This is a genomic window from Streptomyces sp. NPDC046465 (genome assembly GCF_040646035.1).
In the GTDB taxonomy this organism is placed as follows: Bacteria; Actinomycetota; Actinomycetes; order Streptomycetales; family Streptomycetaceae; genus Streptomyces.
In genome coordinates, this window is sequence record NZ_JBEYZK010000025.1 from 1 (window position 1) to 57,671 (window position 57,671).

Below are 57,671 nucleotides of genomic sequence, written 5' to 3' on the forward strand. Positions count from 1 at the left end.
AGCAGCGTGTCGTCGCCGAAGGAGGCGCGGGCCTCGCGGCGGGCGGCGGCGATCTCCTCGGCCAGCACGGCTGCGTCGCGGACCAGGCGCATGCCCTTGCCGCCGCCGCCCGCGCTCGGCTTGAGCAGCACCGGCATGCCGATCTCCCGGGCCGCGTCGGCCAGTTCGGCGTCGGTCAGGCCGCTGCCCGACGAGCCGGGGACCACCGGCACCCCGGCCGCCTGCACGGTCGCCTTGGCGCGGATCTTGTCGCCCATCAGGGCGATGGCCGAGGCGGGCGGGCCGATAAAGGCCAGGCCCGCCTCCGCGCACGCCTGCGCGAAGCCCGCGTTCTCCGCCAGGAAGCCGTAGCCCGGGTGGACGGCCTGGGCGCCGGACTTCGCGGCCGCCTCCAGGATGCGCTCCACGGAGAGGTAGCTGTCGGTGGCCGGGGCGGGGCCGATCCGCACCGCGGTGTCGGCCGCGCGCACATGCCGGGCGTCCGCGTCCGCGTCGCTGAAGACGGCGACCGAGCGGACGCCGAGCTCCCGCAGCGTCCGGATGACGCGGACCGCGATCTCGCCGCGGTTGGCGACCAGCACTGTGTCGAACATCGTCATGGGTTCCTCACATCCGAAAGACGCCGAAGCCGGGCTCGCCCAGCGGGGCCCCGCCGCAGGCGGTCAGGGCCAGGCCCAGGACCTGCCGGGTCTCCAGCGGGTCGATCACGCCGTCGTCCCACAGGCGGGCCGTGGCGTAGTAGGCATTGCCCTGCTCGTCGTACTGCGCGCGGATGGGGTCCTTGAAGGCCTCCTCCTCCTGCGCCGCCCATTCCTCGCCGCGGGCCTGTAGCTGGTCGCGCTTGACCGTGGCCAGGACGGAGGCGGCCTGCTCGCCGCCCATCACGGAGATCTTGGCGTTGGGCCACATCCACAGGAAGCGGGGGCTATAGGCCCGCCCGCACATCGAGTAGTTGCCCGCCCCGTACGAACCGCCGACGACGACCGTCAGCTTGGGCACGCGGGTGCAGGCCACCGCGGTGACCATCTTCGCGCCGTGCTTGGCGATGCCACCGGCCTCATAGTCCCGGCCGACCATGAAGCCGGAGATGTTCTGCAGGAAGAGCAGGGGGATGCCGCGCTGGTCGCACAGCTCGATGAAGTGGGCGCCCTTCTGGGCGGACTCGGAGAACAGGATGCCGTTGTTCGCCACGATCCCCACCGGGTGGCCGTGGAGGTGGGCGAACCCGGTGACCAGCGTCGTGCCGTACTCCGCCTTGAACTCCGCGAAGCGCGAGCCGTCCACCACCCGCGCGATGACCTCCCGCACGTCATAAGGGGTGCGCGAGTCCGTCGGAACGGCCCCGTACAGCCCCAGCGGGTCGACCGCGGGCTCCTCCACCGGCCGCACCGGCCAGGGCAGGGCGGCGCGCTCGGGGAGGGTGGCCACGATGGTGCGCAGGATGCGCAGCGCGTGCGCGTCGTCCTCGGCGAGGTGATCGGTCACCCCGGAGATGCGCGCGTGCACGGCGCCGCCGCCCAGTTCCTCGGCCGTGACGACCTCCCCGGTGGCGGCCTTCACCAGCGGCGGGCCGCCCAGGAAGATGGTGCCCTGCTCGCGCACGATGACCGCCTCATCGCTCATCGCCGGGACGTAGGCCCCGCCCGCGGTGCAGGAGCCAAGGACGGCGGCGAGCTGCGGGATCCCGGCCCCCGACATCCGCGCCTGGTTGTAGAAGATCCGCCCGAAGTGCTCACGGTCGGGGAACACCTCGTCCTGCATCGGCAGGAACGCACCCCCGGAGTCGACCAGGTACAGGCACGGCAGGCGGTTTTCCAGGGCCACCTCCTGGGCGCGCAGGTGCTTCTTGACCGTCATCGGGTAGTACGTGCCGCCCTTGACCGTCGCGTCATTCGCGACGATCACGCACTCCCGGCCCGCGACCCGGCCGATCCCGGCGATCACCCCGGCCGCCGGAGCACCCCCGCCATACAGCCCGTCCGCCGCCAGCGGCGCCAGCTCCAAAAACGGCGAACCCGGATCCAGGAGCGTGTCCACCCGCTCCCGCGGCAGCAGCTTGCCACGCGCCACATGACGGGCCCGCGCCCGCTCCCCGCCACCCAGCCGGGCCGCCGCGAGCTTGGCCCGCAACTCCCCGACCAGGGCGGCATGCGCCGCCTCGTTCACCCGCCATGCCTCGGACGCGGGATCAGCCGCGCTCACCAGCACTGGTGCCTGCCGCATCAGTCGAGCCCCCTTGCTCGGTCCAGTCGGTCGCTCGCCGGGTCCGGCGGATCGACGCCCGAACCGGTTAATGACCGTTAACGCGTTTCCTTTAGGTTAACGACCGCTAACCGGCCTGTCTAGAATCAATTCCATGGCCACCAGAACCGATGCGCCCACCCGGCGCGAGCAGATCCTCAGGGAGGCCGCCCGGCTCTTCGCCGAGCGCGGCTTCCACGGAGTGGGAGTCGATGAGATAGGGGCCGCCGTCGGCATCAGCGGACCCGGCCTCTACCGGCACTTCGCGGGCAAGGACGCGATGCTCGCCGAGTTGCTCGTCGGCATCAGCGGGCAGCTCCTGACCGGCGGCAAGCGGTGCGCGGCCGACGTGGGCGGCCCGCCCGAGCGGGTCCTCGACGCGCTGATCCAGGGGCACATCGACTTCGCGCTCGACGACCGTTCCCTGATCACCCTGCACGACCGCGAGCTGGACCGCCTGCGGGACACCGACCGCAAGCTGGTCCGCCAGCTCCAGCGGCAGTACGTGGAGATCTGGGTCGACGTCGTGCGCAAGGTCTACCCGGACCTCGCCGAGAACGCGGCGCGGGTGGCCGTGCACGCGGTCTTCGGGCTGCTGAACTCCACCCCGCACCTGAGCCGCCGCGACGCGCTGCCCAGCCGGGCGGCCATGGCGGAACTCCTGCACCGGCTCGCGCGGGGAGCCTTCGAGGCCGCTGCCGAGTGACACGCATCTCTGGACGCTCTGGTGACTGCCGGGTAACCTGGCCCTGAGCAAGCGCTTAGTCGCCGTAGGCAAGATGTAGGCAGAGGGAGTTCTCCGTGCGCCGTACCGTTTTCAATGAGGACCACGAGGCGTTCCGGGAGACCCTGCGCGCCTTCATCGAGGCCGAGGTCGTCCCCGTCCACGACGAGTGGTTCGCCGCGGGCCAGGTGCCGCGCGAGTTCTACTACAAGCTGGCCGAGCTGGGCCTCTTCGGGATCAACGTCCCCGAGGAGTTCGGTGGCGCGGGCATGGACACGCACAAGTTCGAGGCCATCCAGTACGAGGAGACCTCCCGCGCGGGTGTCACCTTCGGCGGCTCCGGCGTGCACGTGCTGCTCGCCCTGCCGTACATCAAGGCGCTCGCCACCGACGAGCAGAAGAAGCGCTACCTGGAGAAGTTCGTCTCCGCCGAGGAGATGTGGGCCCTCGCGATGACCGAGCCGGGCACCGGCTCCGACCTCGCGGGCATGAAGAGCACCGCCAAGCTCTCCGAGGACGGCAGCCACTACGTACTCAACGGCTCCAAGACCTTCATCACCGGCGGCGTGCACGCCGACCGCGTGATCGTCTGCGCCCGCACCTCCGCGCCCACCGCCGAGGACCGCCGCTACGGCATCTCCCTCTTCGCCGTCGACACCAAGTCCGAGGGCTACTCCATCGGCCGCAAGCTCGACAAGCTCGGCCTGAAGACCTCCGACACCGCGGAGCTGGCCTTCGTCGACGTCAAGGTCCCCGTCGAGGACCTCCTCGGCGAGGAGAACAAGGGCTTCTACTACCTCGGCAGCAACCTCCCCTCCGAGCGCTGGGGCATCGCCTACGGCGCGTACGCGCAGGCCAAGGCCGCCGTCCGGTTCGCCAAGGAGTACGTCCAGGACCGCACCGTCTTCGGCAAGACGGTCGCCTCCTTCCAGAACACCAAGTTCGAGCTGGCCGCTTGCCAGGCCGAGGTGGACGCCGCCGAGGCCGTCGCCGACCGCGCCCTGGAAGCCTTGGACGCGGGCGAGTTGACCGCCGCCGAGGCCGCCTCCGCGAAGCTCTTCAACACCGAGGTCGCGCACCGCGTCATCGACAAGTGCCTGCAGCTGCACGGCGGCTACGGCTTCATGAACGAGTACCCCATCGCCCGCCTGTACGCGGACAACCGCGTCAACCGCATCTACGGCGGCACCAGCGAGGTCATGAAGATGATCATCGCGAAGAACATGGGCCTGTAGAGACCGCCCGGGAGAGACAGGCCTGTAGAGACGCCCTGTAGAACTACGTTCATGAACCAGGCACTTGAAGCCCTCCTCGATCTGCTCGACCTGGAGCAGATCGAGGAGGACATCTTCCGGGGCGTGAGCCGCTCGGCGCTCGTGCCCCGCGTCTTCGGAGGCCAGGTCGCCGCGCAGGCCCTGGTCGCCGCCGGACGCACCGTCCCGGACGACAGGCCCGCCCACTCCCTGCACGCCTACTTCCTGCGGCCCGGGGACCCCGGGGCGCCCATCGTGTATACCGTCGACCGGATCCGCGACGGCCGCTCCTTCACCACGCGCCGCGTCGTCGCCGTCCAGCACGGGCAGCCGATCTTCCACCTCTCCGCGTCCTTCCAGACGTACGAGGAAGGCCTCGAACACCAGACGGGGATGCCGCCCGCGCTCGACCCGGAGACGCTGCCCACCGCCGCCGAGATGCTCCCGCGCCACCTGCCGAAGGACGTCGCCGACCGGCTCGTCGAGACCCGCGCCGCCGTCGACCTGCGCTACGCCGACACGCCGCCCTGGGGCACCGTCGGACAGCCGCGCGAGCCGCGCTCCCAGGTGTGGTTCCGCGCCAACGGCAAGCTGGCGGACGACTCCCTGCTGCACGTCTGCCTCGCCACGTACGTCTCCGACATGACGCTCCTCGACTCCGTGCTGCTCGCGCACGGCCGCGGCGGCTGGGCGGTCGGCGACGTCGTCGGCGCCTCGCTCGACCACGCCATGTGGTTCCACCGGCCCTTCCGCGCGGACGAATGGCTGCTCTACGACCAGGAGTCGCCGACGTCCTCCGGCGGGCGCGGCCTCGGCCAGGCGCGGATCTGGACGCAGGACGGGCGGCTCGCGGTCACCGTCATCCAGGAGGGCCTGATCCGCGTCCCGCGGTGAACCCCGGGGTTCGCGTTCCCCGCTGATCGGACATACCGTCCGAGACATGAGCGAGCAACCGTCAGAGGCGAACGGCGAGAGTACCTTCACGGTCGTCGTCGCCGCCGTCGCCAACCTCGGGATCGCCCTGGCCAAGGCCGTCGCGGGCGTCATCAGCGGGTCCAGCGCCATGCTCTCCGAAGCGGCGCACTCCGTCGCCGACACCGTCACCGAGCTGATGCTGCTCGTCTCCCTGAAGGCCAGTGGCAAGCCCGCCGACGAGGAGCACCCGCTCGGCTACGGAGGCGCCCGCTACATCTGGGCGCTGCTCGCCTCCGTCGCCACCTTCGTCGGCGGCGGCGTCTTCGCCGTCTACGACGGCATCCACACCCTCACGCACGGCGAGGACCCCGGCGACCCGCTCATCTCGTACATCGTGCTCGGCATCGCCTTCCTCCTGGAGGGGTACTCGCTGCGCACCGGTCTCAAGCAGGCGCGCGGCGAAGCCGACCGCTTCGGAGTGCACATCAAGCGCTACCTCCGCCACACCCCCGACACCGCGGTCAAGGCCGTCGTGATGGAGGACTCGGCGGCGCTCGTCGGCCTCGTGCTCGCCGCCGGAGGCCTGCTCGGCGGGCAGCTCACCGGGTCCGGCGCGTGGGACGGCATCGCGTCGCTCTGCATCGGCGTGCTGCTCGTGTACGTCGCGTGGGTCCTCGGACACGCCAACAGCGAGCTGCTCATCGGGCGCCCGCTGCCGCCGGAGATCCGGGCCGCGGTGCGGGCCGAACTGCTCGCCGACCCGCACGTCGTGGACGTACTGGAGCTGACCACGCTGCTCCAGGGCCCCAAGGAGGCCCTGGTCGCCGCGAAGGTCGACTTCCGGGACGTGTCGAGCGCCGGGGACATCGAGCGGGCCTGCGACCGCATGGCGCGCCGCCTCCAGGAGCGCTTCCCCGCGATCCGGCGCGTCTACCTGGACCCGACGCCGGGCCCCGGTCAGGACTCGGGCGTCAGCCCCGCGGCGTAAAGCAGGTAGGCCGTCATCGGGTCGTAGTGGCGCGGGCTCGTGACGTGGTCGTCGAGCGGCACGGTCACCTGCACGGTGCCCTCGGCCTCGCCGATGAACAGCGCCGGGTCGTTGCAGTCCGCGTACCCCAGGGAGTCCAGGCCGCGCTGGCCCGCGCGCCCCGCCCAGCCGTGGTCGGCGACCACGAGGTCGGGCTGCGGACGCCCCTCGCGCTCCAGGCCGTCCAGGATGGCGTTCATCGGCTCGGGGGAGTGGGTGTGCCACAGCGTCGCGCCGCGCTCGAGGACCGCCACGTCCGCGAACTGGAAGACCATGCCCTCATCGGCCGTCAGGCCCTCGGGGATCACCACGATCTCGCAGCCCGCCGCGCGCAGGGCGGCGGCGGTCGCGCGGTGCACGTCGAGCAGGCCGCCGGGGTGGCCGGTCGCGAAAAGGACCCTCTCCTTGTCGGCGGCCGCCTTGCGCAGGCGGGCCGCCATCCGCTCCAGGCCGTCGACCGTCAGCTCCGGGTCGATGGTGTCCTGACCGTGCCGGAACTGCGGGTCGTCGATGACGCCGCACCGCTCCGCCATCACCGCGAGGACGTCCTGCTCGTCGGTCCAGCGGTCGCCGAGCTCCAGACCCAGCCAGTAGTGACGGTCGCCGTTCGCGAGCTTCCTGTAGTGGCTGAGGTTGTTCTCGCGGGGCGTGGCGACGTCGCCCGCGATGCGGGTGCGGACGAGGTGGTCGACTAGCGCGGCACGGGTGGGTATGGACATGGCTCCATTGTGCGGGACGAGTGCTCTGCGCAGGGGGCGGCTGGCTCAGCCTGCGGCTGCGGTGCGGTCAGTTCTGGCTTGTCGCGCCGTTCCCAGCGTCCCTTGGGGGCCCGCTTCTCGGCTTTCGGGTGCGGGTCTGTTGTGGCTGGTCGCGCAGTTCCCCGCGCCCCTTAACCTGCGCCCCCCACGCGGCGCCCCCCACGCGGCGCCCTCAGCGCGGCGTTCTCAGTGGTCCCGGCTCAGGGCGAACCAGAGTTCCATGCGGGTGTCCGGGTCGTTCAGGTCCGTGTTCAGGAGTGACTCGCAGCGGGTGATGCGTTGGCGGACCGTGTTGCGGTGTACACCGAGTGCCACGGCCGTGCGGTCCCAACTGCCGTGCAGGGAGAGCCAGGTGCGCAGGGTGCCCGTCAGGGTTTCGTTCGTGCCGAGCGGGGCGAGCAGCACGCGCGCGTGGGCGTCGGCCTCCTCGGGGTCGACCAGGTCGGCGACGGCGTTGGCGTGCTGGCGCACGAAGGGGGACCGGGTGGCCTCGGCGCGGCGCAGGGCGCGGGCCGCCTGGGTGTCGGCTGCCGCGATCCCGGCGACCGGGGCCGGGGCGGAGGCGCCGAGGGTCCAGCCCTCCAGGGGGATGATCTCGCGGTCGGCCGGGACGAGGAGGTGTACGGAATCGTCGTGCAGGTCGACCAGGGCGCTGCCCAGCGTCGCGCCGAGCGCGGAGGCGGCCAGCGGGGTGTGTTCCCCGCGCGCGTGCACCACGGTCCACAGGTCGCTCCCCAGGAGGGGCCCGATCTCCTCCGCGGGAGCGCCGACCAGCAGCCGCACGAGCGCCGCCGAGCGGGCCGCCTCGGAGGCTCCCTGGTGCTCCCCGGTGAGGAGCGAGAGCAGCACGACCGCGGCTCCCGCGATGGTGTGGTCGCCCGGTCCGCGGCGGTCCGTGGCGACGCCGAGCGCGAAGCCGCGGCCACCGCCGAGTGCGTAGGCGGCGAGATGGGTGGCGCCCGCGGTGTCGGCGGCGGACGCCGGGGCGGCGGGGGCGGTGCGCCGTACGACGCCGGTCAGCTCCCGCAGCGCGTCCCGGGCCGCGTGCGGCGTCTGCCCCGCCGTCTGGAGCTCCGTGCCGTCGGGCCCGTACAGGACGGTGAGGCCGCCGAGGCGCGCCGCGAGCTGGCGCAGGACGGCGGGGATCGGGTCGGGTCTGGCCGCCGCCGTGGCGAGCCCCTGCTGGGCCTCCGTCACCCGGCGCAGCTCCGCGTGCCGGGCCTCGGCCATCAGCCGCCAGACGGCGCGGGCGACGCCGCTGAAGGTGGTGCGGGGCGGGACCTCCACGAGTGGCAGACCGTAGCGCTCGCAGGCCTCGGCGAGGGCGCGCGGCACCGTGTCGTGCACGGGCGCGACCCCGAAGCCGAGCGCCGCGCCGCCCGCCGCGACGATGCGGGCCACGTAGTCGTCGAGGGTGCCGCCCGCGCCCGCCGGGTCGGTGATGTGCACGCCCGCGGTAAGCAGCAGCTCGCCGCCGAGCAGGTACGGGTACGGGTCCGCCATCTCGGAGGTGTGCACCCACTGCACGGCCGTGCCCGCGGCCCGCGCGTCGGGCCCCGCGATCTGCCGCAGGCCCAGGTCCTCGCGGGCGAGCAGCGCGGCGAGCGGTACGGGTGGGGTCGGCGGGGCCGGTGGGGCTGCTGGGGCGGTGGGGGACGGTGTGCCGGGGGGTGTGGGGGGTGCGGGGTCGGCCATGGTGGACGTTCCCTCCATATGAGTCGCGGAGAGTAGAGGAAACGTACACTTCAGCGTCGCATTCCGGCCACCTAAGGTCGTGCCGACCGCAGGCAGCGGGTACGGGCGGATGTCCCCGCGGCCGGTCGCCACCACTCCATCTGCACGACACGCCACCGAGGTGCGCGAAGGAGGCCCCCCTTATGGCCGTCGACTACACAGTGATCGTCGTCTATCTCGCCGGGATGCTGGCCATGGGCTGGTGGGGCATGCGCCGCGCCAAGTCCAAGAGTGAGTTCCTGGTCGCGGGCCGCCGCCTCGGACCCTGGATGTACTCGGGGACCATGGCCGCGATCGTCCTCGGCGGCGCCTCCACCATCGGCGGCGTCGGCCTCGGCTACCAGTACGGGCTCTCCGGGGCCTGGATGGTCGTCACCATCGGCCTCGGGATCCTCGCGCTGAGCGTGTTCTTCTCGGCCCGTATCGCGCGGCTGCGGGTCTACACCGTCTCCGAGATGCTCGACCTGCGCTACGGAGGGCGCGCGGGCGTCGTCTCCGGAGTGGTCATGTGGGCCTACACGCTGATGCTCGCGGTCACCTCGACCATCGCGTACGCCACGATCTTCGACGTCATCTTCGACTTGAACCGCACCCTGGCGATCATCCTCGGCGGCTCGATCGTCGTCGCGTACTCCACGCTCGGCGGCATGTGGTCCATCACGCTCACCGACATGGTGCAGTTCGTGGTGAAGACGATCGGCGTGCTGCTCCTGCTCCTTCCCATCGCGGTCGTCAAGGCCGGTGGCTTCGGCGAGATGAAGGCCGAGCTGCCCACGGAGTACTTCGACCCGCTCGGCATCGGCGGCGAGACGATCTTCACGTACGTGCTGATCTATACGTTCGGCATGCTCATCGGGCAGGACATCTGGCAGCGCGTTTTCACGGCGCGCAGCGACAAGGTCGCCCGCTACGGAGGCACCGTCGCCGGTACGTACTGCCTCGTCTACGCCGTCGCGGGCGCCGTCATCGGCACCGCGGCCAAGGTCATGTACCCGAAGCTGCCGAGCGCCGACGCGGCCTTCGCGACCATCGTCAAGGACGAACTGCCCATGGGCGTACGGGGTCTCGTGCTCGCCGCCGCGCTCGCCGCCGTGATGTCCACGTCCTCCGGAGCGCTCATCGCCTGCGCGACCGTCGCCAACAACGACATCTGGTCGCGGCTGCGGGGGGTCGTGAAGACCGACGGAGCGGACGGAGCGGACGGAGCGGACGGAGCGGACGGCGAGGCTCACGACGAGGCTCACGACGAGGTGAAGGGGAACCGCCTCTTCATCCTGATCATGGGCGTCGCCGTCGTCTGCATCGCCATCGCGCTCAACGACGTCGTCCAGGCCCTTACCGTCGCCTACAACCTGCTCGTCGCCGGTCTCCTCGTGCCGATCCTCGGCGGGCTGCTGTGGAAGCGCGGCACCGCCGAGGGCGCGCTCGCGGCCGTCGCGGCCGGCGGGCTCTCGGTCATCGGGCTCATGTGGGGGTACGGAATCCTCGCCAACGAGCCCATTTACTTCGGCCTGTTGATCTGCCTCGTCGTGTACGTCGCGGTCTCCCTGGCCACCAAGCCCACCGACGCGGCCGTCCTCGCCGCCTGGCGCGAGCGCCTGGCAGGACGGGGCGCGGAGCCCGAGGCCGAACCGGCCCCCGTACCTCAGTAGAGTCAGAAAGCGCTCACAAGGCGCATCGAAGCGTAAAAAGGAAGGCACTCCATGAGCAGCAACGAGACGCCCCGCGGCCCCGTCGACTCCTCCCGCATCCCGCGCTACGCGGGCCCGGCGACGTACGCCCGGCTGCCCCGCCTCGACGAGGTCGGCGGCACGGCGGATGTCGCGGTGGTCGGCGTGCCGTTCGACTCCGGCGTCTCGTACCGCCCCGGCGCCCGCTTCGGCGGCAACGCGATCCGCGAGGCCTCGCGGCTGCTCCGCCCGTACAACCCGGCCCAGGACGCCTCGCCCTTCGCGCTCGCACAGGTCGCCGACGCGGGAGACATCGCCGCCAACCCGTTCAACATCAACGAGGCGGTGGAGACCATCGAGGCCGCCGCCGACGACCTCCTCGGCTCCGGCGCCCGCATGATGACCCTCGGCGGCGACCACACCATCGCGCTGCCGCTGCTCCGCTCGGTCGCCAAGAAGCACGGCCCCGTCGCGCTCCTTCACTTCGACGCGCACCTGGACACCTGGGACACCTACTTCGGCGCCGAGTACACGCACGGCACGCCGTTCCGCCGCGCCGTCGAGGAGGGCATCCTCGACACCGAGGCGCTCTCCCACGTCGGCACGCGCGGCCCGCTGTACGGCAAGAAGGACCTCACCGACGACGAGAAGATGGGCTTCGGCATCGTCACCTCGGCGGACATCTACCGCCGCGGCGCCGACGAGGTCGCCGACCAGCTCCGCCAGCGCATCGGCGACCGCCCCCTCTACATCTCCATCGACATCGACTGCCTCGACCCGGCCCACGCGCCCGGCACGGGTACGCCGGAAGCCGGTGGCATGACGTCGCGGGAGCTCCTGGAGATCCTGCGCGGCCTCGCCTCCTGCAACCTCGTCTCGGCCGACGTCGTCGAGGTCGCCCCCGCCTACGACCACGCGGAGATCACGGCCGTCGCCGCCTCCCACACGGCGTACGAACTGACGACGATCATGTCCCGGCAGATCGCCGAGGCGCGGGGAACGGTGAGCGAGCGGTGAGCCACGACCACGACGTAGTCCTGCGCCCCACCCCGAGCCAGACCGAGGCCGCCCTCAGCCCACCCCCCGGGCGCAACGGCGGCGACCTCGTCGTCGAGACCCTCGCGGGGCTCGGCGCGACCACCGTCTTCGGGCTGCCCGGCCAGCACGCGCTCGGCATGTTCGACGCGCTGCGCCGCTCCTCGCTCTCGTACGTGGGCTTCCGCGTCGAGAACAACACGGGCTTCGCGGCGGACGCCTACGGCCGCGTCACCGGCGAGGTCGCCCCGCTGCTGCTCTCCACCGGTCCCGGCGCGCTGACCTCGCTCGCAGCCCTCCAGGAGGCGGCGGCGGGATCGTCCCCGGTCCTCGCCATCGGCAGCCAGGTCCCGGTGGCCGGGCTCGGCGGCGGACGCCACGGCTATCTGCACGAACTCCGCGACCAGCAGGCCTCGTTCAGGGACGTCGTGAAGTCCGTGCACACGGTCCGTACGGCCTCGCAGATCCCGTCCGCCGTCGCCGCGGCCTGGGAGTCGGCGCTCACCGCGCCGCACGGCCCGGTGTGGGTGGAGATCCCGCAGGACGTACTGCTAGCGGAGACGACGCTGCCGGTCGTCACGGCCATGGACGCGACGCCCGAGGACGTCGTGCCGCGCTCCGAGCTGACCGCGGTCGCCGCCGACCTGCTCTCCCGGGCCGAGCGCCCGGCGATCATCGCGGGCGGCGGCGTCGTGCGCTCGGACGCGAGCGGCAAGCTGCGCGCGCTCGCCGAGCTGCTCAACGCCCCCGTCGTCACCACCTTCGGCGGCAAGGGCGCCTTCCCCTGGGAGCACCCGCTCTCGCTCCAGTCGTGGCTTGAGGACCGGCACACCACGGACTTCCTGGAGGACGCGGACGTCCTCCTCGTGGTCGGCTCGGGCCTCGGCGAACTGTCCTCGAATTACCACACGTTCAAGCCCCGCGGCCGGGTGATCCAGATCGAGGCGGACGCCGGGAAGCTGGAGTCCAACCACCCCGGACTCGGCATCCACGCGGACGCGCGGATCGCCCTGTCCGCGCTCCTGGAGACCATCGACGCGCCCCGCGAGGACGCCTCCGCCCCCGGGAGGGTGGCGGCCGTCCTCGACAAGGTCCGCGAGCGCATCGCCGCCCAGGACCTCACCCTGGAGCAGCAGGTGCTCGCCGCTGTCCGCGCGGCCCTGCCCGACGCGTCGCCGTCCTTCTGGGACATGACGATCCTGGCCTACTGGGCCTGGTCCGCCTTCGACGCCCGCCGCCCGAACACGATGCACTCCGCACAGGGCGCGGGCGGCCTCGGCTACGGCTTCCCCGCGGCGCTCGGCGCGGCAGCCGCCGACCCCTCCCACCCGGTGCTCGCCGTCTCCGGCGACGGCGGCGCGATGTACTCCATCGCGGAGCTCGCGACGGCGCGGCAGTACGGGCTGAACGTGACCTGGCTGATCGTCGACGACGGCGGCTACGGCATCCTGCGCGAGTACATGTCCGACGCCTTCGGCGAGGCGACGGCGACAGAACTGGCGCGGCCCGACTTCGTCAAGCTCGCGGAGTCCTTCGGGGTGCCGGGCGTCCGTTCCTCACCGGAGACGCTCCGGGACGACCTCGCTAAGGCCCTGTCCGAACCCGGACCGAGCGTGGTCGTGCTCCCGGTGCTGCTTCGGATGTTCGCGCCGACGCATCTGGGCTGACCCGGCACAGGAGCTGGACCGACCCGGCACAAGAGTTCGTCCGGATTTCCGATTTTCGTGCAACCTTTCGCCACCGTTGGAGAGTCATGTGAGGCGAGTGCGCCGGGGGCGCACTCGTTTCGCACCAGGGGATGGGAAGCTCCATGACTCACCGGACATCCGGTATATCCACGCGTGCCCGCGTTCTCTCGGCGGGTCTCGCCGCCGGAGTGCTCGTGCCGCTCGCCGCGGCCGCCACGCCTGCCGCAGCCGCCACGCCCGCCGCCGCCGCGGCACCGACTGTCACCTGCACCTCCGCGCAGTCGGGCCTGGCCGCCAAGCTCAAGAAGGACATCACCGCGGCCCTGAAGAACCGCAAGGGCACGGTCGCCGTCGGCCTGTACGACCGCACCACCAAGACGACCTGCACCCTGCGCTCGGATACGTCCTTCGACTCGGCGAGCGTCGTCAAGGCGACCGTCCTCGCGACGCTCCTCTGGGACGCGAAGAAGAGCGACCGGTACCTGACGGACCGCGAGTCCGACCTCGCGACCGCGATGATCACCAAGTCGGACAACGCGGCGACCAGCACGCTCTGGCGGCAGCTCGGCACGGGCAAGATCAAGGCGTTCCTCAAGGCCGCCAAGATGACGAAGACGGTGCCCGGAGCCGACGGCTACTGGGGGCTGACCAGCATCAACGCGGCCGACCAGCAGAAGCTCCTCGCCCTGATCACCGCCAAGAACGCCGTCCTGAGCGACAACGCGCGCGCGTACATCCTCAAGCTCATGGGCAAGGTGATCCCCTCGCAGCGCTGGGGCACCCCCGCGGGCGCGCCCTCCGGCGTCTCCATCCACGTCAAGAACGGCTGGCTGGAGCGGGCGACGCACGGCTGGCGCGTGCACAGCATCGGCGCGTTCAAGGGCGGCGGCCACGACTACACGATGTCCGTGCTCACGCACGGTAACAGCACGATGAACTACGGCGTCGCGACGATCCAGGGCGTGGCCAAGGCCATCCACAAGGACCTGGCGCCCAGGGCCTCCGCGACTCAGCGCTACACCCCGACCGACGCGCCGAAGGAGGCGTTCGTGGTGGTGCCCAGCTCCTGAGTTTTGTTGCGGCGGGATGAAATACGCGTCCCGCCGCGTTGGGCCTCTCGGCAGGTCAGGTCGACGGGAGGCAGCACGTGGCGGAGCAACGGGGTGGGGCCGAGCGGGAGGAATCCGGCTGGGCCAGGCGACTCACCGGGTACGCATGGCGGTATCCGAAGGACGTCGTGCTCGCACTCGGGTCCTCTCTCGGCGGCATGGCCGTCATGGCCCTCGTACCGCTGATCACCAAGGTGATCATCGACGACGTCATCGGGCAGGACGGGCAGGGCGGCGGCCGCTCCATGGCGCCCTGGGCGGGCGCGCTGATCGGCGCCGCCGTCGTCGTCTACGTCCTCACCTACATACGCCGCTACTACGGCGGCAGGCTCGCCCTCGACGTCCAGCACGACCTGCGGACCGAGATGTACGGGACGATCACCAGGCTCGACGGGCGGCGCCAGGACGAGCTGTCCACCGGGCAGGTCGTGGGCCGGGCGACGAGCGACCTCCAGCTCATCCAGGGCCTGCTCTTCATGCTGCCGATGACCATCGGCAACATCCTGCTGTTCGTGATCTCCCTCGGGATCATGGCGTGGCTCTCCCTGCCGCTCACCCTCGTCGCCCTCGCCGTCGCCCCCGCCCTCTGGGTCATCGCCCGCCGCTCCCGCTCCCGCCTGCACCCCGCCACCTGGTACGCGCAGGCCCAGGCCGCCGCCGTCGCCGGAGTGGTCGACGGCGCCGTCAGCGGCGTACGCGTGGTGAAGGGCTTCGGGCAGGAGGAGCAGGAGACCGGGAAGCTCAGGGAGGTCGGGCGCAAGCTCTTCGCGGGGCGGCTCCGCACCGTCCGCCTCAACTCCCGCTACACCCCCGCCCTCCAGGCCGTCCCCATGCTCGGCCAGGTCGCCATGCTGGCCCTCGGCGGCTGGCTCGCGGTGAAGGGCGACATCACGCTCGGCACGTTCGTCGCGTTCTCCACCTACCTCGCGCAGCTCGTCGGCCCGGTACGGATGCTCGCCATGGTCCTCACCGTGGGGCAGCAGGCCCGCGCCGGTGTCGAGCGCGTACTCGAACTCATCGACACCGAGCCGAGCCTGCGGGACGGGACCAAGGAGCTGCCCGCCGACGCTCCCGCCACCGTCGAGTTCGACGGCGTCGGCTTCTCCTACGAGGACGACAGGCCCGTCCTCGACGGCCTCTCCTTCGAGATACGCCCCGGCGAGACCCTCGCCGTCGTCGGCTCGTCCGGCAGCGGCAAGTCCACCGTCTCGCTGCTCCTGCCGCGCTTCTACGACGTCACGCACGGCGCCGTCCTCATCGGCGGCCACGACGTGCGCGAGCTGACCCTCGACTCCCTGCGGTCCGCCATCGGGCTCGTGCCCGAGGACTCCTTCCTCTTCTCCGAGACCGTGGGCGCCAACATCGCCTACGGACACCCGGACGCGAGCCGCGAGGAGATCGAGACCGCCGCGCGCGCCGCCCAGGCCCACGGGTTCATATCCGAGCTGCCCGAGGGGTACGACACCAAGGTCGGCGAGCAGGGCCTCACCCTCTCCGGCGGCCAGCGCCAGCGCATCGCGCTCGCCCGCGCCATCCTCACCGACCCCCGCCTCCTCGTCCTCGACGACGCGACCTCGGCCGTCGACGCGCGCGTGGAACACGAGATCCACGAGGCCCTGCGAGGTGTGATGGCGGGGCGCACCACCCTCCTCATCGCCCACCGCCGCTCCACCCTCGGCCTCGCCGACCGCATCGCCGTCCTCGACGGCGGACGCCTCGCCGACCTCGGCACGCACGACGATCTCGAACGGCGCTCCGCCCTCTACCGGCGGCTGCTCACCGACCCCGACGAGCTCGGCGGCGTCTCGCCGGGCCACTCCGTCCCCGCCGACCTGCCCGAGGACACCTCCGTACGCGAGGAGCTGGACGCCGAATTCGACGCGGAGCGCGGCATCACGCCCGCCCTGTGGACCGGCGACAGGGAGCCGAAGGACGCCGCGCTCTCCGGAATGCCCTCCACGCCCGAACTCCTCGCCCAGGTCGACGCGCTGCCCCCGGCCGACGACACCCCCGGCATCGACGAGGCGCGGGCCGTCACTCCGGAGGAGTCGTACGGGCTGCGCAGGCTGCTCGGCGGGTTCGGGGTGCCGCTGCTGTTCAGCCTGCTGCTCGTCGCCGTCGACGCGGGCATGGGGCTGCTGCTCCCCGTCCTGATCCGGCATGGCATCGACGAGGGGGTGAGCCAGGTCGCGCTCGGCGCCGTCTGGGCCGCCGCCGGGCTCGCCCTCGCCGCCGTCGCGGTGCAGTGGGCGGCGCAGACCGGTGAGACGCGGATGACCGGACGCACCGGCGAGCGGGTCCTCTACTCGCTGCGGCTGAAGATCTTCTCGCAGCTCCAGCGGCTCGGGCTCGACTACTACGAGCGGGAGCTGACCGGGCGCATCATGACCCGGATGACGACCGACGTGGACGCCCTCTCGACCTTCCTGCAGACCGGGCTCGTCACCGCGTTCGTCTCCGTCGTCACCTTCTTCGGCATCATGGTCGCCCTGCTGGTCATCGACGTGGAACTGGCGCTCGTCGTCTTCGCGACGCTGCCGCTCCTCGTCGTCGGCACGTACTTCTTCCGCAAATCCAGCGTGAAGGCGTACGAGCTGGCGCGCGAGCGGGTCTCCGTGGTCAACGCCGACCTCCAGGAGTCCGTCGCCGGGCTGCGCATCGTGCAGGCCTTCCGGCGCGAGCGCTCCGGCGCCGCGCGGTTCGCGGAGAACAGCGACAGCTACCGCCAGGCCCGCATCCGCGGCCAGTGGCTGATCTCCGTGTACTTCCCGTTCGTGCAGCTGCTGTCCTCCGTCGCCGTCGTCGCCGTCCTGGTCGTGGGCGCCGGACGGGTCGAGGCGGGCACGCTGACCACCGGCGCGCTCGTCGCCTACCTCCTCTACATCGACCTGTTCTTCGCCCCCGTGCAGCAGCTCTCCCAGGTCTTCGACGGCTACCAGCAAGCCACCGTCTCGCTCGGCCGCATCCAGGAGCTGCTCCAGGAGCCGACGTCGACGAAGGCCGCACAGGAGCCGACGGAGGTGCTCTCGCTGCGCGGCGAGATCGGCTTCGAGGACGTCGACTTCGCGTACGCGGCCACCGGCGAGGGCGAGCCCGAAGAGGCGCTCAGCGACGTGCGCCTGCGGATACCCGCGGGACAGACCGTCGCGTTCGTCGGCGAGACCGGCGCGGGCAAGTCGACGCTCGTGAAGCTCGTCGCCCGCTTCTACGACCCCACGGGCGGCCGGGTGACGGTCGACGGCACCGATCTGCGCACCCTCGACCTCACCTCGTACCGGCACCGCCTCGGCGTCGTCCCGCAGGAGGCGTACCTCTTCGCGGGCACGGTCCGCGACGCCATCGCCTACGGCCGCCCCGCCGCCACCGACGCCCAGGTCGAGGCCGCGGCGCGCGCGGTCGGCGCGCACGACATGATCGCCACGCTGGACGGCGGCTACCTCCACGAGGTGGCCGAGCGGGGCCGCAACCTCTCCGCCGGACAGCGCCAGCTGATCGCGCTGGCCCGCGCCGAACTCGTCGACCCCGACATCCTGCTCCTCGACGAGGCCACCGCCGCCCTCGACCTCGCCACGGAGGCGCAGGTCAACCAGGCCACCGACCGCATCGCGGGCAAGCGCACCACGCTCGTGGTCGCCCACCGCCTGACCACGGCGGCCCGCGCCGACCGCGTCGTCGTGATGGACCACGGCCGGGTCGCGGAGGACGGCACGCACGAGGAGCTCCTCGCCCTTGACGGACGGTACGCGCGGCTGTGGCGGACGTTCGTGGGGGAGCCGGTGGAAGCGGTCTGAGAGGTCGCTCACGGTTGGGCCGGGCGGGAGCCGGGGAGGCGCAGGCCCAGAAAAGCCGAAGTTCCCGCAACCGTTCGGGCCACGGTCGGCGTCCGTACATCAGAACGTGAGGCAGGCGTGGCGGGAGGGACAACTGTGAGCAGTGGTCGCGGCAGAGGCCGGATACGAAGGCGGCTGACGCTCGGCACCGCCGTGCTCGCCGCCGCCGTACTGCTCGCCCTCGCGGGCCCCGGCACCGCCTCGGCGGACGCCGCCGACGGGCGCTGCGCGGGCCGCAAGGTCCGCACGCTGCCCTTCAGCACCGGCCGGGTCGACGTCTTCAAGAGCCGTGGCTACGTCTGTGCCGTGGCCCTCGCCAAGAAGTCCGGCGCCCGCCAGGTCATGTCGGTCAGCGTCAAGGCGCGCGGCGGGCGGCCGGCCCGCGACAAGGGCCGCTACAGCCACCACGCGGGCCCGGTGACCGTCCACGCGGGGCACCGCTGCGTGTGGGTGAAGGGGAACATCAGCGGGCGCGGAGTCAGTTCGGGCTGGATTCTCTGCTGACGTCCGCTTTTGTGCCGCGTCTCCCTTGCGTGGCCGCGCAAACCCCCCTGGTGCGGACCCAGTTGCTCCGTTAGGTTCCGGGGCATTGCTGTGTCGACAGGGGAGGGTGCATGCGCAAGGCGCTCAGATGGCTGCTGTCGCTCGTGGTGCTGATAGGCACGGTGGGCGTGGCCGGAGCGACGACCGGGGCGGCCACAGCCGCCGAACCGGGCGGGACCACCGGTGCCAGGAGCACCGACATCAAGGACAGGCTGCTCGCCGTACCCGGCATGAGCCTGATCGAGGAGAAGCCGTACCCGGGCTACCGTTACTTCGTCCTCGACTACACCCAGCCGGTGGACCACCGGCACCCGTCCAAGGGCACCTTCAAGCAGCGGCTGACGGTGCTGCACAAGGACACAAGCCGCCCCACGATCTTCCACACCAGCGGATACAGCGTCTCCACGCGCCCCAGCCGCAGTGAGCCCGCGCAGATCGTCGACGGCAACCAGGTCTCCATGGAGTACCGCTTCTTCACGCCCTCGCGGCCCGACCCCGCCGACTGGTCCAAGCTCGACATCTGGCAGGCGGCCTCGGACCAGCACCGCATCTACCGGGCGCTCAAGCCGGTCTACGGCAAGAAGTGGCTGGCCACCGGCGCCTCCAAGGGCGGCATGACGGCGACGTACTACGAGCGCTTCTACCCGCGCGACATGGCGGGCGTCGTCTCCTACGTGGCCCCCAACGACGTCGTCAACAAGGAGGACTCGGCCTACGACGAGTTCCTCGCGGGTGTCGGCCCCAAGGAGTGCCGCGAGAAGATCCAGGCGGTGCAGCGCGAGGCGCTGGTGCGCAGGGAGCCGCTGTCGGCGAAGCTCGCGGCGGCCGCCGAGGCCGAGGGGTACACCTTCAAGACCGTCGGCAGCCTGGACAAGGCCTTCGAGGCCGTCGTCATGGACCTGGTGTGGGGCTTCTGGCAGTACCAGCCCGCCGCGACCGCCTGCGGAAAGATCCCGGACGCGGCCACCGCGAGCGACCAGGCCATCTACGACTACGTCGGCTCGGTGGGCGACTGGTCCTCCTACAGCGACCAGGGCCTCACCCCCTACACGCCGTACTACTACCAGGCGGGCACCGAGCTCGGCTCGCCCGACATCGCGCAGCCCTGGCTCGGCGACCTGAGCCGCTACGGCTACCAGCCGCCGCGGAACTTCGTGCCGCGCGACATCCCCATGAAGTTCAAGCCGAGGTCCATGCCGGACGTGGACCGGTGGGTGCGGCACAACGCGCACCAGATGATGTACGTGTACGGCGAGTTCGACCCGTGGGGCGCCGAGCAGTTCCGCCCCGCCCGCGGCGCCAAGCACGACTCGTACGTCTTCACGGCGCCCGGCGCCAACCACGGGGCGAACGTCTCGCAGCTCGTCGCGGACGAGAAGGCGAAGGCGACGCAGCGGATCCAGGCGTGGGCCGGAGTGTCCTCGCCCGCGGCCAAGCCGCTGGCTCCGTACGACAAGAAGCTCGACCGGCGCGACGTGCGCAAGGAGTCGACGCTGCGGCCGTGATGTGTCGTGACGTGACGCGGTGAAGCACCCGAGGGGCCGAGGCATCGCTTCGGCCCCTCGGCTCTGTCCCGCTGCTTTCCTGTCTCGTTACATCCGCACAGCGCACCCGACGGGGTACCCGCCACGCAGCGTCACGTAAAGGGCCGTCGCGGCCCCGCACCCGGACCGGTCCGACACCGCCGACGTCACGCGGTACTCCGGACGCCGCTCGCCCGAACCGTCGCAGGCCGTCTCGCGCACTTCCCCGCGCCCCGCGTCGTACAGGCAGTCCCCGACGACCGTCAGCGGGCCGCCGCCCGCACCGGCGTCGCCGGGGTGCGGCGGCTCCAGGTTCCGCATGCAGGCGTAGCCCTGCGGGACCTCGCCGTCCCCGTCCTCGTCGACGGCGGGCCTGCTCTCGCTGATGTGCAGCACGAAGTCCGTGTGCGCCGGGCACGGCGGGCCCTGTCTGACCTTGCCGTCGTGGCGCGCGACGACCCGCGCCACCGCGCGCTCACTGCTGCACGGCACCTCCGTGAACGCCCCGCGCCCCCGCGAACTGCACGCGTCCACGGCGAGGAACACCGCGCCGGAACCGGTGGGGGACGGGGTGGCGGACGGGCCGGGGCCGCCGGACCCGGACTTCTGACAGCCGGTCAGCGGTGGCGCGGCGGCGAGCAGCAGCGCGCAGACCACTCCCGCGACCGCACGCGGTCGCCCGGCCCTCCAGCTCCAGACGGTCATGGCACCCCCCGACGCCTGCGTCCAGCGTGACCCGCGGGAGCGGGCGGGGGCCAGTGCGGCGTACGGGTCAGTACGTCAGGCCGTGTCCGATCGGGTACAGCACCTGCGCCGGGTCGTCCGCCCGCCGCACCGGCACAGGGAGTCGGCCCTGCGGCACGGCTCGGCCCGCGATCACCCGTGCCGCGGCGCGCAGTTCGACGTCCGTCCAGGAGTAGGAGGCGAGGGCGGCGTCGACCGGGGGCAGGTGGGCGACGTCGTAGGGGTTGCGGATGGCGAGGGTGACGACCGGGACGCCGGTGGCCTTGAGGGCGGTCACGAGGGCGGTCTGGCCGTCGGAGTCGGCGTCGCTCCGCGGGTCCGTGGCCTGGTGGGCGCGGGCTTGCGGGTCGGGGGCGGCCCTGTCGAGCGCGGTGTTCGCCGCCTGGGTGTTGTCCTTCGTGGCCGCGTGGGTGGTGATGTTGTACGTCGCCACGAGGACGGCGTGCTGTCCCCGCGCCGCCGCCACGGCCCTCTCGATCACCGTCCCGTCGGGCGCCGTGCCGGTGGGCAGGGCCACGGCACGGAAGCCCAGGCCGTTGAGCGCGCCCGCGAGGACGGTGGTCGGCGGGCCCGTGGTGCCGGACGGCGAGCGGGGGTCGGCGCCGACCACGAGGATGTCGCGGTGGGTGGCGGGCGACAGCGGCAGGAGCCCGTCGGTGTTGACCAGGAGGGTGGTGGTGGCGTCGGCGATGCGGTCGGCGGCGACCAGGTGGGCGGGGGTGCCGACGGTGGCGTCGACCGCTTCGGGGGCGGGTGCGGGGCGCGCGCTCGTGTCCTTGCCCAGGTGGGCGTCGAGGAGGCCCACGTCCGCCTTCATGCGGAGCACGCGGAGCACCGACGCGTCGATGCGGTCCTCCGTCAGCTCGCCCGTCGCGACCGCCTGGAGCACCGCCTTCCACGCGACCTCCGGGTTGGGCGGGTTCAGGAGCTGGTCGGCGCCCGCCCTGAGCGCGAGGACGGCCACGCGGTCGTCGCCGTACTTCGTCCGTACGCCGCGCATCGCGAGCGAGTCCGTGGCGATCACCCCGTCGAAGCCGAGCTCCTCGCGCAGGACGCCGGTCAGGATCGGGTGGGAGAGCGTCGCGGGGTCGCCGGACGGGTCGAGGGCGGGGATCACGATGTGCGCGGTCATGACGGAGTCGACGCCCGCGGCGATGGCGGCGCGGAACGGCGGCGCGTCGTGGCGGTCCCACTCCTCGCGGGTGTGGTGGATGTGCGGCAGCTCGGTGTGGCTGTCGTCCCTCGTGTCGCCGTGCCCCGGGAAGTGCTTGGCCGCCGTCGCGATGCCCGCGCTCCGGTAGCCCTCGATCTGCGCGGTCACGAAACCGGCGACCGCTTCGGGGTCGGCGCCGAAGGACCGTACGCCGATGACCGGGTTGGCGGGGTCGACGTTGACGTCGGCGTCCGGGGCGTGGTCCTGGCGGATGCCCAGGGCGTGGAGTTCGGCTCCGGCGATGCGGGCGGCCTCGCGGGCGTGCTCGTGCGAGCCGGACGCGCCGAGCGCCATGGCGCCGGGGAGCAGGGTGGCGGGGGCGCCGATGCGGGCGACGGCGCCGTGCTCCTGGTCCACGGAGATCAGGACGGGGAGGGTGTGGGGCGCCGCCGCTTCCTGGATGCCGTGGGAGAGCTCGGCGATCTGGTGCGGGGAGCGGGTGTTGTGGGCCCAGCCGAAGTAGATGATGCCGCCGAGGCGGTAGCGGGCGATCAGCTCGGCCGCGTCGCGGACGCCGCTCTCCCGGAGGTTGGCGTCGACGTCGGCCCGGTCGGGGTCGGCGGCGGTGTGCCCGTACACGTGCATCACGAAGAGCTGGCCGACCTTGTCCTCCAGGGACATGGCGCCGATGAGCTCGCGGAGCCTGCGGTCGCGGTCGCGGGCGTCGGGGTGGGACACGTGGGCTCCTGCGGGCCGGAAGGAAACTTTCAGGAGCTACGGATATCCCGAAGATTTCTGCCGGTCAAGACCCGGTCGAGACCCGGCCGAGACCCGGTCAAGACGGGGCCGTCACCGGCGCTGTGGAGGGGGGCGCACCGGTGACGGCGCGCTGCCGGACCGCAGGCGGCGGAGAGGGTGGTCAGCGTTCGCAGCCAGCAGCGATGCCGACACCGCCGTGCGTGGACTCACCGGCAGCGTGCCGGTTGGACGAGCGAGAGGGCGGCGGGGTTCCCGACTCACCCTTGTTTCCCGGAAGTTGGTGCGGGGGCGTCGTGGGTCCGGTCGTGGGGCACGGCAGCGGGGGTGTGCGGGGCCCAGTGCGCCTGCAGCGCGCGCACTGTCTCCGCGATCGCGGGGCGGCGCGAGGCCCCGGTGCGCCACAGGGCGTAGAGGCGCCGGACCGGCACGGGGTCCAGGGAGACGGTGACCGCGTCGTCCGGCACGGGGCCGCGGCCGAGGCGGGGGATGAGCGCGATGCCGAGCCCCGCCGCGACCAGCGCGACCAGGGTGGGGTTCTCCTCGGCCTGATGGGCGATGTCGGGCTCGCAGCCCGCCTCGCGCAGGGTGCGCACGAGCCACTCGTGGCAGACGAGCCCCGGCGGCTGAGTGATCCAGCGTTCGGATCGCAGCTCCTCGCGGCGCACGGAAGCGCGCCCCGCGAGCCGGTGCCCGCGCGGTACGACCAGATCGCAGAGGTCGTCGCCGATGACCGCCTGTTCGACACCCGGCGGTGTCGGCAGCGGCGCGATGTCCCAGTCGTGGACGACGGCCACGTCGACCGCGCCCTTGGCCACCAGGTCGATGGAGAGGTGCGGGTCGATCTCCGTCATACGGGCGTCGAGCGCCGGATGGCGGCGGGCCAGATCCGCGAGGACCCCGGGCAGCAGCCCGCGCGCCGCCGAGGCGAACGCGGCGATCGTGAGACGCCCCGCGGGCCTCCCGCGCCGCTCTTCGAGCTCGGTCTCGGCGCGCTCCACGATGGCCATCAACTGCCGTGCCGTCTCGGCGAGATGGAGTGCTTCCTCGGTGAGCGCGACGCCCCTGCCGCGGCGCTCGAGGAGCGTCGTGCGGGTCTCGCGTTCGAGTTTGGCGATCTGCTGGGAGACCGCGGACGGCGTGTAGCCGAGCGCGGTGGCGGCCGCGCCCACGGTGCCGTGCACGGAGACGGCGTGCAGGGCGCGGAGCCGGGCGAGATCGAGCACGGCGGATCCCCCGTTTCGTAAGCGTTGCTTCATCCAATCATGCAGAGATCCGCGCTGGTCCTACACGGTCGTGCCGGGTGATCCTCGACGCATGCGACCTGCACATGTCTGTCTGGCAGTCCTCGTTGCCGCTGTCTGGGGCGTCAACTTCGTGGTGATCGAGGTGGGCCTCGACCACTTCCCGCCGCTGCTCTTCTCGGCCCTGCGCTTCCTCGTCGCGGCGCTGCCCGCCGTCTTCTTCGTGGGGCGGCCGAAGGTGGCGTGGAGGTGGGTGGTGGGGGTGGGGCTCGTGCTCGGTGTGGCCAAGTTCGGGCTGCTGTTCATCGGGATGGACGCCGGGATGCCCGCCGGTCTGTCCTCGCTCGTCCTGCAGATCCAGGCGGTGTTCACCGCCTTGTTCGCCGCGCTTACCCTGGGTGAACGGCCAGGTGGGGTACGGGTGTTGGGCATGGGCGTCGCCCTCGCGGGGATCGCGGTCGCGGCCGTCGACGAGGGGGAGGGCGGCCCAATCACCGCTTTCGTGCTGCTGATCGGCGCCGCGGCCTGCTGGGGCGTCTCCAACGTCCTCACCCGCAAGGCGTCCCCGCCGGACCCGCTGAACTTCATGGTGTGGGTGAGCACGGTCCCGGTACTGCCCCTGCTCGGCCTCTCCCTGCTCTTCGAGGGGCCCTCCCGGGACCTGGCAGCGCTGCGCTCCCTCGACCTGCCGGGCGCGGGCATCATCGTCTACGTCGCCTGGGTCACGACCGTCTTCGGCTTCGGCGCCTGGGGGTACCTGCTGCGCCGCCACCCCGCGTCCACCGTCGCCCCGTTCTCGCTGCTCGTGCCGGTCTTCGGGATGTCGTCCGCCGCCCTCGTCCTGGACGAGTCGGTGAGCGCGTTGCGGTGGTGCGCCGCGGCCCTGCTGGTGGGCGGCGTCGCGCTGACCTCGTTCGTGAGGGCGGGCGGCGTCAGCCGGAACGGGTCACAAGCCGTGACAGCAACTCCCGTCCCTGACCCAGCGCATCCGCCAGCGGTGCCGCATCCTCGTACCAGCGCTTCTCGTACTCCCAGCACAGCCACCCCTCCCACTGCTCCGCGCTGAGCAGTTCCACGCACTCGGCGAGCGGCAGGGCCCCGGACCCGAGCGGCAGCGGTGTGGTGTCGTCCGCCGACGCGATGTCCTTCACCTGGACGTAGCCGAGGTAGGGCGAGAGCGCCGCGTACGTGTCGGCGACGGATTCGCCGCCGAGCCAGGTGTGCATCAGGTCCCACAGCGCGCCGACCTGGCGGTGGCCGACGGTGCCGAGGACGCGGGTGGCGTCGGCGCCCGTGCGGTGCGAGTCGTGGGTCTCCAGGAGGATGCGGACGCCGGCGTCGGCGGCGTGCCGGGCGGCGGTGCCGAGGCGCCTTGCGGCCGTCGCGTCGGCCTCGGCCGCGCTCTGTTCGGTGCCGCCGCCGGGGAAGACGCGCACGAAGGGGGCGCCCAGGTCGCGGGCGAGGGCGACGAGGGAACGCACCTCTTCGAGTACGGGTTCGTCGTCGCCCGGCGCCGCCACGCGCGCGTACCCCGCGATACCGAGGATCTCGACGCCCGCCGCCTTGAACTCGGCCGCCACATCGGCCCGTTCGACGAGCCCGAGCCCGGGGTGCACCGGCTCCTCGGGGTGCGCGCGCAACTCGACTCCGTGGTAGCCGTGGGCGGTGGCGAGCCGCAGCACGTCGGGGACGGGGAGGCCGGGCACGCCGAGGGTGGAGAAGGCGAATTTCATGGTCCGACAGTAGGCGGCGTGCGGGGCCGGTCAACCCCGCCGCCGCGCCGGGCCGCCTCAGAGGAACGCCAGCCGCGCCCCCAGCGCGGCGAACGCCGCGGCGAAGCCGCGCCGCATCCATCGCACGACCGCGGGCCGCGAGATGACGTGACTGCGCATCGCCGCCGCGAACCTCCCGTACGCCACGAAGACCACGAACGTGATCAGCATGAAGTACGCGCTGAGCTCCGTCATGCGCAGGAAGGCGTACGGCTCTTCGGTGCTCACGAACTGCGGCAGGAACGCGAAGAAGAACAGCGTCAGCTTGGGGTTGAGGATGTTGATCAGCACGCCCGTCAGGATCGTGCGGCCCGCCGAACGCGGCTCGCTCTCCCGCTCAGCGGTGAGCTCGCTCCGGTCCCGCCAGGTGCTCCACGCCATGTACAGCAGGTAGGCCACGCCCAGGTACTTGAGCGTCTGGAAGGCGACGGCGCTGGCGTTCAGGAGCGCCGCGAGGCCGGTGATCGCGGCCACCATGTGCGGGACCACGCCCAGCGTGCAGCCGACGGCCGCGATGACCGCGGCACGGGTGCCCCGCGAGAGTCCGGCCGCGATCGTGAACAGGGCGCCGGTGCCGGGCGTCACGCAGACGACGAGGGAGGTGAGGAAGAATTCCATGCCCCGACCCTGGCGCCACAATGGCTCCATGAACAGGTCCATTGGATCTCCTCTCGACCGGTCCGTAACTCCTGCCCGGTCCGTAACTCCTGCCCGGCCCATAGCTCCCGACCGGCCCATAGCTCCCGACCGGTCCGTAGCGGCTGGTGCCGCCTCAACCTCGGACTTCCTCCAGCTCGACCCCGGCGAGGCCCCCAAGGGCGGGCTCTCCGACTGGCTGACCGCACAGCTCAGGAGCGCGATCGCGGACGGCCGCCTCCCCGCGGGCAGCAGACTGCCCGCCACCCGCACCCTCGCCGGTGACCTGCGCGTCTCCCGAGGCGTCGTCACGGAGGCGTACCGGCGGCTCACGGAGGACGGGCACGTGGCGGGGCGCGGCCGGGGCGGCACGGTCGTCGTGGCGGTGCCGCGGGCGCGGGCCGGGCTGCCCGGGGGCTCGACTTCGGTGCGGGGCACAAGCCCAGGGGCGGTACAGGGCACAAGCCCTGGGGCGGTACAGGGCACAAGCCCAGGGGCGGGCGGAGAGACGGCTCCACCCCACGCCGACCTCTTCATCACCCCTCCCGACCTGGGCGTCTTCGACGCCATCCGTGCCGTGCCCGCCCGGATCGACCTGTCGCCCGGCCTCCCCGACCTCTCCGCCTTCCCGCGCGCGGCCTGGCTGCGGGCCGAGCGCGCCGTGCTCGACGGGCTCACGCCGCCGGACTTCGGATACGGGGATCCGCGCGGCACCCCCGCCCTGCGGGGCGCCGTCACACGCTGGCTCTCCCGCAACCGGGGGATCCTCGCCGATCCGGACGACGTGATGATCGTGAACGGCACGGCCCAGGCGCTGCGGCTGCTCGTCGACGTCCTGCACGCCGACGGGATCTCACAGGTGGCCGTCGAGGAGCCGGGTTCGCTCGGCGTACGGCAGCACCTGCGCCCGCTCGGCACCCCGCCCGTGCCGGTCGACGCCCACGGCATCCGTGTCGACGCGCTGCGCGCCTGCGGGGCCCCGGCCGTTCTGCTCACGCCCGCCCACCAGTTCCCCACGGGGGTCGTCCTTGGCGGCGAGCGCCGCCGCGAGCTGATGGACTGGGCCCGCGACGGCGGCCTGATCGTCGAGGACGACTACGACGCCGAACACCGCTACGACCGCCCCGCCGTACCCGCGCTGCGCTCCCTGCTCCCGGACCACGTCTGCTACGCGGGCAGCGTCTCGAAGCTCCTCGCCCCTGCCCTGCGCCTCGGCTGGCTCCTCGCCCCGCCCGCCCACCGCGACGCCCTCGTGGACGCCAAACGCCTCACGGACCTCGGCAGCGCGGCCCTGCCCCAACTCGTCCTCGCCCACCTCATGGACTCCGGCGCCCTCGAACGCCACCTGCGCCTCGTCCGCAAGCGTCACCGCAGGCGCAGGGACGCGATGATCGCGGCGCTCGCGACGCACCTGCCGAAGGCGGTGGTGCACGGCGCGGCCGCGGGCCTGCACCTGATGATCACCCTCGACGCGTACGACGCGTACGTCCCCGGGGGCGACGACACCGCCCTGGCCGCCACCGCCCTGCACCACGGAATCAAGACCCACCCCCTGACCTGGCACACCCAACTCCCGCACCCCCCGGGCCTGGTCCTCGGCTACGCGGCAACCGGCACGGCCGAGATCGCGGAGGGGGTGGGGGTGCTGGGGCGGTTGGTGGGTTAGGGGAAGGGTGGGGTGACGCCCCGTCAGGCCACTCCGGGGCCGCCACTCCGGGGCCGCCACCCCGGGGCCCCGCCCCTACCGAGGCCCCGCCGTGGACCCCCGCACCATCAACTCCCCGTGCACCGTCGCCACCCCGCCCGGCGGCGGCTTCTCCTTGCCCATGGCGATGCGGCCTGCCCGTGCGCCCGCCTCGTGGAGGGGGAGGCGGACCGTCGTCAGGGCGGGGACCGCGTCGATACTGAAGGGGAGGTCGTCGAAGCCTGCCACCGAGACGTCGTCCGGGATGCGCAGGCCTTTGTCGCGCAGGGCCGCGCACGCGCCGAGTGCCACCGTGTCGTTGGCGGCGACGACGGCCGTCAGGTCGGGGGCGCGGCGCAGGAGTTCGTCCGTGGCGTCGTAGCCGGAGCGGCGGTCATAGGGCCCGTGGACCGTCAGGGCCGGGTCGTCCGCGATGCCCCGCGCGGCGAGGGCGGCGCGATGGCCCTCCAGGCGGTGCCGGGTGGTCGTGCGCTCCTCGGGGCCCGCGATGTAGCCGATGCGCCGATGACCGAGGCCCAGCAGATGGCCCGTCAACTGCTGCCCGCCGCCACGGTTGTCGAAGGTGAGCGCCACCGCGTCCGTCTCCGGCGACGGCGGCCGGCCGCAGAGCACCACCCGTGAGCCCGCCTCCGCGAGCCTGCGCAGCTTGCCCGCGATGGCGGCCGCGTGGTCGGGGTCCTCGACGGCGCCTCCGGTGAGGACGACCGCGGCGGCGCGCTGGCGCTGCAGGAGCGTGAGGTAGGTGAGTTCGCGCTCGGGGGAGCCGCCGGTGTTGCAGACGACGGCCATCCGCTCGCCGCCCGCCCGTCCGCCCGGCCCGCCGATCGCGGACTGCACGGCCCCGGCCATGATCCCGAAGAAGGGGTCGGCGATGTCGTTGACGAGGATGCCGACCAGGTCGGACGTGGCCGCGGCGAGCGCGCTCGCGGGTCCGTTGAGGACGTAGTCGAGGTCGTCCACGGCGCGCAGGACGCGTTCGCGCGTGGCGGCGGCGACGGGGTAGTTGCCGTTGAGCACGCGCGACACGGTGGCGGGGGAGACCTGCGCGCGGGCCGCCACGTCCGCCAGGGTCACAGTCATCTCGTCGTCCTCCGGTCACCCGTCTCGTCGACTTCCGCCACGCCCTCGACCGAAGCCCTTGTCCAACCCTGTCCGGCAGGCTAGCTTGCCCTTGGATAGAAAGCGCTTGCTACGCCCCTACGGAGGGACTTTCGTGACACGCAAGACGGTGCGCATCGCCATGAACGGCGTCACCGGACGCATGGGCCACCGCCAGCACCTGGTCCGCTCGATCCTCGCCCTCCGCGAACAGGGCGGCCTCGATCTGGGCGACGGCACCGTGCTGTGGCCCGAGCCCGTCCTGGTCGGCCGCCGCGAGCACGCCCTGCGCGCACTCGCCGCCCAGCACGGTCTGGAGCACTACTCGACCGACCTGGACGCGGTCCTCGCCGACCCGGCCGTCGACATCTACTTCGACGCCCAGGTCACCTCCGCCCGCGAGGAGGCCCTCAAGCGGGCCATCGCCGCGGGCAAGCACATCTACACGGAGAAGCCGAGCGCCACCGGACTCGACGCCGCCCTCGGGCTCGCCCGCCTCGCCGAGGACGCGGGCATCAAGCACGGCGTCGTCCAGGACAAGCTCTTTCTGCCGGGTCTGCTCAAGCTGAAGCGGCTGATCGACAGCGGCTTCTTCGGCCGGATCCTGTCCGTGCGCGGCGAGTTCGGCTACTGGGTCTTCGAGGGCGACGGACAGCCCGCCCAGCGCCCGTCCTGGAACTACCGGGCCGAGGACGGCGGCGGCATCGTCGTCGACATGTTCCCGCACTGGGAGTACGTCCTGCACGAACTGTTCGGCCGCGTACGCAGCGTCCAGGCCCTCACCGCCACCCACATCCCGCAGCGCTGGGACGAGCGCGACAAGCCCTACGACGCCACCGCCGACGACGCCGCGTACGGCATCTTCGAGCTGGACGGCGGCACCGTCGCGCAGATCAACTCCTCCTGGGCGGTCCGCGTCAACCGCGACGAACTCGTGGAGTTCCAGGTCGACGGCGTCGAGGGCTCGGCGGTCGCGGGCCTGCGCAACTGCCGCGTACAGCACCGGAGTACGACACCGAAGCCGGTGTGGAACCCCGACCTGCCCGTCACCCACTCCTTCCGCGACCAGTGGCAGGAGGTCCCCGACAACCAGGGCCCCGAAGGGTTCGACAACGGCTTCAAGGCGCAGTGGGAGCTCTTCCTCAAGCACGTGTACGCCGACGCGCCCTACCACTGGGACCTCCTCGCGGGCGCCCGCGGCGTACAACTCGCCGAGCTCGGCCTGAAGTCCTGCGCGCAGGGCCGCCGCATCGACGTACCGGAGATCGCGCTGTGAGCGCCACCGTCCTGCTCCCCGCCGCGGACGGCGGCACGCGCGCGTACACCCCCCGCGGCGAGCCGCTGCCCGCCACCGCGAGCGGCCCGCCGCTCACCTCCCGCACCGTCTTCTCCGCCGCCCACGTGGTCGCCGACCCCCGCGCGGACGTCACGCCGGACGGCCCCGCCGCCATCGACTGGGACGCCACGCTCGCCTTCCGCCGCCACCTCTGGTCGCACGGCCTCGGCGTCGCCGAGGCCATGGACACCGCCCAGCGCGGCATGGGCCTCGACTGGGCGGGAGCCGCCGAGCTGATCCGCAGGTCGGCCGCCGAGGCCAGGGCCGTGGGCGGCCGGATCGCGTGCGGCGTCGGCACCGACCAACTGGCCATGCCCGCCGGTCTGGCGCAGGTCAGGGCCGCGTACGAGGAGCAGCTCGCCCTCGTCGAGTCGACCGGCGCCCGCGCGATCCTCATGGCGTCACGCGCCCTCGCCGCCACGGCCGACTCGCCGGACGACTATCTCCAGACGTACGGCCATCTCCTGCGCCAGGCCCGCGAGCCGGTGATCCTGCACTGGCTCGGCCCGATGTTCGACCCCGCCCTGGAGGGCTACTGGGGCTCCGCCGACCTGGACGCCGCCACGGACACCTTCCTGGAGGTCATCGCCGCCCACCCCGACAAGGTCGACGGCATCAAGGTCTCGCTCCTGGACGCGGGCCGCGAGATCGCCCTGCGCCGCCGCCTGCCCCAGGGCGTGCGCTGCTACACCGGCGACGACTTCCATTACCCCGAGCTGATCGCGGGGGACGACCAGGGCTTCAGCCACGCCCTGCTCGGCATCTTCGACCCGCTCGGCCCGCTCGCCGCGACGGCCGTCCGGGCCCTGGACACCGGCGACGTACACAAGTTCCGCGAACTCCTCGACCCCACCGTCGAGTTGTCCCGCCACCTCTTCGAGACCCCCACCCGCTACTACAAGACGGGCGTCGTCCTGCTGGCCTGGCTCGCGGGCCACCAGTCGCACTTCACCATGGTCGGCGGCCTGCAGTCCGCCCGCTCGCTGCCCCACCTGGCCCGCGCCTACGAACTGGCCGACGGCCTCGGCCTGTTCCCCGACCCGGCCCTCGCGGCCGCCCGTATGCGCTCCCTGCTCACCGTTCACGGAGTCCCCCAATGAGCGTCACCCCCATCGCCCCGCCGAGCCCCCAGCCACCCCTGACGCTCTCCCGGCTGAGCGTCAACCAGGAGACCGTCAAACAGTGGTCGCTCCCCGAACTCGCCGAGGGCTGCGCCAAGGAAGGGATCCGCGCGGTCGGCCTGTGGCGCGCACCGGTCCAGGAGTACGGGGTCGAGCGCACCGCCCGACTGATGCGGGACGCCGGTCTTACGGTGACGAGCCTGTGCCGGGGCGGCTTCTTCACGGACGGCGAAGAGGCGGCACGCGCGCGTGCCCTCGACGACAACCGTGCGGCGGTCGACGAGGCGGCGGCCCTCGGCACGGACACCCTCGTCCTGGTCTCGGGCGGTCTGCCGCCCGGCAGCAGGGACCTGGCCGGTGCGCGCGAGCGCGTCGCGGACGCGCTCGCCATCCTCGGCCCTTACGCGCGGGAGCGGGGCGTGCGCCTCGCCATCGAGCCGCTGCACCCGATGTTCGCCGCGGACCGCTGCGTGGTCTCCACCCTCGGCCAGGCCCTCGACCTCGCGGAACGCTTCCCCGCGAGCCAGGTAGGGGTGGTCGTGGACACGTACCACATCTGGTGGGACGACCGGGCGCCCGAGCAGATCGCGCGGGCGGGTGCGGGCGGTCGCCTGTTCGCCTTCCAACTGGCGGACTGGATCACGCCGTTGCCCGCTGGCGTGCTGCTCGGGCGGGGCCAGTTGGGTGACGGAAGCGTCGACTTCAGGGCGCTGCGTGCGCTCGTCGACGCCGCCGGGTACCGCGGCCGTATCGAGGTGGAGATCTTCAACGAGGCCCTGTGGGCGCGAGAGGGCGGCGAGGTGCTGAGGGAGACGGCGCGGCGCTTCCGCACGCACGCCTGAAGCTCCCGGCGGCAGCTACCTCTTGTCGCTCCCGGCGGCAGCTACCTCGTGTCGCTCTCGGCGGCAGCTACCTCGTGTCGCTCTCGGCGGCGGCTACTTCTTGCCGCCCAGGATCTGGCCGAGGAGATCGCCGAGCCCGCCGGAGGACGCGGCGCCCTTCGGGGCCGCCCCGCCACCGGAGGCCTTCGTGCCCGCCGCCCGCTTGGAGAGCACCGCGAGCACCACGGGGATGAGCATCTCGATCACGCGCGTGACCGTCGGCGCGGGGATGCCGGTCTTCTTGGACACCGCGTTGGCCACCGGCCTGCTCATCTTGGCGAGCACGCCGGACATCATCCCGCCGGCCGCCAGGCCGCCCAACCCGCCGAAGGCCGCCACTCCTTGCAGGGGCGCGTCGCCGGGCGCGGGCGCGGGGGCCTCGCCCACCTCGGCGACGGCCTGGCGCACCTCCTCGGCCTCCGCGGGATCGTCGGCGGCCGCCTTGTCCTGGAGGTTCCCGGAGAGCGCGGACACCGTGGTGCCCACGACGTCCTGGGCGCCGGACGCGTCCGTGCCGAGCAGACCGGCGATCTCGTGGAGCCTGTCGTCACCGAGCTCGTGCAGCACGTCCTGCTCGAAGGACCGAGGTTCATCGCTCATGCGACAAACGCTACGTCTGCCCCGCTTTGCGGGCATCTGGAGGGCCGTAGAAAAAATAATGGGCCACACCGTGCAACCCTTCGGGCACCACGCGTGTCGTACTCGGCGTCAGGGCTTCAGGGGGGAACCAGGATCCGGGGGGATCCGGGGGATCTGGGGGGATCGCGAGGTCTTGGCAGGGGAGGGGAAACCCGAAGGGGCCTGGTCCATGGGACCAGGCCCCTTCGAAGGTCTGGACGTCCTGGAGCCGGACACCCGCACGCGCTGTCAGTGCCGGGCGGTAGCGTCGGATCATGGCGAGTCCAGCAGCGGCGACGGCGATGCTCGAGGGGGTCCTCGAGCGCATCACGTACGCCAACGAGGAGACCGGGTACACGGTCGCGCGCGTCGACACCGGACGCGGCGCGAATGACCTGCTCACCGTGGTCGGCGCGCTGCTCGGCGCCCAGGTCGGCGAGAGCCTGCGGATGCAGGGCCGCTGGGGCTCCCACGCGCAGTACGGCAAGCAGTTCACCGTCGAGAACTACACGACGGTGCTGCCCGCCACCATCCAGGGCATCCGCCGCTATCTCGGCTCCGGCCTCATCAAGGGCATCGGCCCCGTGATGGCCGACCGGATCACCACCCACTTCGGGGTCGACACCCTCGACATCATCGAGACCGAGCCCGAGCGGCTCGTGGAAGTGCCCGGACTCGGCCCCAAGCGGACCAAGATGATCGCCGCCGCCTGGGAGGAGCAGAAGGCCATCAAGGAGGTCATGGTCTTCCTCCAGGGAGTCGGGGTCTCCACCTCCATCGCCGTGCGCATCTACAAGAAGTACGGCGACGCCTCCATCTCCGTCGTGAAGAACGAGCCCTACCGCCTCGCCGCCGACGTCTGGGGCATCGGCTTCCTCACCGCCGACCGCATCGCCCAGTCCGTCGGCATCCCGCACGACAGCCCGGAGCGCGTCAAGGCAGGCCTGCAGTACGCCCTTTCGCAATCCACCGACCAGGGCAACTGCTACCTCCCCGAGGAGCGCCTCATCGCCGACGCGGTGAAGCTGCTCCAGGTCGACACGGGCCTCGTCATCGACTGCCTCGCCGCCCTCGCGGGCGAGGAGGAGGGTGTCGTACGGGAGAGCGTGCCGGGCCCGGACGGCGGCGAGGACGTCACCGCCGTCTACCTGGTCCCCTTCCACCGCGCCGAACTCTCCCTCGCGGGACAGCTGTTGCGCCTGCTGAAGACCGGCGACGACCGCATGCCCGCCTTCCGGGACGTCGCCTGGGACAAGGCCCTCTCCTGGCTCGCCGCCCGCACCGGGGCCGAGCTCGCGCCCGAGCAGGAGGAGGCGGTCAAGCTCGCGCTGACCCAGAAGGTCGCCGTCCTGACCGGCGGACCAGGATGCGGCAAGTCCTTCACGGTCCGTTCCGTCGTCGAGCTGGCCCGCGCCAAGAAGGCCAAGGTCGTCCTCGCCGCCCCCACCGGGCGCGCCGCCAAGCGGCTCGCCGAGCTCACCGGCGCCGAAGCCTCCACCGTGCACCGCCTGCTCGAACTGCGGCCCGGGGGAGACGCGGCGTACGACAAGGAGCGGCCGCTCGACGCCGATCTGGTCGTCGTCGACGAGGCCTCGATGCTCGACCTGCTGCTCGCCAACAAGCTGGTGAAGGCGGTGCCGCCGGGCGCCCATCTGCTCTTCGTCGGCGATGTGGACCAGTTGCCCAGCGTCGGGGCGGGCGAGGTGCTGCGGGACCTGCTCAGCGACGGGAGCCCGGTCCCCGCCGTCCGGCTCACCCGCATCTTCCGGCAGGCCCAGGAGTCGGGCGTCGTCACCAACGCCCACCGCATCAACTCCGGCCTCCCGCCCCTCACCCAGGGCCTGAAGGACTTCTTCCTCTTCGTCGAGGAGGAGACCGAGGACGCGGGCCGCGTGACGGTGGACGTCGCCGCGCACCGCATCCCGCAGAAGTTCGGCCTGGACCCGCGCCGTGACGTGCAGGTCCTCGCGCCCATGCACCGCGGCCCCGCGGGCGCGGGGAACCTCAACGGCCTCCTCCAGCAGGCCATCACGCCCGCCAGGCCCGGCCTGCCCGAGAAGCGGTTCGGCGGCCGGGTCTTCCGCGTCGGCGACAAGGTCACCCAGATCCGCAACAACTACGAGAAGGGCCAGAACGGCGTCTTCAACGGCACGGTGGGCGTCGTCACCGCCCTCGACCCCGACGAGCAGCGGCTCACCGTCCGCACGGACGAGGACGAGGAAGTCCCGTACGACTTCGACGAACTGGACGAGCTGGCGCACGCCTATGCCGTGACGATCCACCGCTCGCAGGGAAGTGAGTATCCGGCGGTGGTGATCCCGGTCACCACCGGGGCATGGATGATGCTGCAGCGGAATCTGCTCTACACGGCCGTGACGCGCGCCAAGAGGCTGGTGGTCCTGGTCGGTTCGCGCAAGGCTCTGGGGCAGGCAGTGCGCACGGTCTCCGCGGGCCGGCGCTGTACGGCCCTGGATTTCCGGCTCTCGGGGCGCCGCGGAGCAGGCCCCGGCTGATTTGATCGATCAAACGAGTCGGAAACGTCACACAGCACTTCCGGAACCGGGGCGAAGGGGGCAGGATGAGCAGGTTGGCGGCACTGAGTGCCGCCAATAGGCCCAATGGTCGACCCCGAGTGCACTCTCCAGGGCCAAATGGGGGATGGTAGAGACAGTCAGGGCACCTCGAAGAAGAGGCACAACGTCGGTGAGGGATGACGTGAGCGAGAACGCTAACAACGGTGTAGTACTGCGGTACGGCGACGACGAGTACACCTACCCGGTGGTCGAGTCGACCGTGGGCGACAAGGGCTTCGACATCGGGAAGCTCCGTGGCCAGACCGGTCTGGTGACCCTGGACAGCGGCTATGGCAACACCGCCGCCTATAAATCCGCCATCACCTATCTCGACGGTGAACAGGGCATCCTCCGGTACCGCGGCTACCCGATCGAGCAGCTGGCCGAGCGCTCCACCTTCACCGAGGTGGCGTACCTCCTGATCAACGGCGAACTGCCGAAGGTCGATGAGCTGGCCACCTTCAAGAACGAGATCACGCAGCACACCCTGCTGCACGAGGACGTCAAGCGGTTCTACGACGGCTTCCCGCGTGACGCCCACCCGATGGCGATGCTGTCGTCCGTGGTGAGCGCGCTGTCGACGTTCTACCAGGACAGCCACAACCCGTTCGACGAGAAGCAGCGCGACCTTTCGACGATCCGCCTTCTCGCCAAGCTTCCGACGATCGCGGCCTACGCGTACAAGAAGTCGCAGGGCCACCCGGTCGTCTACCCGCGCAACGACCTCGGCTACGTCGAGAACTTCTTGCGCATGACCTTCTCGGTGCCCGCCGCCGAGTACGAGCTCGACCCGGTCGTGGTCAACGCGCTCGACAAGCTCCTGATCCTGCACGCGGACCACGAGCAGAACTGTTCGACGTCCACCGTGCGGCTGGTCGGCTCCTCGCAGGCGAACATGTTCGCCTCGATCTCGGCCGGCATCTCGGCCCTGTGGGGCCCGCTGCACGGCGGTGCCAACCAGTCGGTCCTGGAGATGCTGGAAGGCATCCAGGCCTCCGGCGGCGACGTCGACACCTTCATCCGCAAGGTGAAGAACAAGGAAGACGGCGTGAAGCTCATGGGCTTCGGGCACCGCGTCTACAAGAACTTCGACCCCCGGGCGAAGATCATCAAGGCGGCGGCGCACGACGTCCTCTCGGCGCTCGGCAAGTCCGACGAGCTGCTCGACATCGCGCTGAAGCTGGAAGAGCACGCGCTGGCCGACGACTACTTCGTCGAGCGCAAGCTCTACCCGAACGTGGACTTCTACACGGGCCTCATCTACCGCGCGATGGGCTTCCCGACCGAGATGTTCACCGTACTGTTCGCGCTCGGCCGGCTGCCCGGCTGGATCGCCCAGTGGCACGAGATGATCAAGGAGCCGGGATCGCGCATCGGCCGCCCCCGGCAGATCTACACGGGTGAGGTCCTCCGGGACTTCGTCCCGGTCGAGGGTCGCTGACCCCCCGACACAAACCCGGACACAAACCCGGACACAAACCCGGACGCAAACCCGGGCACAAAGCGGAAAGCGCCCCGCCATCGATCCCCCCACGGGTCGACGGTCGGGGCGCTTCCCTTTTTCCCGGTGCGGATTCCCCCCACGGGATCCGGCCGGGCGTCTGTGGCTGCCCTGCGGTCTGCCGGGACGCGTACGTACGGGAGGGCCGCTCAAAGCTCCCCGGTGCACGTGCCCCGGCAACGCAATTTCCGAGGAGCATCCCCCAAGATGTCCTCCGATGTCGGAAGGCGTCCCCCAAGACATCTTCCTGCATCGCACCATTAGACTCGCGACTTCCCCCAATGGTTACGTTCGGATCACTGTGATCTGCGTCTCTTGCATATGTCCAGTACATGCGCAAGAGGCCCGATATGGGGATTCTGTGACCGGGGTGAGGATGCTGAAACGACCTTGTGAAGGGGTTATGTGAACGTCCGCAGCCGGAGACTGTTCGTCACCACGAAGACCGAGGAGAACGCCATCGCGGCGCCCGCGATCATCGGATTGAGCAGACCGGCGGCGGCGAGCGGCAGCGCGGCGACGTTGTAGCCGAAGGCCCAGAAGAGATTGCCCTTGATGGTGGCGAGGGTCTTCCGGGAGAGCCTGATGGCGTCGGCCGCCACCCGCAAGTCCCCGCGCACCAATGTCAGGTCGCTCGCCTCGATGGCCGCGTCCGTGCCGGTGCCCATCGCCAGGCCCAGATCGGCGGTGGCGAGCGCGGCGGCGTCGTTCACGCCGTCCCCCACCATCGCCACGACCCTGCCCTCGCCCTGTAGCCGCCGTACGACATCCACCTTGTCCTGCGGCAGGACCTCGGCGAACACGGCGTCCGGGGCGATCCCCACCGCGTCGGCGACCGTCCGGGCGACGGCCTTGTTGTCGCCGGTGAGCAGCACCGGCGTCAGACCGAGCGCGCGCAGCTCGCGCACCGCTTCGGGGCTTGTCTCCTTCAGGGCGTCCGCGACGGCGAGGACGCCGCGTGCGGCGCCGTCCCAGGCGACCAGGACGGCCGTGCGCCCCGCGGCCTCCGCGTCGTCCCGCAGCCGGGCCACCGCGTCCAGGCCCGTCACGCCCGCGTCCGCGAGGAGCCGCTCGCGTCCGGCGAGCACCTCGTGGCCTTCCACCGTGCCGCGCACCCCGGACCCGGCGACGTTCTCGAACCGCTCCGGCGTCGGCAGCTCCCCGACGGCGATCCCGAGACGGTCGGCGGCGCCCGCCGCGACGGCCCGCGCGACCGGATGCTCGGAGGCGTGCTCCAGGGCGCCCGCGAGACGGAGCAGCTCGGCCTCTCCCTCGACCCCGTTCTCTCCCTCGGCCCCGTTCTCTCCGTCGGCCCCGCTGCCCCCGGTGACGTGGACGTCCGTCAGCTCCATGCGGCCGGTCGTCACCGTGCCCGTCTTGTCCAGGACGACGGTGTCGACGCGGCGCGTGGACTCCAGGACCTCGGGGCCCTTGATGAGGATGCCGAGCTGGGCGCCCCGGCCGGTGCCGACCATCAGGGCCGTCGGCGTCGCGAGGCCGAGCGCGCAGGGGCAGGCGATGATCAGGACGGCGACGGCGGCGGTGAACGCGGCGGTCGCGTCGCCCGTGGCGCCGAGCCAGCCGGCGAGCGTGCCGATCGCGATGAGCAGGACCACCGGCACGAAGATCCCGGCGATCCGGTCGGCGAGGCGCTGCACCTGGGCCTTGCCCGTCTGCGCGTCCTCGACGAGCCGCGCCATCCGCGCCAGCGAGGTGTCGGACCCGACGCGCGTCGCCCGCACCACGAGGCGCCCCGCGACGTTGACGGTGCCTCCGGTCACGGCCGCGCCCGCGGCGACGTCGACCGGCACGGACTCGCCGGTCAGCATCGAGGCGTCGACCGCGGAGGCGCCTTCGGTGACGGTGCCGTCGGTCGCGACGGTCTCCCCGGGGCGTACGACGAACCGGTCCCCGACGACGAGCCGCCCGACCGGTACCCGCACCTCGGCACCGTCCCGCAGCACCGCCACGTCCTTCGCGCCGAGCTCAAGGAGGGCGCGCAGCGCCGAACCGGCCTTCCGCTTGGAGCGGGCCTCCAGCCAGCGCCCGAGCAGGATGAACGTGATGACGCCCGCGGCCACTTCGAGGTAGATCGTCGAGGCGCCGTCGCCGGGCGAGGCGGTGAGGTCGAAGCCGTGCCGCATGCCCGGCATCCCGGCGTCCCCGACGAACAGCGCCCACAGCGACCAGCCGAAGGCGGCGAGCGTGCCGACGGAGACGAGGGTGTCCATGGTGGCGGCCCCGTGCCGGAGGTTGGTGAACGCCGCCCGGTGGAAGGGGAGCCCGCCCCAGACGACGACGGGCGCGGCGAGGGTCAGCGAGAGCCACTGCCAGGAGTCGAACTGCAGGGCGGGGACCATCGCGAGCAGGACGACGGGCAGCGAGAGCAGCGCGGAGACGATCAGGCGCTGCCGCAGGGTGTCGGGCTCGGTGATGTCGGCGGTGGTGGGCGCCGCATCGCCGTCGCCGTCGCCATCGCCGTCGGGGGCGGGGTCGGGGGCGGGCGGGGCGATCTCCTCCGCCGTATAACCCAGCTTCTCGACCAGGGCCACGAGCTGGCCGACCTCGACCCCGCCGGCGTACGCGACCTTCGCCTTCTCCGTCGCGAGGTTGACCGTGGCGGTCACGCCCTCCATGCGGTTCAGCTTCTTCTCGATGCGGGACGAGCAGGAGGCGCAGGTCATGCCGCCGACGGCGAGTTCGACCTCGTGGATCTCGACCTCGCGGATCTCGGCCTCGTTCGCGGCGCTTGAGACTTCCGTCATGGCTCTTTCCGGGGTGGTGGGACGGCTCCGGGCCCTGTGGTGCCGGTTGTTGTCGGCACCACAGGGCCCGGGGTACCCGGCAGGCTGCCGGTCAGGCCTTGACGCCGACGAGCTCGTAACCCGCCTCGTCGACGGCGGCGCGCACCGCGGCCTCGCCCAGCGGGGCCGCGGAGACCACGGTCACCTGGCCCGTGGACGCGACGGCCTTGACCGAGCCGACGCCCGCGATCTCCGAGATCTCCGCCGAGACGGCGCCCTCGCAGTGCCCGCAGGTCATCCCCGTCACCTCGTACACGGTGGTGACGGCGCCCTGCGGCGCCTCGGCGGCGTCGGAGTGGCAGGAACCGCTGGGGGAGCAGCAGGACCCGGTCGACTCGGACGCGGCCTGCGGGAGCTCGGTCTGGGCGCTCATGTCGTTCTCCTCGGGAGGGGTGTGTACGTGTGCGGCGTAGCGTGCAGGAGGGGGCCCCGGAGCCCCGGTGGCCTCCTGACACACTCGACACTATACCCCTAGGGGGTACTTCTCAATGAGCGGGGACCCGCCGTGGGCCTGCGGCGGACCCGCGGCGGACCCGTGGTCTCAGTCTCTGCGGCCCCGGTTGCCGGGCCGGGCCGCGACCCAGGCGCGGACGGTGTCCGCGTACCAATAGGGCTTGCCGCCCTCCACGTGGTCGGGGTCCGGCAGCAGACCGTGCTTGCGGTAGGAGCGCACGGTGTCGGGCTGCACACGAATGTGCGCGGCGATCTCCTTGTACGACCAAAGCCTGCGGTCGGTCATCAGTGGCACCTCCCTGCGCGCGTCCAGGGCGGCCCGAAAGGGCCGACGGGGGAGCTGGGCGCGGCGCGTGGCGATCACTCAGCCTGTGCCCGGTGAACGACGCTGAGTGACCGCAGGGGAGCGCCTGTAGACCGCCTGTGACGCAAGACCCGCGTACGTGAGACATGTGTGACAGGACGGGAGTGTTTGTGACAGAAGAGACGCATGCGGAGGGCGCGTTACCCCGGCGTGCGTGCGGTGCCCGACGCGGGCCCTAGGCGCCGCACGACCGCAGGAAGGAGCGGGTGCGGCGGGCGATCGGCAGGGGTCTGTCCGGCTCGCACGGGTACATGTCCTGCTCCACGATCGCGAAGAGCTCGACGCCCAGCTTCTGGGCGGCGGCCAGGACGGGCTCCAGGGCCGGCACCCCGGCGGGCGGCTCGCACATCACGCCGCGCGCCACCGCGGGCCCGAACGGCACCTCCTCGGCCCGTACCCCGGCCAGGACCGCCGGGTCCACCTGCTTGAGGTGCAGATAGCCGATGCGCTCGCCGTACGTCTCGATGAGCTTGACGCTGTCGCCGCCGCAGTACGCGTAGTGGCCGGTGTCCAGGCAGAGCGAGACGAGGCCGGGGTCGGTGGCGTCGAGGAAACGGGTGACGTTCTCCTCGCTGTCGATGTGGGTGTCCGCGTGCGGGTGGACCACGACGCGCAGGCCGTACCGCTCGCGGACCTCGTGGGCCAGGCGCTCGGTCTGGGTGGTCAGTTCGCGCCATTGTGCGGGCGTGAGGACGCGGTCCTCCAGGACCTCGCCGGTCTTGTCGTCGCGCCAGAAGGAGGGGATGACGACGAGGTGCTCGGCCCCCATGGCCTGCGCGAGCGCGGCGTTGTCCGCGACGTGCGCCCAGGTCTTCTCCCAGACGGCGGGGCCGTGGTGCAGGCCCGTGAAGACCGTGCCCGCGGACACCTTGAGGCCGCGGCGGGCGGTCTCCTCGGTCAGTGTGGCCGGGTCGGTGGGCAGATAGCCGTACGGGCCGAGCTCGATCCACTCGTATCCGGAGTCCGCGACCTCGTCGAGGAAGCGGCGCCAGGGGACCTGTCGCGGGTCCTCGGGGAACCACACGCCCCACGAGTCGGGCGCCGAACCGATCCGGATGCGAGACAGCGTCGTCATATCAGCCAGACTCCAGGCCGTCTCGGAAGAGTGTCAAGCAGTCGTCCGAATGTAAGGACAAAATGTTGACAGGGTTCCTGGGGCGGGATTAGACCTGGGGGCACACGAACGCGATGAGCACGAACGCGGTGAGCACGAACGCGATGAAGGGGCGTGCAGGGTGTCCGATCCGTACGACGTCATCACGATGGGCCGGATCGGGGTGGACCTGTATCCCCTGCAGGCGGGGGTGCCGCTGGCCGAGGTGACCGCGTTCGGGAAGTTCCTCGGCGGCTCGGCCAGCAACGTCGCGGTCGCCGCGGCCCGCCTCGGGCGCCGCGTCGCCGTCGTCACCCGCACCGGCGAGGACCCCTTCGGGGAGTATCTGCACGGAGCGCTGCGGGAGTTCGGGGTCGACGACCGCTGGGTGAGCGCGGTCGCGGGGCTGCCGACGCCGGTGACCTTCTGCGAGATCTTCCCGCCGGACGACTTCCCGCTGTACTTCTACCGGCTGCCGAAGGCGCCCGACCTGGAGATCTACGAGGGCGAGCTCGACCTCGACGCCATCGCGGCGGCACGGATCTTCTGGATGACCGGGACGGGGCTGTGCGCGGAGCCGAGCCGGACCGCGACGCTGGCGGCGCTGGCCGCGCGGTCGGAGGGCGTCACCGTGTTCGACCTCGACTGGCGGCCCATGTTCTGGGCCGACCCCGCGCAGGCGCGGCCCCACTACGAGGCGGCCCTCGCGCACGCCACCGTCGCCGTCGGCAACCTCGACGAGGTGGAGATCGCCACGGGGGTGCGCGAACCTCGCGCGGCGGCACGGGCGTTGCTCGACGCCGGGGTCGAACTGGCCGTCGTCAAGCAGGGCCCCGGGGGAGTGCTCGCGATGAACAGGGCGGGGGAGGCGGCGCAGGTGCCGCCCCTACCGGTCGAGGTCCTCAACGGGCTCGGTGCGGGGGACGCGTTCGGCGGGGCGCTGTGTCATGGGCTCCTTGCGGGGTGGGAGCTCGAACGGATCATGCGGTACGCGAATGCGGCGGGGGCGATCGTGGCTTCTCGGTTGGAGTGTTCTTCCGCCATGCCGTTTGCTGGCGAGGTCGCCTTGGCGGTGGCTTCGGGGGCGGTCACGTGAATCCGGGCGTCGACCGGGGTGGCCGTTCGCGGGGCTCTGCCCCGGACCCCGCTCCTCAATCGCCGGAGGGGCTGAAATATGCGCCGGAGCCCGCTCCTCAATCGCCGGAGGGGCTGAAGTATGCGCCGGAGCCCGCTCCTCAATCGCCGGAGGGGCTGAAGTATGCGCCGGAGCCCGCTCCTCAATCGCCAGGGCTGAAATATGGGCTGCAGCCTGTAGACGTCGGGGCGCTCGTGCGTACGCGGGCTCGGTGTCCCGGAGCCATCGCCGAAGCCGCCGGGCGGCGTGCGCGGCGGGAGTTGCTCGGGGGGAGTGGGCGGCTCATGATCATCGCTGCCGATCATCCCGCTCGCGGCTCGCTCGGGGTCGGGCGGGACCCGCTTGCCATGGCCAACCGGCGGGACCTTCTCGAACGGCTCTGTCTCGCCTTGTCAAGGCCCGGTGTCGACGGGGTGCTCGCCAGTGCCGATGTTCTTGAGGACCTGCTGCTCCTCGGTGCTCTCGACGGCAAGGTCGTCATGGGGTCGATGAACCGCGGGGGGCTTGCCGGGGCCGTCTTCGAGATGGACGACCGGTTCACCGGGTACCGGCCCGAAGACATCGAGCGGCTCGGGTTCGACGCGGGCAAGCTGTTGTTGCGCGTCGACTACGACGACCCCGGCTCGCTGACCACCCTGCACTCCGCCGCCCGCGTCGTCGACGCCATGGCCGAGCGCCGCCTTCCGGTCTTCGTCGAGCCGTTCCTCGCCGGGCGCGAAGGCCCGGGTCCGCCCCGCAACGACCTGAGCGCGGACGCCGTCATCCGGTCCATCGCCATCGCGTCCGGTCTCGGCGGCACCTCCGCGTACACCTGGCTGAAGGTCCCCGTCACCGAGAACCCCGACGACATGGCCCGCGTCATGGAGACCTCGACGCTGCCCGCCGTGCTGCTCGGCGGCGACGTCGGGGGCGATCAGGACGCCGCGTACGAGAAGTGGCGCGGCGCCTTGCAGTTGCCCACCGTGCAGGGTCTCGTCGTGGGCAGGACGCTGCTGTATCCGCCCGACGGCGACGTGGCGGGGGCGGTCGACACCGCCGTGGGGCTGCTTTAGCGGGGCAGGCTGGGCACGTGGGGTGGAAGAGGCTGGGAGGCCCATATGACGTACGTACCGAAAGGGAGTGCGGCCGACGGTCCGTATGCCCTCTCCATCGACCCGAAGCGGGCCGGTTGGACCTACTCGCAGCTGCGCGTCGTCGAGATCGAACCGGGCGGGCGGCACTCCTTCACCACCGGCGGGAGTGAATGGATCGTGCTCCCGCTGACCGGCGGCTGTACGGTGCAGACAGCAGACGGGATCATCGAACTGCTGGGCCGCGAGAGCGTGTTCAGCGGAGTCTCCGACTTCGCTTACGTGCCGCGTGATGCCCGGATCCAGATCGCCTCCGGCGCGGGAGGCCGCTTCGCCCTGGCAGGAGCGAAGTGCGAGCGTCGACTCCCCGCCCGCTACGGCTCCGCGCCGGAGGTACCAGTGGAGCGCCGCGGCAGCGGCGGCACCGCCCGCGAAGTGCGCAACTTCGCCTCCGCGGACGCCTTCGAGTGCGACCGCCTGATCGCCGTCGAGGTCATCACGCCCGGCGGCAACTGGTCCTCGTACCCGCCCCACAAGCACGACGAGCACCGCCCCGGCGTCGAGGCGGAGCTGGAGGAGATCTACTACTTCGAGATCGAGGCACGAGGCGGCCGTGCGGGAATGGGGTACCAGCGGGTGTTCCCGTCCCGGGCGGGCGGCACCGACGTCCTCGCCGAGGTCCGCACCGGGGACGCCGTCCTGGTGCCCGACGGCTGGCACGGCCCGTCCGTCGCCCAGCCGGGACACGCGATGTACTACCTGAATGTGATGGCGGGTCCGGGCGAGGAGCGGGAGTGGCGGATCTGCTTCCACCCGGACCACACGGAGGGATATCGATGACGGGGACCCCGAAGGGCAGCGTCAGGCTCACCACCGCGCAGGCGCTGGTGCGCTTCCTGGCCCGGCAGTTCACCGAACGGGACGGCGTCAGACAGCGGCTGATCGGCGCGACCTGGGGCATCTTCGGGCACGGCAACGTGGCGGGCATCGGGCAGGCGCTCGTGGAGCACGCCGACGAGATGCCCTTCCACCAGGGCCGCAACGAGCAGGCCATGGTGCACGCCGCCGTCGGGTACGCCCGCCAGAGCGGACGGCTCTCCGCGCACGCCGTCACCACGTCGATCGGGCCCGGCGCCACCAACCTCGTCACCGGCGCCGCGCTCGCCACCGTCAACCGGCTGCCCGTCCTGCTGCTGCCCGGCGACACCTTCGCGGCCCGGCCCGCCGACCCGGTCCTCCAGCAGCTCGAAGTCCCGTACGCGGGCGACGTATCGGTCAACGACTGTCTGCGCCCGGTGTCGAAGTACTTCGACCGCGTGAGCCGCCCCGAGGCGCTGATCCCCGCCGCGCTCGCCGCGATGCGGGTGCTCACCGACCCCGCGGAGACCGGCGCGGTCACCCTCGCCCTGCCGCAGGACGTGCAGGCGGAGGCGTACGACTGGCCTGCGGAGTTCTTCGCCGAGCGGGTGTGGGGCGTCCGAAGGCCTGCGCCCGACCCGTGCGAACTGGCCGCCGCCGCGGCCGCGGTGCGCGAGGCCAGGCGCCCCCTGATCGTCGTCGGTGGCGGCGTCCACCACAGCGCCGCCGAGGACGCCCTGCGGGAATTCGCCGAGGCGACCCGCATCCCGGTCGCCGCCACCCAGGCGGGCAAGGGCTCCCTGAGCCACGACCACCCGGCGGACGTCGGCGGCATCGGCCACACCGGGACGGCCACCGCCGACGAGCTGGCCCGCACCGCCGACCTGGTGATCGGCGTCGGCACCCGCTACAGCGACTTCACCACCGCGTCCGGCACCCTCTTCGAGGCGTCCGGAGTGCGCTTCCTCAACCTCAACATCACGCCCTTCGACGGCCACAAGATGGCGGGTGTCCCCCTGATCGCCGACGCGCGCGCCGGACTCGAAGCGCTCACCGAGGCGCTGCGCGGCCACCGCGTCGAGCCCGCGTACGCCGTCGAGTACAGCGACGACAAGGAGCGCTGGGAGCAGCGCGTCGACGCCGCGTTCCAGGCGGACGAGCCGGACATACGGCCCACGCAGGTCCAAGTCATCGGGCTTCTCGATGAGTTGGTGGACGAGCAGGACATCGTCATCAACGCCGCCGGGTCGCTCCCCGGTGATCTGCACAAGCTGTGGAGGGCCCGTTCGCCGCGCCAGTACCACGTCGAGTACGGCTACTCCTGCATGGGATACGAGATCCCCGCGTCCATCGGCGTCGCGCTCGCCGCGCCCGGCAGGCCCGTGTGGGCGCTGGTCGGCGACGGCACGTATCTGATGAATCCGACGGAGCTCGTCACCGCCGTCCAGGAGAACATCCCCATCAAGGTCGTCATCCTGCAGAACCACGGCTACGCCTCCATCGGCGGCCTCTCGGAGTCCGTGGGCGGCGAGCGGTTCGGCACCGCGTACCGCTTCCGGGCGCCGGACGGGACGTACACCGAGGGTCCGCTGCCCGTCGATCTCGCGGCGAACGCGGCCTCGCTCGGGATGCGCGTCCTGCGCGCCAAGACCGTCCGTGACCTGCGCGGGGCGCTGCGCGAAGCGCGGGGGGCAGACCGTCCCACATGTGTCTATGTGGAGACGGAAACGGCAGACACAGTGTCGGGCCCGCCCCCGGCACAGGCGTGGTGGGATGTGCCCGTGGCCGAGACCGCGACCCGGGAATCCGCGGTCAAGGCCAGAGAAGAGTACGACCGGCACGTCGCTGCCCGACGCCGCCACCTGTGAGAGTAGGGATGCTTGTCATGACGAAGACCGTCAATCACTGGATCGGTGGAAAGCCCGTCGAGAGGGCTGCGGGCGCGTCCGGTACGTACGGCTCGGTCACCGACCCGGCGACCGGCGCCGTCACGACGCGGGTCGCGTTCGCGTCGGTGGACGAGGTGGACGCCGCCGTCGCCGCCGCCCGCGAGGCCTTCGCGACCTGGGGCACGTCCTCGCTCGCCAAGCGCACCGCGATCCTCTTCAAGTTCCGCGCGCTGCTCGACGCCAACCGCGACGCGATCGCCGAGCGGATCGTCGCCGAGCACGGCAAGGTCCACTCGGACGCGCTCGGCGAGGTCGCCCGCGGCCTGGAGATCGTCGACCTGGCCTGCGGCATCACCGTGCAGCTGAAGGGCGAGCTGTCGACGGAGGTGGCCTCGCGCGTGGACGTGGCGTCCATCCGCCAGCCGCTCGGCGTCGTCGCGGGCATCACGCCCTTCAACTTCCCCGCCATGGTGCCGATGTGGATGTTCCCGCTGGCCATCGCGTGCGGCAACACCTTCGTGCTCAAGCCGAGCGAGAAGGACCCGTCCGCCGCGATGAAGATCGCGGAGCTCCTGAGCGAGGCCGGTCTGCCCGACGGCGTCTTCAACGTCCTGCACGGTGACAAGGTGGCCGTGGACCGCCTCCTTGAGCACCCGGACGTCGCTGCCGTCTCCTTCGTCGGCTCCACGCCCATCGCCCGGCACATCCACGCCACCGCCTCCGCCAACGGCAAGCGCGTACAGGCGCTCGGCGGCGCCAAGAACCACATGCTGGTGCTGCCCGACGCCGACCTGGACGCGGCCGCCGACGCCGCCGTCTCCGCCGCCTACGGCTCCGCGGGCGAGCGCTGCATGGCGATCTCGGCCGTCGTCGCGGTCGGCGCGATCGGCGACGAGCTCGTCGCGAAGATCAAGGAGCGCGCCGAGCAGATCAAGATCGGCCCCGGCAACGACCCGGCGTCCGAGATGGGCCCGCTCATCACCGCCGCCCACCGCGACAAGGTCGCCTCGTACGTCACGGGTGCCGCGGCCGAGGGCTGCGAGGTCGTGCTGGACGGCACGGGTTACACGGTGGAGGGCCACGAGGACGGCCACTGGATCGGCCTCTCGCTGCTCGACCGCGTCCCGACGACCGCCAAGGCCTACCAGGACGAGATCTTCGGCCCGGTCCTGTGCGTGCTGCGCGTCGACACGTACGAGGAGGGCGTGGCGCTCATGAACGCCTCGCCGTTCGGCAACGGCACCGCCATCTTCACCAGGGACGGCGGCGCGGCCCGCCGCTTCCAGCTGGAGATCGAGGCGGGCATGGTCGGCGTGAACGTGCCGATCCCGGTGCCGGTGGGCTACCACTCCTTCGGTGGCTGGAAGGACTCGCTCTTCGGCGACCACCACATCTACGGAAACGACGGCACGCACTTCTACACGCGCGGCAAGGTCGTCACCACGCGCTGGCCGGACCCCTCGGACGCCCCGGCCGGCGTCGACCTCGGTTTCCCGCGCAACCACTGAGCCGATCTCCCCTTCATCGGCTCCAGAGCCCCCGGCCCGTCGGCCGGGGGCTCAGCCGTTGGTTCACCGTTCTACGATGTGTGTGCACTACATGGAAGGCCGTGAGCATGCCGCACATCGACATCGACTACGCCGACACCCTGTCCGGCGTCCTGGACCTGCCCGCCCTCGTGGCGGAGCTGCATCCCCTGGTCGTGGAGCGGGTGGACTCGGTCGGGGTGGGAAAGACCTTCTGCCGCCCGGCGGCCGCCTTCGTGGACGGCAGGCCGGGAGCGCCCTTCCTGCACGTCACCGTGGGGCTCCTCGCGGGGCGCACGCGCGGCGTGAAGGCCGCACTCTCCCACGACGTGCTCGCGCTGCTCGACAAGCACCTGTCCGGGGTCGAGGGCGCGACGTACTCGGTGGAGGTCCGGGACCTCGACCCCTCGTACCGGCTGTACCCGACCCACTCGGGGGCGGCGAGGGAGTCGACGCACTGACGGGAGCCACTCCGTCACCGAGTGTGGAGCGGGGCCGTCCGGATTCCGGACGGCCCCGATTCTTTTTTGACGCCGTCCTTGCGGTTCCCGTGCACAGGGCGCAATTCGGGCAACGAATGCCACCGCGTTCATACGCCTGCAATATCAAGGTCATTCTTCGTGCAGGCATGTTCATTGCGACCCATGGGGGCAAACTCTTGGGAAAGTGAGGCTACTTGGGGATCTTCGCGGCTGCGGATTCCGTAGGTGGACGACCGTTGACGTGCCGGTTGCCGCCGGGGTTCGATGACGCGCCGGGAGCCACCGAAACACCAGCTCATCAGCCCTTCGGAGGCGATAGCGCTCCCGCCGTACTCCTGCCGCACGAGTCGATCGGAATCGCGCTCCATGACGGATACGCTTCGCCCGCTCCAGTCCGCCGCCACCGAGGCCCCCTCGGCGCCGGTGGCCGTCCCGGGGGACCCCCAGAAGCTCAAGCGCTCCATCGGCGTCGTCGGCGGCACCCTCCTCACGCTGTCGTGCGTGACGCCCGCCTCCACGCTCTTCGTCGTCGTCCCCGACCTCTTCTCCTCGCTCGGCACCGCCACCGCGCTCACCATCGCGATCGGCTCCCTGATCTGCGTCGGCGTCGCGTTCTGCTACTCGGAGCTCGGCACGCTCATCCCCAGCGCGGGCGGCGAGTACGCGATGGTCTCGACGATGGCGGGACGCCTCGCGGGCTGGCTGGTCTTCGTCCTCTCCCTGCTCGTCGTGATGATCGTGCCGCCGGTGATCGCCATGGGTACGGCGGACTACCTGACCCCGGTCATCCACCTCGACCCCTCCTACGCGGGCGCGGGCGTCATGATCCTCGCCACCCTCGCGGGCCTGCTCGACCTGCGCGCCAACGCGTGGATCACCGGCATCTTCCTGGTCCTGGAAGTCATCGCGGCAGGAGTGGTGGCCGTCCTCGGCTTCACCCACGCCGAGCGGGGCGCGGGCAGCCTGGCCGACCTCTCCGTGGCGGGCTCGGGCCCCGGTGGCGTCGACACGGTCACCGCCATGCTGATCGTCTCCGGCCTCGCCATCGCCCTCTTCGTCACGCAGGGCTTCTCCACGGCCGTCTACCTCTCCGAGGAGCTGGAGAACCCGCGCCGCAACGTCGCACGCACCGTCCTCGCCACCCTCGCCATCTCCACCGTGATCATCCTGGTGCCGGTCGTCGCGATCACCATGGGCGCCGAGAGCCTGTCCGCCCTGACCGAGGGCGACATCAGCGCCATGGTGACGGCCTGGTCCAACTCGGCGGTCGGCACGTTCGTCAGCCTCTGCGTCGCCCTCGCGATCATCAACGCGGGCATCGTCATGGTCATCCAGAACTCCCGCGTCCTGTTCGCCTCGGCACGGGACAAGGCGTGGCCCTCACCCGTGAACAAGGGCCTGTCGAAGCTCGGCGCGTCCGGCGCCCCCTGGGTGGCCACGCTCCTGGTGGGCGTCCCCGGCGCGCTCCTGTGCTTCGTCAACCTGGACACGCTGTACGGCGTGACCGGCGTCTCCGTGACCGGCATGTACCTGCTCGTCGCGGTCGCCGCGCTGCTCGGCCGCCGCGGCTCGCACCGGCACGGCTCGGCCTGGCGGATGCCGCTGTGGCCCGCGGTGCCCGTGGTGCTGATCGCGGTGCTCGCGTACGTACTGAGCCAACAGGAGGCGGAGTACCTCGTCTGGACGGGCGGCATCGTGGTGGCGGCCACCTTGTACTGGGCGCTGTACCTGCGGCCGCGGCGGGAGACGCGGTGGCTGGTGACGGTGCCCTCCGAGGGCGCGGACGGGGTCTGAGTCGCCCCCCCGTACCCGTGGCTCGGTTCAACACCGGCTTCGCCGAGTTCGTCCTCAAGCGCCGGACGGGCTTTGACTACGCCTCGTTCAAGTAGGTGAGGACCGCCCTTACCCGGCGGTTGCTGTCGTCGTCGTCACTGAGGCCGAGCTTGCCGAACATGGACGTCGTGTACTTGCCGATCGCGCTGTCGCTGAGGAAGAGGCGGCGGCCGATGGCCTGGTTGGAGAGCCCCTCGGCCATGAGGCCGAGGACGGAGCGCTCGCGTTCGGTCAGCCGGTCAAGGCCACGGCCCGGGGAGCCCGCGGAGAGCAGCTTCGCGATGACGGCCGGGTCCATCGCGGTCCCGCCCGCCGCGACGCGCTCCAGGGAGCCGATGAACTGCTCGGCGTCGAACACGCTCTCCTTGAGGAGATAGCCGACCGCCCCGGAACCGTCGGCAAGGAGCTCGCGCGCGTACAACTGCTCGACGTGCTGGGAGAGTACGAGGACCGGCAGGCCGGGCATCTCGCGGCGGGCGGCGAGCGCCGCGCGCAGCCCCTCGTCCGTCTGCGTCGGCGGCATGCGGACGTCGATGACGGACACGTCGGGGCGCCACGTCCGCAGCGCGTCGAGCGTCTCGGGCCCGGTGGCCGCGGTCGCGACGACCTGGTGCCCGCACGCCTCGATCAGGCGGACCATCCCGTCACGCAGGAGGTAGAGGTCTTCGGCTACAACGATTCGCATGGCACCGTCATCCTCACACGGGTCGGGCCGCCCACCGGACTGGCGATCTCCACCGTGCCGTCGAAGACGGCGAGACGGCCGCGCAGGCCCGCGAGCCCGCCGCCGGGCCGCGCGTCGGCGCCGCCCCGGCCGTCGTCCTCGACCTCCACGACGATGCCGACACCGTCATGGGTGAGCGAGACGCCCGCCCGGGACGCCCCGGCGTGCCGGACCGCGTTGGTGAGCAGCTCGGCGACGCCGAAGTAGACGGCCGACTCGACCGGCGGCTCCAGGCGCAGTCCGTCGTCGGCGCCGACCGTCACGTCGAGCGGGACGTCCAGGGCGAGCGCGCGGACGGCGTCCACGAGGCCGCGCTCGGTGAGTACGGGCGGGCTGATGCCCTGGACCAGTTCGCGGAGTTCGGCCAGCGAGGCGGCGGCGCCCACCCGGGCGTCCCGCATCAGCGCACGGGCCTGCTCGGGGTCGGACGCCATCAGCATCTCCGCGGTGGCGAGGGAGAGACCGAGCCCGACCAGGCGGGCCTGCGCCCCGTCGTGCAGGTCCCGTTCGATGCGGCGGATCTCGGCGGCCTGCGCGACGGTCGTGTCCGCACGCTGGACGGTCAGTTCGGCCACCCGGTCCGCCAGCGCCATCGCGGGCGACGGGCGCAGGAAGCGGACGGCCACCGGCTCGACGGGCCGCCAGGCGTACGGCGCCGCGGCGACGGCCACCGCGAGGCCGAGCGCCCCTACGGGCAGCGCGACCCGCCCCGTCATGCCGAGAGCGACGACGGCCGCCGCCACACCGGCCGCCGGGAGGCAGGCGACCAGGCCCGCAGTGCACGGCAGGACGGCCATGAAGCGCAGGTCGCGCCAGTTGGCCGGGTCGCGCCAGCGGACCCGCGTCTTCTGGTCGAGGAGGGCGTCGCGGCTGGTGCGTTCGTAGCCGAAGCCGTTCCACCAGTACCCGGTGGACATCCGCGTCACGGGCCCGGCCTGCCGGTAACCGGCGGGGATGGCCGTGCCCGTCCACCGCGCGACGAGAGCGCGGATCGCCCGGCAGACGGGGCGGGCCAGGCCGAGCGTGCCCACGCACACCAGGACGAGCGGCGCGAGCCACGACCACGGGTTGGCCGCGCCCCACGCGATCCCCAGCGCCACAGCGGCGGCCCACACGGCCGGGACCAGCATGCTGACGACCGCCACGGCGCACGACCGCACGAACCCCACACCGACGCACGCCGCCCGTGCCTTCAGCTGATCCATGACCCTCTTCCTCCGCCTTCCTCCGCCATCTCCACCGGACGTCCGGGGTGCCCCCACTCTGCACCGGCCGACCCGCGCCACCGCCCCGATCGGCCGGGGAGTGGGGCTTGCCCCACCCCTCCGTGGGCCCAGACGCATACCGGTCCGTAGGGGCGCTCCATAGCGTCAAGGGCATGGAGACCCGAGAAGCCCCCGACGCCCGACGAGAAGCCCCCGACGCCCGACGAGGAGCCCCCGAAGCCACCCGGCAAGCCTTCGGCGCGGCCGCGAACAGCATCAGAATCTGTGCGGCGCTCAGTACCGTCGCCCTCCTGGCCGTCGTCGCGGTGGCGGGCAGCGGCCACATGGTGAACACGTTCATGTGGGTCAGGGCGGTCCTGCTGCCCGTGGTCGCGGTGCTGATGCACCGGCTGACCCTCGCCGCCTCCCGCGGCTCCCGCCGCGCCTTCGAGCGCGTGCGCACCCTCGCCGTCGTCATGCCGGTCGCCATCATCGCCGTCGACCTGATCCCGGGCGTCTGCCCGCCCTGGTACGCGGCGGCGCAGGTCATCTGCATGCTGCCCGTCATCCGGGTCGCGCTCCTCCTGCGGAACCCGGCGCTGCGCGCACATCGCGGCTGACCGAGTCGACCGAGGGGAATCCGTACAGCGAGCGCGGTACGCGGGGCGCGGAGTCTACTCCCGGGGGAGGCGGCCGGGTTCAGACCGGCGGCTGCCCCGGTTGTCGTACCGCGCCCGTACCTTTGACAGCATGGATCTACGACTGCCCAGGCCCAGGTTCCCCGTGCCGCGCGGTCCGCGCAGGCTGCTCGCCGCCGCGGCCGCCGTCGCGGTGCTCGCCGGCGTGGGCACCTGGTCGGCGGCGGCCGCCTCGGACGACGCCCCGGCAGTGCACCGCTCGGACCGCATGATCGACACCGGCGGCGCCCGCATCGACACCTCGTACTTCACGGCCGGTGACCCGGACACCAAGCGCCCCGCCGTCCTCATCGGCCACGGCTTCGGCGGCAGCAAGAACGACGTGCGCGCCCAGGCCGAAGACCTGGCCAAGGACGGGTACGCCGTCCTGACCTGGTCCGCGCGCAGCTTCGGTAAGTCCACCGGCAAGATCGGGCTCAACGACCCCAAGGGCGAGGTCGCCGACGCCTCCAAGCTGATCGACTGGCTGGCCGCCCGCCCCGAAGTGCGGCTGGACAAGAAGGGCGACCCGCGCGTGGGCATGACGGGTGCCTCGTACGCGGGGGCGGTCTCGCTGCTCACCGCCGGGTACGACCGGCGGGTGGACGCGATCGCCCCGCAGATCACGTACTGGAACCTCGCGGACGCGCTGTTCCCCGACGGCGTCTTCAAGAAGCTGTGGGCCGGCCTCTTCATCAACACCGGTGGCGGCTGCGACCGGTTCGAGCAGAAGCTGTGCGCCATGTACGAGCGGGTCGCCGAGGCCGGCAAGCCGGACGCCGCGGCGCGCGACCTGCTCACCGAGCGCAGCCCGGTCGCGGTCGCCGACCGCATCAAGGTGCCGACGTTCCTCGCCCAGGGCCAGACCGACTCGCTCTTCCCGCTCACCCAGGGCGACGCCATCGCCAAGGGGATCCGCGCGAACCACGCCCCCGTCTCCGTCGACTGGATCGCGGGCGGCCACGACGGCGGTGACCGCGAGACGGGCCGTGTGGAGGGCCGCGTCAACGACTGGTTCGACCGCTATCTCAAGGACGACAAGAACGCCGACACCGGACCCGCGTTCCGGATCACCCGCACCGGAGGCCTCGACTCCACCAACGGCGCGGCCCGCACACGGGGCGCCAGCGGCGATGTGTACCCCGGCCTGGAGAGCGGCCGCCACCCCGTGCACCTGCGCGGACGCGAGCAGAGCTTCGACAACCCGGCCGGCGCGAACCCGCCCGCCATCTCCGGCCTCCCCGGCGTCGGCGGCGGCCGCCTCTCCCAGTTCGCCTCGCTCGGCGTCGGCGTCTCCGTGGACTTCCCCCGCCAGCACGCCAGGTTCGACTCGGCGCCGCTCCGCAAGGACCTGCGGATCACCGGCACGCCGACCGTCCGGGCCCACGTGAAGTCCACGTCCGGCGACGCGGTGCTGTTCACGAAGGTGTACGACGTCGGGCCCGACGGCAAGCAGCAGGTCCTGCCCTCCCAACTCGTCTCTCCCGTACGGGTGGCCGACGCCGGGCAGGGCAAGGACGTCGAACTGCGCATGCCCGCCGTCGACCACAAGGTCCAGAAGGGCCACCGCCTGCGCCTCGTGGTCGCCTCCACCGACCTCGGCTTCGCGTCACCGGCCAAGCCCGCCAAGTACACCGTCTCCCTCAAGGGCGACCTCCAGGTGCCGACGGCGCCCGGCGTCGAGACCGCCGCCGCGCCGCTGCCCTCCTGGGTGTGGTGGCTGCCCGCCACCGGCGCCGTGCTCGCCCTCGGCCTGCTCGTCACCGCCCGCAGGCGGACCAGCGCACCCGCACCCGACCCGGACCTCGCCGAAGTGCCGCTCCGCATCACCGACCTGAGCAAGCGGTACGCCAGGTCCAGCGACCGGTACGCGGTCAAGGACGTCTCCTTCACCGTCGAGAAGGGCCAGGTCCTCGGCCTCCTCGGGCCCAACGGCGCGGGCAAGACCACCACCCTGCGCATGCTCATGGGCCTGATCCGGCCCGACGCGGGCGAGATCCGCGTCTTCGGCCAGGCCATCCGCCCTGGCGCCCCCGTCCTCTCCCGGGTCGGCGCGTTCGTCGAGGGCGCGGGCTTCCTGCCGCACCTCTCCGGCCGCGAGAACCTGGAGCTGTACTGGAAGGCGACCGGCCGCCCGGCCGGGGACGCCCACCTGGAGGAGGCCCTCGACATCGCCGGGCTCGGTGACGCCCTGGCCCGCGCCGTGCGCACGTACTCGCAGGGCATGCGGCAGCGCCTCGCCATCGCCCAGGCCATGCTCGGCCTGCCGGACCTGCTGATCCTCGACGAGCCGACGAACGGCCTCGACCCGCCGCAGATCCGCGAGATGCGCGAGGTCATGATCCGGTACGCGCGCGGCGGCCGCACCGTCATCGTCTCCAGCCACCTCCTCGCCGAGGTCGAGCAGTCCTGCACGCACCTGGTCGTCATGGACCGCGGCCGCCTCGTCCAGGCGGGCCCGGTCGCCGACATCATCGGCTCCGGGGACACCCTCCTGGTCGGCCTCGCAGCCGAGATCCCGGACCCGCTGGTCGAGAAGGTCGCCGCCCTGCCCGGCGTCGCGTCGGCGGTCCGCGCGGACGACGGCCTGCTCGTACGGCTCGACGGCACCGAGCAGGCGAGCGCCGTGCGGCTGCTGCCCGAACTGGTCCGTCTCGACGTGCCCGTGGAATCCATGGGGCCGCACCGCCGCCTCGAAGACGCGTTCCTGACCCTGATCGGAGGCACCGCATGAGCGCCCCCACCCTGGAGCGGTCGACCGCGCCCGGCTACCGCGCGAGCCGCACGCTGCCCCTGCGCGTCGAGGCCGTCCGCCAGCTCAAGCGGCGCCGCACGCTCGTGATGGGCGCGATCATGGCGCTCCTGCCGGTCGTGCTCGTCATCGCGTTCGCCGTCGCGGGCGGCTCACCCGGCGCCCGCAACGGCAACGTGACGTTGATGGACACGGCCACCGCGTCCGGCGCCAACTTCGCCGCGACCTGCCTGTTCGTATCGGCGGGCTTCCTGCTGGTCATCCCGGTGGCGCTCTTCTTCGGAGACACCGTCGCCTCCGAGGCGAGCTGGTCCTCGCTGCGCTATCTGCTCGCCGCGCCCGTGCCGAGAGTCCGGCTGCTCTGGTCCAAGATGGCCGTCGCGCTCGGCCTGAGCGCCGCCGCGATGGTGCTCCTTCCGCTCGTCGCGCTGGCGGTCGGCACGGTGGCGTACGGCTGGGGGCCGCTGGACATCCCGACCGGCGGCCAGCTCCCCGCGGGCACGGCACTCCAGCGCCTCGTGATCGTCGTCGCGTACATCTTCGTCTCCCAGCTGGTCACCGGCGGCCTGGCGTTCTGGCTCTCGACGAAGACCGACGCCCCGCTCGGCGCGGTCGGCGGCGCGGTCGGCCTGACGATCGTCGGGAACGTCCTCGACGCGGTGACGGCGCTCGGCAGCTGGCGCGACTTCCTCCCCGCCCACTGGCAGTTCGCCTGGGCCGACGCCATCCAGCAACAGCCCGAATGGTCCGGCATGATCCAGGGCTCGGCGATCTCGGTGACGTACGCGATGGTGCTGTTCGCGCTGGCGTTCCGGGTGTTCGCGCGGAAGGACGTGGTCAGTTGAGGTGGGGGTGGGGCCGGGGGGCGGGGGCTGTCATGTCGGGCCATCTCACCCCGCACCGAGGGCACGCCGCGCCGAGGCGATGATGTGGTGTGCCTCGGCGCCGTACACGGCAGACTCGCGCAGGGTGCTCCAGGTCTTTCCGTACAGGGCGATGCTCTCTGCGTCATCGAGCCAGAGTTCGGCGTGCCAGTCCTCGACGGCGACGACGCGGTCGTCGAGGATCGAGAAGGAGTTCGCGGGCGAGATTTTCAGTGCCGCCGACAGGGGAACCACCCCCAGCTCCACGGTGTTCATCCCGATGGCACCGGCCAGCCTGTCCAGTTGGGACGCGAGTACCGAGGGTGGGCAGATGAGCGCTCGCAGCGCGGGTTCCCATACGACGGCGCGCAGGTGATGGCCCGCCTCGTACAACCACTCCTGTCGCCGCATCCGGACGAGCACGGCTTCTTCGGTGTCCGCTGCGGAGCCATGGAGCTGTGCATAGCGTGTCAGCACGGCCTGCGCGTAGGCGGCTGTCTGGAGCAGGCCCGGGACGGTGGACTCCTCCCATACGCGGATGGTGCGGGAGCGGGCTGTCTCCGCCGCCCAGTACTCCTGCACGGCCTGTTGCCCGGACGCGAGCTGGCGGCGCCATGAGCGGATCCGTGTCTCGAACCCGGCGAGGTGGCTCACGAGTTCGGGGAGGGCCTCTGCCTGCCCGGTGCCTTCGGCCCACGCCCGCAGGTCTGCTCGCGTGGCGGTCTGCCGCCCGTGCTCCAACTTGCTGACCTTCG

45 protein-coding genes and 1 pseudogene (1 of these 46 running past the window's edge) are annotated in these 57,671 nt (G+C 71.9%); 28 read left to right on the forward strand and 18 right to left on the reverse strand.

The features are described from left to right. Nucleotides 1-599: biotin carboxylase N-terminal domain-containing protein (locus ABZ953_RS31685; protein ID WP_361731104.1), on the reverse strand; the 599-nt coding region annotated here is incomplete at its 3' end. A gap of 7 nt (nucleotides 600-606) precedes the next feature. Beyond that, nucleotides 607-2,223: a carboxyl transferase domain-containing protein gene (locus ABZ953_RS31690; RefSeq protein ID WP_361731106.1), complete on the reverse strand. Its 1,617-nt coding sequence runs from the start codon at nucleotides 2,221-2,223 to the stop codon at nucleotides 607-609. Nucleotides 2,224-2,356: 133 nt separating this feature from the next. Between ABZ953_RS31690 and ABZ953_RS31695 the strand changes: the two genes are divergently transcribed. From ABZ953_RS31695 to ABZ953_RS31710, 4 genes are all read left to right on the forward strand, one after another. Next, nucleotides 2,357-2,947: a TetR/AcrR family transcriptional regulator gene (locus ABZ953_RS31695; RefSeq protein WP_361731109.1), complete on the forward strand. Its 591-nt coding sequence runs from the start codon at nucleotides 2,357-2,359 to the stop codon at nucleotides 2,945-2,947. 95 nt (nucleotides 2,948-3,042) lie between these two features. Then, nucleotides 3,043-4,200 (forward strand): acyl-CoA dehydrogenase family protein, encoded by a 1,158-nt coding sequence (locus tag ABZ953_RS31700; RefSeq protein WP_361731111.1) that lies wholly within the window; start codon nucleotides 3,043-3,045, stop codon nucleotides 4,198-4,200. A gap of 51 nt (nucleotides 4,201-4,251) precedes the next feature. Further along, entirely contained in the window at nucleotides 4,252-5,112 is an 861-nt protein-coding gene (locus ABZ953_RS31705; protein WP_361731114.1) for an acyl-CoA thioesterase II, read from the forward strand. Between the two features lie 46 nt (nucleotides 5,113-5,158). Beyond that, nucleotides 5,159-6,121 carry a cation diffusion facilitator family transporter gene (locus ABZ953_RS31710; RefSeq protein ID WP_361731117.1) on the forward strand — a complete coding sequence of 321 codons (963 nt, stop codon included), beginning with the start codon at nucleotides 5,159-5,161 and terminating at the stop codon, nucleotides 6,119-6,121. On the opposite strand, the gene ABZ953_RS31715 is transcribed toward ABZ953_RS31710, so the two are convergent. Together ABZ953_RS31715 and ABZ953_RS31720 are read right to left on the reverse strand one after the other, a co-directional pair. Continuing rightward, nucleotides 6,091-6,879, reverse strand: a complete 789-nt coding sequence (locus tag ABZ953_RS31715) for a phosphatase (protein WP_361731120.1) — start codon at nucleotides 6,877-6,879, stop codon at nucleotides 6,091-6,093. The genes ABZ953_RS31710 and ABZ953_RS31715 overlap by 31 nt on opposite strands. 225 nt (nucleotides 6,880-7,104) lie before the next feature. Beyond that, nucleotides 7,105-8,613 carry a PucR family transcriptional regulator ligand-binding domain-containing protein gene (locus ABZ953_RS31720; protein ID WP_361731123.1) on the reverse strand — a complete coding sequence of 503 codons (1,509 nt, stop codon included), beginning with the start codon at nucleotides 8,611-8,613 and terminating at the stop codon, nucleotides 7,105-7,107. A 182-nt stretch (nucleotides 8,614-8,795) separates the two neighbouring features. Between ABZ953_RS31720 and ABZ953_RS31725 the strand changes: the two genes are divergently transcribed. From ABZ953_RS31725 to ABZ953_RS31755, 7 genes are all read left to right on the forward strand, one after another. Continuing rightward, the gene (locus ABZ953_RS31725; protein WP_361731126.1) at nucleotides 8,796-10,304 is read left to right on the forward strand and encodes a sodium:solute symporter; all 1,509 of its coding nucleotides are present in this window, start codon (nucleotides 8,796-8,798) and stop codon (nucleotides 10,302-10,304) included. Between the two features lie 51 nt (nucleotides 10,305-10,355). Continuing rightward, nucleotides 10,356-11,339, forward strand: coding sequence for an agmatinase (gene speB / locus ABZ953_RS31730; protein ID WP_361731129.1), 984 nt, complete (start codon nucleotides 10,356-10,358; stop codon nucleotides 11,337-11,339). Then, nucleotides 11,336-13,024: a thiamine pyrophosphate-binding protein gene (locus tag ABZ953_RS31735; protein ID WP_361731132.1), complete on the forward strand. Its 1,689-nt coding sequence runs from the start codon at nucleotides 11,336-11,338 to the stop codon at nucleotides 13,022-13,024. The genes speB and ABZ953_RS31735 overlap by 4 nt, the downstream gene beginning before the upstream one ends. Nucleotides 13,025-13,167: 143 nt before the next feature. Beyond that, nucleotides 13,168-14,115 carry a serine hydrolase gene (locus ABZ953_RS31740; protein ID WP_361731135.1) on the forward strand — a complete coding sequence of 316 codons (948 nt, stop codon included), beginning with the start codon at nucleotides 13,168-13,170 and terminating at the stop codon, nucleotides 14,113-14,115. A gap of 77 nt (nucleotides 14,116-14,192) precedes the next feature. Then, nucleotides 14,193-17,945, forward strand: a complete 3,753-nt coding sequence (locus ABZ953_RS31745; RefSeq protein WP_361731137.1) for an ABC transporter ATP-binding protein — start codon at nucleotides 14,193-14,195, stop codon at nucleotides 17,943-17,945. A 135-nt stretch (nucleotides 17,946-18,080) separates the two neighbouring features. Then, nucleotides 18,081-18,488 (forward strand): hypothetical protein, encoded by a 408-nt coding sequence (locus tag ABZ953_RS31750; RefSeq protein WP_361731140.1) that lies wholly within the window; start codon nucleotides 18,081-18,083, stop codon nucleotides 18,486-18,488. A 110-nt stretch (nucleotides 18,489-18,598) separates the two neighbouring features. Next, nucleotides 18,599-20,032 carry an aminopeptidase gene (locus ABZ953_RS31755; RefSeq protein WP_361731143.1) on the forward strand — a complete coding sequence of 478 codons (1,434 nt, stop codon included), beginning with the start codon at nucleotides 18,599-18,601 and terminating at the stop codon, nucleotides 20,030-20,032. Between the two features lie 87 nt (nucleotides 20,033-20,119). On the opposite strand, the gene ABZ953_RS31760 is transcribed toward ABZ953_RS31755, so the two are convergent. The 3 genes from ABZ953_RS31760 to ABZ953_RS31770 form a co-directional block, all read right to left on the reverse strand. Next, the gene (locus ABZ953_RS31760) at nucleotides 20,120-20,755 is read right to left on the reverse strand and encodes a hypothetical protein (protein WP_361731146.1); all 636 of its coding nucleotides are present in this window, start codon (nucleotides 20,753-20,755) and stop codon (nucleotides 20,120-20,122) included. A 67-nt stretch (nucleotides 20,756-20,822) separates the two neighbouring features. Beyond that, nucleotides 20,823-22,628 carry a glycoside hydrolase family 3 protein gene (locus ABZ953_RS31765; protein ID WP_361731356.1) on the reverse strand — a complete coding sequence of 602 codons (1,806 nt, stop codon included), beginning with the start codon at nucleotides 22,626-22,628 and terminating at the stop codon, nucleotides 20,823-20,825. Between the two features lie 335 nt (nucleotides 22,629-22,963). Then, complete coding sequence (locus ABZ953_RS31770) at nucleotides 22,964-23,929, reverse strand: LysR family transcriptional regulator (protein ID WP_361731149.1); 966 nt, start codon at nucleotides 23,927-23,929, stop codon at nucleotides 22,964-22,966. Nucleotides 23,930-24,020: 91 nt separating this feature from the next. Here ABZ953_RS31770 and ABZ953_RS31775 point away from each other — a divergent pair, with 91 nt between their 5' ends. Next, entirely contained in the window at nucleotides 24,021-25,013 is a 993-nt protein-coding gene (locus ABZ953_RS31775) for an EamA family transporter (protein WP_361731152.1), read from the forward strand. On the opposite strand, the pseudogene ABZ953_RS31780 reads toward ABZ953_RS31775, so the two are convergent. Then, a pseudogene (locus ABZ953_RS31780) lies at nucleotides 24,895-25,680 on the reverse strand (sugar phosphate isomerase/epimerase family protein); the annotation flags it as partial. The gene ABZ953_RS31775 and the pseudogene ABZ953_RS31780 sit on opposite strands and share 119 nt — an antisense overlap. 57 nt (nucleotides 25,681-25,737) lie before the next feature. Further along, nucleotides 25,738-26,337: a LysE family translocator gene (locus ABZ953_RS31785; protein ID WP_361731155.1), complete on the reverse strand. Its 600-nt coding sequence runs from the start codon at nucleotides 26,335-26,337 to the stop codon at nucleotides 25,738-25,740. Between the two features lie 28 nt (nucleotides 26,338-26,365). On the opposite strand from ABZ953_RS31785, the gene ABZ953_RS31790 reads away from it, so the two are divergent. Next, nucleotides 26,366-28,021, forward strand: a complete 1,656-nt coding sequence (locus ABZ953_RS31790) for a PLP-dependent aminotransferase family protein (RefSeq protein WP_361731157.1) — start codon at nucleotides 26,366-26,368, stop codon at nucleotides 28,019-28,021. A gap of 75 nt (nucleotides 28,022-28,096) precedes the next feature. On the opposite strand, the gene ABZ953_RS31795 is transcribed toward ABZ953_RS31790, so the two are convergent. Further along, entirely contained in the window at nucleotides 28,097-29,140 is a 1,044-nt protein-coding gene (locus ABZ953_RS31795; protein ID WP_361731160.1) for a LacI family DNA-binding transcriptional regulator, read from the reverse strand. Between the two features lie 133 nt (nucleotides 29,141-29,273). Between ABZ953_RS31795 and ABZ953_RS31800 the strand changes: the two genes are divergently transcribed. The 3 genes from ABZ953_RS31800 to ABZ953_RS31810 are packed head-to-tail and all read left to right on the forward strand — an operon-like array spanning nucleotide 29,274 to nucleotide 32,457. Continuing rightward, nucleotides 29,274-30,434: a Gfo/Idh/MocA family oxidoreductase gene (locus ABZ953_RS31800; RefSeq protein WP_361731163.1), complete on the forward strand. Its 1,161-nt coding sequence runs from the start codon at nucleotides 29,274-29,276 to the stop codon at nucleotides 30,432-30,434. Next, a complete protein-coding gene (locus ABZ953_RS31805) occupies nucleotides 30,431-31,594 on the forward strand; it encodes a dihydrodipicolinate synthase family protein (RefSeq protein WP_361731166.1) in 1,164 nt (387 codons plus the stop codon). Before ABZ953_RS31800 ends, ABZ953_RS31805 begins: the two co-directional genes overlap by 4 nt. After that, on the forward strand, nucleotides 31,591-32,457 hold the full coding sequence (locus tag ABZ953_RS31810) for a sugar phosphate isomerase/epimerase family protein (RefSeq protein ID WP_361731169.1): 867 nt from the start codon (nucleotides 31,591-31,593) through the stop codon (nucleotides 32,455-32,457). Before ABZ953_RS31805 ends, ABZ953_RS31810 begins: the two co-directional genes overlap by 4 nt. A gap of 93 nt (nucleotides 32,458-32,550) precedes the next feature. Here the strand turns inward: ABZ953_RS31810 and ABZ953_RS31815 are convergent, their stop codons facing one another. After that, complete coding sequence (locus ABZ953_RS31815) at nucleotides 32,551-33,096, reverse strand: DUF937 domain-containing protein (RefSeq protein ID WP_361731172.1); 546 nt, start codon at nucleotides 33,094-33,096, stop codon at nucleotides 32,551-32,553. Between the two features lie 293 nt (nucleotides 33,097-33,389). On the opposite strand from ABZ953_RS31815, the gene ABZ953_RS31820 reads away from it, so the two are divergent. Further along, nucleotides 33,390-35,627 (forward strand): ATP-dependent RecD-like DNA helicase, encoded by a 2,238-nt coding sequence (locus tag ABZ953_RS31820; RefSeq protein ID WP_361731175.1) that lies wholly within the window; start codon nucleotides 33,390-33,392, stop codon nucleotides 35,625-35,627. A 202-nt stretch (nucleotides 35,628-35,829) separates the two neighbouring features. Beyond that, the gene (locus tag ABZ953_RS31825; protein WP_361731178.1) at nucleotides 35,830-37,128 is read left to right on the forward strand and encodes a citrate synthase; all 1,299 of its coding nucleotides are present in this window, start codon (nucleotides 35,830-35,832) and stop codon (nucleotides 37,126-37,128) included. A gap of 461 nt (nucleotides 37,129-37,589) precedes the next feature. Here ABZ953_RS31825 and ABZ953_RS31830 read toward each other — a convergent pair whose 3' ends face one another. The 4 genes from ABZ953_RS31830 to ABZ953_RS31845 form a co-directional block, all read right to left on the reverse strand. Further along, nucleotides 37,590-39,953: a heavy metal translocating P-type ATPase gene (locus ABZ953_RS31830; protein WP_361731181.1), complete on the reverse strand. Its 2,364-nt coding sequence runs from the start codon at nucleotides 39,951-39,953 to the stop codon at nucleotides 37,590-37,592. A 91-nt stretch (nucleotides 39,954-40,044) separates the two neighbouring features. Next, nucleotides 40,045-40,365, reverse strand: coding sequence for a heavy-metal-associated domain-containing protein (locus ABZ953_RS31835; RefSeq protein ID WP_361731185.1), 321 nt, complete (start codon nucleotides 40,363-40,365; stop codon nucleotides 40,045-40,047). Between the two features lie 168 nt (nucleotides 40,366-40,533). Next, nucleotides 40,534-40,731: a MerR family transcriptional regulator gene (locus ABZ953_RS31840; RefSeq protein ID WP_055564500.1), complete on the reverse strand. Its 198-nt coding sequence runs from the start codon at nucleotides 40,729-40,731 to the stop codon at nucleotides 40,534-40,536. Nucleotides 40,732-40,984: 253 nt separating this feature from the next. Next, nucleotides 40,985-41,884, reverse strand: a complete 900-nt coding sequence (locus ABZ953_RS31845; protein WP_361731188.1) for a sugar phosphate isomerase/epimerase — start codon at nucleotides 41,882-41,884, stop codon at nucleotides 40,985-40,987. 160 nt (nucleotides 41,885-42,044) lie between these two features. Here ABZ953_RS31845 and iolC point away from each other — a divergent pair, with 160 nt between their 5' ends. The 7 genes from iolC to ABZ953_RS31880 all read left to right on the forward strand — a co-directional run bounded on the left by iolC (nucleotide 42,045) and on the right by ABZ953_RS31880 (nucleotide 50,656). Then, nucleotides 42,045-42,998 (forward strand): 5-dehydro-2-deoxygluconokinase, encoded by a 954-nt coding sequence (gene iolC / locus ABZ953_RS31850; RefSeq protein WP_361731191.1) that lies wholly within the window; start codon nucleotides 42,045-42,047, stop codon nucleotides 42,996-42,998. A gap of 155 nt (nucleotides 42,999-43,153) precedes the next feature. Continuing rightward, complete coding sequence (locus ABZ953_RS31855) at nucleotides 43,154-44,089, forward strand: deoxyribose-phosphate aldolase (RefSeq protein WP_361731359.1); 936 nt, start codon at nucleotides 43,154-43,156, stop codon at nucleotides 44,087-44,089. Nucleotides 44,090-44,134: 45 nt separating this feature from the next. Further along, nucleotides 44,135-44,947, forward strand: a complete 813-nt coding sequence (iolB, locus tag ABZ953_RS31860; RefSeq protein ID WP_361731194.1) for a 5-deoxy-glucuronate isomerase — start codon at nucleotides 44,135-44,137, stop codon at nucleotides 44,945-44,947. After that, entirely contained in the window at nucleotides 44,944-46,833 is a 1,890-nt protein-coding gene (iolD, locus tag ABZ953_RS31865; RefSeq protein ID WP_361731197.1) for a 3D-(3,5/4)-trihydroxycyclohexane-1,2-dione acylhydrolase (decyclizing), read from the forward strand. Before iolB ends, iolD begins: the two co-directional genes overlap by 4 nt. 17 nt (nucleotides 46,834-46,850) lie before the next feature. Further along, nucleotides 46,851-48,362, forward strand: coding sequence for a CoA-acylating methylmalonate-semialdehyde dehydrogenase (gene mmsA / locus ABZ953_RS31870; protein WP_361731200.1), 1,512 nt, complete (start codon nucleotides 46,851-46,853; stop codon nucleotides 48,360-48,362). A gap of 107 nt (nucleotides 48,363-48,469) precedes the next feature. Next, nucleotides 48,470-48,841 (forward strand): 5-carboxymethyl-2-hydroxymuconate delta isomerase, encoded by a 372-nt coding sequence (locus ABZ953_RS31875; RefSeq protein WP_361731203.1) that lies wholly within the window; start codon nucleotides 48,470-48,472, stop codon nucleotides 48,839-48,841. Nucleotides 48,842-49,228: 387 nt separating this feature from the next. Beyond that, complete coding sequence (locus ABZ953_RS31880) at nucleotides 49,229-50,656, forward strand: APC family permease (protein WP_361731206.1); 1,428 nt, start codon at nucleotides 49,229-49,231, stop codon at nucleotides 50,654-50,656. 76 nt (nucleotides 50,657-50,732) lie between these two features. Here ABZ953_RS31880 and ABZ953_RS31885 read toward each other — a convergent pair whose 3' ends face one another. Both ABZ953_RS31885 and ABZ953_RS31890 read right to left on the reverse strand, forming a co-directional pair. After that, nucleotides 50,733-51,380, reverse strand: coding sequence for a response regulator transcription factor (locus tag ABZ953_RS31885; protein WP_361731209.1), 648 nt, complete (start codon nucleotides 51,378-51,380; stop codon nucleotides 50,733-50,735). Next, complete coding sequence (locus ABZ953_RS31890; RefSeq protein ID WP_361731212.1) at nucleotides 51,365-52,624, reverse strand: histidine kinase; 1,260 nt, start codon at nucleotides 52,622-52,624, stop codon at nucleotides 51,365-51,367. The genes ABZ953_RS31885 and ABZ953_RS31890 overlap by 16 nt, the downstream gene beginning before the upstream one ends. A gap of 173 nt (nucleotides 52,625-52,797) precedes the next feature. On the opposite strand from ABZ953_RS31890, the gene ABZ953_RS31895 reads away from it, so the two are divergent. From ABZ953_RS31895 to ABZ953_RS31905, 3 genes are all read left to right on the forward strand, one after another. Further along, on the forward strand, nucleotides 52,798-53,244 hold the full coding sequence (locus tag ABZ953_RS31895) for a hypothetical protein (protein WP_361731215.1): 447 nt from the start codon (nucleotides 52,798-52,800) through the stop codon (nucleotides 53,242-53,244). A 130-nt stretch (nucleotides 53,245-53,374) separates the two neighbouring features. Beyond that, nucleotides 53,375-56,035 (forward strand): alpha/beta fold hydrolase, encoded by a 2,661-nt coding sequence (locus ABZ953_RS31900; RefSeq protein WP_361731218.1) that lies wholly within the window; start codon nucleotides 53,375-53,377, stop codon nucleotides 56,033-56,035. Beyond that, nucleotides 56,032-56,898 carry an ABC transporter permease gene (locus ABZ953_RS31905; RefSeq protein ID WP_361731221.1) on the forward strand — a complete coding sequence of 289 codons (867 nt, stop codon included), beginning with the start codon at nucleotides 56,032-56,034 and terminating at the stop codon, nucleotides 56,896-56,898. The genes ABZ953_RS31900 and ABZ953_RS31905 overlap by 4 nt, the downstream gene beginning before the upstream one ends. Nucleotides 56,899-56,943: 45 nt before the next feature. Here the strand turns inward: ABZ953_RS31905 and ABZ953_RS31910 are convergent, their stop codons facing one another. Continuing rightward, nucleotides 56,944-57,671, reverse strand: partial view of a helix-turn-helix transcriptional regulator gene (locus ABZ953_RS31910; RefSeq protein WP_361731362.1) — the 3' portion only. 124 nt of this gene lie beyond the right edge of the window; the window shows 728 of its 852 coding nt (coding positions 125-852); its start codon lies off the right edge, out of view; its stop codon occupies nucleotides 56,944-56,946.

Coding starts and splice junctions, on each gene's coding strand:
- ABZ953_RS31690 (WP_361731106.1), bottom strand. CDS start 2,223: ATGCGGCAGGCACCAGTGCTGGTGAGCGCGGCTGATCCCGCGTCCGAG.
- ABZ953_RS31695 (WP_361731109.1), top strand. CDS start 2,357: ATGGCCACCAGAACCGATGCGCCCACCCGGCGCGAGCAGATCCTCAGG.
- ABZ953_RS31705 (WP_361731114.1), top strand. CDS start 4,252: ATGAACCAGGCACTTGAAGCCCTCCTCGATCTGCTCGACCTGGAGCAG.
- ABZ953_RS31710 (WP_361731117.1), top strand. CDS start 5,159: ATGAGCGAGCAACCGTCAGAGGCGAACGGCGAGAGTACCTTCACGGTC.
- ABZ953_RS31715 (WP_361731120.1), bottom strand. CDS start 6,879: ATGTCCATACCCACCCGTGCCGCGCTAGTCGACCACCTCGTCCGCACC.
- ABZ953_RS31720 (WP_361731123.1), bottom strand. CDS start 8,613: ATGGCCGACCCCGCACCCCCCACACCCCCCGGCACACCGTCCCCCACC.
- ABZ953_RS31725 (WP_361731126.1), top strand. CDS start 8,796: ATGGCCGTCGACTACACAGTGATCGTCGTCTATCTCGCCGGGATGCTG.
- speB (WP_361731129.1), top strand. CDS start 10,356: ATGAGCAGCAACGAGACGCCCCGCGGCCCCGTCGACTCCTCCCGCATC.
- ABZ953_RS31740 (WP_361731135.1), top strand. CDS start 13,168: ATGACTCACCGGACATCCGGTATATCCACGCGTGCCCGCGTTCTCTCG.
- ABZ953_RS31755 (WP_361731143.1), top strand. CDS start 18,599: ATGCGCAAGGCGCTCAGATGGCTGCTGTCGCTCGTGGTGCTGATAGGC.
- ABZ953_RS31760 (WP_361731146.1), bottom strand. CDS start 20,755: ATGACCGTCTGGAGCTGGAGGGCCGGGCGACCGCGTGCGGTCGCGGGA.
- ABZ953_RS31765 (WP_361731356.1), bottom strand. CDS start 22,628: ATGTCCCTGGAGGACAAGGTCGGCCAGCTCTTCGTGATGCACGTGTAC.
- ABZ953_RS31775 (WP_361731152.1), top strand. CDS start 24,021: ATGCGACCTGCACATGTCTGTCTGGCAGTCCTCGTTGCCGCTGTCTGG.
- ABZ953_RS31785 (WP_361731155.1), bottom strand. CDS start 26,337: ATGGAATTCTTCCTCACCTCCCTCGTCGTCTGCGTGACGCCCGGCACC.
- ABZ953_RS31790 (WP_361731157.1), top strand. CDS start 26,366: ATGAACAGGTCCATTGGATCTCCTCTCGACCGGTCCGTAACTCCTGCC.
- ABZ953_RS31795 (WP_361731160.1), bottom strand. CDS start 29,140: ATGACTGTGACCCTGGCGGACGTGGCGGCCCGCGCGCAGGTCTCCCCC.
- ABZ953_RS31810 (WP_361731169.1), top strand. CDS start 31,591: ATGAGCGTCACCCCCATCGCCCCGCCGAGCCCCCAGCCACCCCTGACG.
- ABZ953_RS31815 (WP_361731172.1), bottom strand. CDS start 33,096: ATGAGCGATGAACCTCGGTCCTTCGAGCAGGACGTGCTGCACGAGCTC.
- ABZ953_RS31820 (WP_361731175.1), top strand. CDS start 33,390: ATGGCGAGTCCAGCAGCGGCGACGGCGATGCTCGAGGGGGTCCTCGAG.
- ABZ953_RS31830 (WP_361731181.1), bottom strand. CDS start 39,953: ATGACGGAAGTCTCAAGCGCCGCGAACGAGGCCGAGATCCGCGAGGTC.
- ABZ953_RS31835 (WP_361731185.1), bottom strand. CDS start 40,365: ATGAGCGCCCAGACCGAGCTCCCGCAGGCCGCGTCCGAGTCGACCGGG.
- ABZ953_RS31840 (WP_055564500.1), bottom strand. CDS start 40,731: ATGACCGACCGCAGGCTTTGGTCGTACAAGGAGATCGCCGCGCACATT.
- ABZ953_RS31845 (WP_361731188.1), bottom strand. CDS start 41,884: ATGACGACGCTGTCTCGCATCCGGATCGGTTCGGCGCCCGACTCGTGG.
- iolB (WP_361731194.1), top strand. CDS start 44,135: ATGACGTACGTACCGAAAGGGAGTGCGGCCGACGGTCCGTATGCCCTC.
- iolD (WP_361731197.1), top strand. CDS start 44,944: ATGACGGGGACCCCGAAGGGCAGCGTCAGGCTCACCACCGCGCAGGCG.
- mmsA (WP_361731200.1), top strand. CDS start 46,851: ATGACGAAGACCGTCAATCACTGGATCGGTGGAAAGCCCGTCGAGAGG.
- ABZ953_RS31875 (WP_361731203.1), top strand. CDS start 48,470: ATGCCGCACATCGACATCGACTACGCCGACACCCTGTCCGGCGTCCTG.
- ABZ953_RS31880 (WP_361731206.1), top strand. CDS start 49,229: ATGACGGATACGCTTCGCCCGCTCCAGTCCGCCGCCACCGAGGCCCCC.
- ABZ953_RS31885 (WP_361731209.1), bottom strand. CDS start 51,380: ATGCGAATCGTTGTAGCCGAAGACCTCTACCTCCTGCGTGACGGGATG.
- ABZ953_RS31890 (WP_361731212.1), bottom strand. CDS start 52,624: ATGGATCAGCTGAAGGCACGGGCGGCGTGCGTCGGTGTGGGGTTCGTG.
- ABZ953_RS31895 (WP_361731215.1), top strand. CDS start 52,798: ATGGAGACCCGAGAAGCCCCCGACGCCCGACGAGAAGCCCCCGACGCC.
- ABZ953_RS31900 (WP_361731218.1), top strand. CDS start 53,375: ATGGATCTACGACTGCCCAGGCCCAGGTTCCCCGTGCCGCGCGGTCCG.
- ABZ953_RS31905 (WP_361731221.1), top strand. CDS start 56,032: ATGAGCGCCCCCACCCTGGAGCGGTCGACCGCGCCCGGCTACCGCGCG.